The organism is Paenibacillus sp. 2TAB26 (genome assembly GCF_052115145.1).
In the GTDB taxonomy this organism is placed as follows: domain Bacteria; phylum Bacillota; class Bacilli; order Paenibacillales; family Paenibacillaceae; genus Pristimantibacillus.
This window is the reverse complement of the sequence record NZ_JBFRGC010000022.1, coordinates 115,344-173,014: the sequence shown is the minus strand read 5'-3', so window position 1 is coordinate 173,014 and position 57,671 is coordinate 115,344. Positions and strand designations below refer to the sequence as shown.

46 protein-coding genes, 2 tRNA genes and 1 riboswitch (2 of these 49 cut by a window edge) are annotated in these 57,671 nt (G+C 44.2%); of the genes, 12 read left to right on the top strand and 36 right to left on the bottom strand.

Annotated elements, in window-relative coordinates; translation table 11 throughout:
• Both AB4Z50_RS24200 and AB4Z50_RS24195 read right to left on the bottom strand, forming a co-directional pair.
• Window positions 1-543, bottom strand: the 5' portion of a protein-coding gene (locus AB4Z50_RS24200) for a ketopantoate reductase family protein (protein WP_441882974.1). Its footprint begins 459 nt before the window's first position; the window shows 543 of its 1,002 coding nt (coding positions 1-543); it begins with the start codon at window positions 541-543; the stop codon falls past the left edge of the window.
• 179 nt (window positions 544-722) lie between these two features.
• Window positions 723-1,373, bottom strand: coding sequence for an RsfA family transcriptional regulator (locus tag AB4Z50_RS24195; RefSeq protein ID WP_441882972.1), 651 nt, complete (start codon window positions 1,371-1,373; stop codon window positions 723-725).
• 276 nt (window positions 1,374-1,649) lie between these two features.
• Here AB4Z50_RS24195 and AB4Z50_RS24190 point away from each other — a divergent pair, with 276 nt between their 5' ends.
• A complete protein-coding gene (locus AB4Z50_RS24190; RefSeq protein ID WP_053375484.1) occupies window positions 1,650-1,886 on the top strand; it encodes a DUF2626 domain-containing protein in 237 nt (78 codons plus the stop codon).
• A 185-nt stretch (window positions 1,887-2,071) separates the two neighbouring features.
• On the opposite strand, the gene AB4Z50_RS24185 is transcribed toward AB4Z50_RS24190, so the two are convergent.
• Window positions 2,072-3,238, bottom strand: coding sequence for a class I SAM-dependent methyltransferase (locus AB4Z50_RS24185; RefSeq protein ID WP_441882970.1), 1,167 nt, complete (start codon window positions 3,236-3,238; stop codon window positions 2,072-2,074).
• Between the two features lie 64 nt (window positions 3,239-3,302).
• Here AB4Z50_RS24185 and AB4Z50_RS24180 point away from each other — a divergent pair, with 64 nt between their 5' ends.
• Entirely contained in the window at window positions 3,303-4,409 is a 1,107-nt protein-coding gene (locus AB4Z50_RS24180) for a coiled-coil domain-containing protein (protein ID WP_441882968.1), read from the top strand.
• 74 nt (window positions 4,410-4,483) lie between these two features.
• Here the strand turns inward: AB4Z50_RS24180 and AB4Z50_RS24175 are convergent, their stop codons facing one another.
• Entirely contained in the window at window positions 4,484-5,773 is a 1,290-nt protein-coding gene (locus tag AB4Z50_RS24175; protein ID WP_441882966.1) for an ABC transporter substrate-binding protein, read from the bottom strand.
• A 122-nt stretch (window positions 5,774-5,895) separates the two neighbouring features.
• Window positions 5,896-7,227 carry a PhoH family protein gene (locus AB4Z50_RS24170; protein WP_076268141.1) on the bottom strand — a complete coding sequence of 444 codons (1,332 nt, stop codon included), beginning with the start codon at window positions 7,225-7,227 and terminating at the stop codon, window positions 5,896-5,898.
• Between the two features lie 118 nt (window positions 7,228-7,345).
• Here AB4Z50_RS24170 and AB4Z50_RS24165 point away from each other — a divergent pair, with 118 nt between their 5' ends.
• Window positions 7,346-7,882 carry a YhcN/YlaJ family sporulation lipoprotein gene (locus AB4Z50_RS24165; RefSeq protein WP_441882964.1) on the top strand — a complete coding sequence of 179 codons (537 nt, stop codon included), beginning with the start codon at window positions 7,346-7,348 and terminating at the stop codon, window positions 7,880-7,882.
• Between the two features lie 39 nt (window positions 7,883-7,921).
• On the opposite strand, the gene AB4Z50_RS24160 is transcribed toward AB4Z50_RS24165, so the two are convergent.
• From AB4Z50_RS24160 to AB4Z50_RS24130, 7 genes are all read right to left on the bottom strand, one after another.
• Window positions 7,922-8,164, bottom strand: coding sequence for a hypothetical protein (locus AB4Z50_RS24160; protein ID WP_441882962.1), 243 nt, complete (start codon window positions 8,162-8,164; stop codon window positions 7,922-7,924).
• A gap of 81 nt (window positions 8,165-8,245) precedes the next feature.
• Entirely contained in the window at window positions 8,246-9,295 is a 1,050-nt protein-coding gene (locus AB4Z50_RS24155) for an LCP family protein (RefSeq protein ID WP_441882960.1), read from the bottom strand.
• A 17-nt stretch (window positions 9,296-9,312) separates the two neighbouring features.
• Window positions 9,313-9,585, bottom strand: a complete 273-nt coding sequence (locus AB4Z50_RS24150; protein WP_430060796.1) for a hypothetical protein — start codon at window positions 9,583-9,585, stop codon at window positions 9,313-9,315.
• The gene (locus tag AB4Z50_RS24145) at window positions 9,582-9,893 is read right to left on the bottom strand and encodes a YlaH-like family protein (protein WP_076268136.1); all 312 of its coding nucleotides are present in this window, start codon (window positions 9,891-9,893) and stop codon (window positions 9,582-9,584) included. The genes AB4Z50_RS24150 and AB4Z50_RS24145 overlap by 4 nt, the downstream gene beginning before the upstream one ends.
• Before the next feature lie 179 nt (window positions 9,894-10,072).
• Window positions 10,073-11,914: a translational GTPase TypA gene (gene typA, locus AB4Z50_RS24140; protein WP_441882957.1), complete on the bottom strand. Its 1,842-nt coding sequence runs from the start codon at window positions 11,912-11,914 to the stop codon at window positions 10,073-10,075.
• Between the two features lie 39 nt (window positions 11,915-11,953).
• Window positions 11,954-12,436 carry a hypothetical protein gene (locus AB4Z50_RS24135; RefSeq protein WP_054027942.1) on the bottom strand — a complete coding sequence of 161 codons (483 nt, stop codon included), beginning with the start codon at window positions 12,434-12,436 and terminating at the stop codon, window positions 11,954-11,956.
• A gap of 168 nt (window positions 12,437-12,604) precedes the next feature.
• A complete protein-coding gene (locus tag AB4Z50_RS24130) occupies window positions 12,605-13,267 on the bottom strand; it encodes a TerC family protein (protein ID WP_441882955.1) in 663 nt (220 codons plus the stop codon).
• A 140-nt stretch (window positions 13,268-13,407) separates the two neighbouring features.
• Here AB4Z50_RS24130 and AB4Z50_RS24125 point away from each other — a divergent pair, with 140 nt between their 5' ends.
• Window positions 13,408-14,115, top strand: coding sequence for a TerC family protein (locus AB4Z50_RS24125; RefSeq protein WP_441882953.1), 708 nt, complete (start codon window positions 13,408-13,410; stop codon window positions 14,113-14,115).
• Between the two features lie 69 nt (window positions 14,116-14,184).
• Here the strand turns inward: AB4Z50_RS24125 and AB4Z50_RS24120 are convergent, their stop codons facing one another.
• The 3 genes from AB4Z50_RS24120 to galA form a co-directional block, all read right to left on the bottom strand.
• Window positions 14,185-17,571 (bottom strand): NPCBM/NEW2 domain-containing protein, encoded by a 3,387-nt coding sequence (locus tag AB4Z50_RS24120; RefSeq protein WP_441882951.1) that lies wholly within the window; start codon window positions 17,569-17,571, stop codon window positions 14,185-14,187.
• A 298-nt stretch (window positions 17,572-17,869) separates the two neighbouring features.
• The gene (locus AB4Z50_RS24115; protein WP_441882949.1) at window positions 17,870-20,131 is read right to left on the bottom strand and encodes a hypothetical protein; all 2,262 of its coding nucleotides are present in this window, start codon (window positions 20,129-20,131) and stop codon (window positions 17,870-17,872) included.
• A gap of 55 nt (window positions 20,132-20,186) precedes the next feature.
• A complete protein-coding gene (galA, locus tag AB4Z50_RS24110) occupies window positions 20,187-22,550 on the bottom strand; it encodes a beta-galactosidase GalA (protein WP_441882947.1) in 2,364 nt (787 codons plus the stop codon).
• 203 nt (window positions 22,551-22,753) lie between these two features.
• On the opposite strand from galA, the gene AB4Z50_RS24105 reads away from it, so the two are divergent.
• From AB4Z50_RS24105 to AB4Z50_RS24085, 5 genes are all read left to right on the top strand, one after another.
• Window positions 22,754-24,826, top strand: a complete 2,073-nt coding sequence (locus AB4Z50_RS24105) for a right-handed parallel beta-helix repeat-containing protein (RefSeq protein WP_441882945.1) — start codon at window positions 22,754-22,756, stop codon at window positions 24,824-24,826.
• 30 nt (window positions 24,827-24,856) lie between these two features.
• Entirely contained in the window at window positions 24,857-27,193 is a 2,337-nt protein-coding gene (locus tag AB4Z50_RS24100; protein WP_441882943.1) for a helix-turn-helix domain-containing protein, read from the top strand.
• 211 nt (window positions 27,194-27,404) lie between these two features.
• Complete coding sequence (locus AB4Z50_RS24095; RefSeq protein WP_441882941.1) at window positions 27,405-28,382, top strand: ABC transporter permease; 978 nt, start codon at window positions 27,405-27,407, stop codon at window positions 28,380-28,382.
• Window positions 28,383-28,399: 17 nt separating this feature from the next.
• Entirely contained in the window at window positions 28,400-29,290 is an 891-nt protein-coding gene (locus AB4Z50_RS24090; protein ID WP_441882939.1) for a carbohydrate ABC transporter permease, read from the top strand.
• Between the two features lie 49 nt (window positions 29,291-29,339).
• On the top strand, window positions 29,340-30,899 hold the full coding sequence (locus tag AB4Z50_RS24085) for an ABC transporter substrate-binding protein (protein WP_441882937.1): 1,560 nt from the start codon (window positions 29,340-29,342) through the stop codon (window positions 30,897-30,899).
• Between the two features lie 61 nt (window positions 30,900-30,960).
• Here AB4Z50_RS24085 and thiI read toward each other — a convergent pair whose 3' ends face one another.
• From thiI to AB4Z50_RS24010, 15 genes are all read right to left on the bottom strand, one after another.
• Window positions 30,961-32,181 (bottom strand): tRNA uracil 4-sulfurtransferase ThiI, encoded by a 1,221-nt coding sequence (gene thiI / locus AB4Z50_RS24080; protein ID WP_441882935.1) that lies wholly within the window; start codon window positions 32,179-32,181, stop codon window positions 30,961-30,963.
• A gap of 2 nt (window positions 32,182-32,183) precedes the next feature.
• The gene (locus AB4Z50_RS24075; protein WP_441882933.1) at window positions 32,184-33,332 is read right to left on the bottom strand and encodes a cysteine desulfurase family protein; all 1,149 of its coding nucleotides are present in this window, start codon (window positions 33,330-33,332) and stop codon (window positions 32,184-32,186) included.
• 92 nt (window positions 33,333-33,424) lie between these two features.
• Window positions 33,425-34,099: a lytic transglycosylase domain-containing protein gene (locus tag AB4Z50_RS24070; protein WP_441882931.1), complete on the bottom strand. Its 675-nt coding sequence runs from the start codon at window positions 34,097-34,099 to the stop codon at window positions 33,425-33,427.
• 289 nt (window positions 34,100-34,388) lie between these two features.
• The gene (locus AB4Z50_RS24065) at window positions 34,389-34,991 is read right to left on the bottom strand and encodes a nitroreductase family protein (RefSeq protein ID WP_441882929.1); all 603 of its coding nucleotides are present in this window, start codon (window positions 34,989-34,991) and stop codon (window positions 34,389-34,391) included.
• A gap of 170 nt (window positions 34,992-35,161) precedes the next feature.
• Complete coding sequence (locus AB4Z50_RS24060; RefSeq protein ID WP_441882927.1) at window positions 35,162-35,314, bottom strand: hypothetical protein; 153 nt, start codon at window positions 35,312-35,314, stop codon at window positions 35,162-35,164.
• Window positions 35,305-36,768, bottom strand: a complete 1,464-nt coding sequence (locus AB4Z50_RS24055; protein WP_441883072.1) for a DUF2339 domain-containing protein — start codon at window positions 36,766-36,768, stop codon at window positions 35,305-35,307. The genes AB4Z50_RS24060 and AB4Z50_RS24055 overlap by 10 nt, the downstream gene beginning before the upstream one ends.
• Window positions 36,769-36,819: 51 nt before the next feature.
• Window positions 36,820-37,530, bottom strand: coding sequence for a YwaF family protein (locus tag AB4Z50_RS24050; RefSeq protein WP_441882925.1), 711 nt, complete (start codon window positions 37,528-37,530; stop codon window positions 36,820-36,822).
• 82 nt (window positions 37,531-37,612) lie between these two features.
• Window positions 37,613-38,311, bottom strand: a complete 699-nt coding sequence (locus AB4Z50_RS24045; RefSeq protein ID WP_441882923.1) for a response regulator transcription factor — start codon at window positions 38,309-38,311, stop codon at window positions 37,613-37,615.
• Entirely contained in the window at window positions 38,304-39,707 is a 1,404-nt protein-coding gene (locus AB4Z50_RS24040) for a sensor histidine kinase (protein ID WP_441882921.1), read from the bottom strand. The genes AB4Z50_RS24045 and AB4Z50_RS24040 overlap by 8 nt, the downstream gene beginning before the upstream one ends.
• A gap of 23 nt (window positions 39,708-39,730) precedes the next feature.
• The gene (locus AB4Z50_RS24035; protein WP_076268116.1) at window positions 39,731-40,459 is read right to left on the bottom strand and encodes a DUF6081 family protein; all 729 of its coding nucleotides are present in this window, start codon (window positions 40,457-40,459) and stop codon (window positions 39,731-39,733) included.
• A 29-nt stretch (window positions 40,460-40,488) separates the two neighbouring features.
• Window positions 40,489-41,400 (bottom strand): prenyltransferase, encoded by a 912-nt coding sequence (locus tag AB4Z50_RS24030; protein ID WP_441883070.1) that lies wholly within the window; start codon window positions 41,398-41,400, stop codon window positions 40,489-40,491.
• Window positions 41,401-41,473: 73 nt separating this feature from the next.
• Complete coding sequence (locus AB4Z50_RS24025; RefSeq protein WP_441882919.1) at window positions 41,474-42,517, bottom strand: hypothetical protein; 1,044 nt, start codon at window positions 42,515-42,517, stop codon at window positions 41,474-41,476.
• Window positions 42,514-44,286, bottom strand: a complete 1,773-nt coding sequence (locus AB4Z50_RS24020) for an HSP90 family protein (RefSeq protein WP_441882917.1) — start codon at window positions 44,284-44,286, stop codon at window positions 42,514-42,516. Before AB4Z50_RS24020 ends, AB4Z50_RS24025 begins: the two co-directional genes overlap by 4 nt.
• A gap of 162 nt (window positions 44,287-44,448) precedes the next feature.
• Window positions 44,449-46,152: a methyl-accepting chemotaxis protein gene (locus tag AB4Z50_RS24015; protein WP_441882915.1), complete on the bottom strand. Its 1,704-nt coding sequence runs from the start codon at window positions 46,150-46,152 to the stop codon at window positions 44,449-44,451.
• 139 nt (window positions 46,153-46,291) lie between these two features.
• Window positions 46,292-46,376: riboswitch (cyclic di-GMP riboswitch) on the bottom strand.
• A 72-nt stretch (window positions 46,377-46,448) separates the two neighbouring features.
• Entirely contained in the window at window positions 46,449-47,219 is a 771-nt protein-coding gene (locus AB4Z50_RS24010; protein WP_339208676.1) for a DUF1836 domain-containing protein, read from the bottom strand.
• Window positions 47,220-47,475: 256 nt separating this feature from the next.
• Between AB4Z50_RS24010 and AB4Z50_RS24005 the strand changes: the two genes are divergently transcribed.
• Window positions 47,476-48,795 carry a hemolysin family protein gene (locus tag AB4Z50_RS24005; protein ID WP_076268110.1) on the top strand — a complete coding sequence of 440 codons (1,320 nt, stop codon included), beginning with the start codon at window positions 47,476-47,478 and terminating at the stop codon, window positions 48,793-48,795.
• A 66-nt stretch (window positions 48,796-48,861) separates the two neighbouring features.
• On the opposite strand, the gene AB4Z50_RS24000 is transcribed toward AB4Z50_RS24005, so the two are convergent.
• Complete coding sequence (locus AB4Z50_RS24000; RefSeq protein ID WP_441882913.1) at window positions 48,862-49,983, bottom strand: glycerate kinase; 1,122 nt, start codon at window positions 49,981-49,983, stop codon at window positions 48,862-48,864.
• Between the two features lie 94 nt (window positions 49,984-50,077).
• Between AB4Z50_RS24000 and AB4Z50_RS23995 the strand changes: the two genes are divergently transcribed.
• Both AB4Z50_RS23995 and AB4Z50_RS23990 read left to right on the top strand, forming a co-directional pair.
• Window positions 50,078-50,153, top strand: a tRNA-Thr gene (locus tag AB4Z50_RS23995).
• Window positions 50,154-50,161: 8 nt separating this feature from the next.
• Window positions 50,162-50,238 (top strand) — tRNA-Pro (locus AB4Z50_RS23990).
• A gap of 65 nt (window positions 50,239-50,303) precedes the next feature.
• Here AB4Z50_RS23990 and AB4Z50_RS23985 read toward each other — a convergent pair.
• From AB4Z50_RS23985 to AB4Z50_RS23965, 5 genes are all read right to left on the bottom strand, one after another.
• Complete coding sequence (locus tag AB4Z50_RS23985) at window positions 50,304-51,689, bottom strand: M48 family metallopeptidase (protein ID WP_441882911.1); 1,386 nt, start codon at window positions 51,687-51,689, stop codon at window positions 50,304-50,306.
• Between the two features lie 133 nt (window positions 51,690-51,822).
• Window positions 51,823-54,990, bottom strand: coding sequence for an ATP-binding cassette domain-containing protein (locus AB4Z50_RS23980; RefSeq protein WP_441882909.1), 3,168 nt, complete (start codon window positions 54,988-54,990; stop codon window positions 51,823-51,825).
• A 233-nt stretch (window positions 54,991-55,223) separates the two neighbouring features.
• Complete coding sequence (locus AB4Z50_RS23975; RefSeq protein WP_441882907.1) at window positions 55,224-55,640, bottom strand: SRPBCC family protein; 417 nt, start codon at window positions 55,638-55,640, stop codon at window positions 55,224-55,226.
• Window positions 55,637-55,945, bottom strand: a complete 309-nt coding sequence (locus AB4Z50_RS23970; protein WP_372238995.1) for an ArsR/SmtB family transcription factor — start codon at window positions 55,943-55,945, stop codon at window positions 55,637-55,639. Before AB4Z50_RS23970 ends, AB4Z50_RS23975 begins: the two co-directional genes overlap by 4 nt.
• Window positions 55,946-56,497: 552 nt before the next feature.
• Window positions 56,498-57,671, bottom strand: the final stretch of a protein-coding gene (locus AB4Z50_RS23965) for a glycoside hydrolase family 2 protein (RefSeq protein ID WP_441882906.1). 1,583 nt of this gene lie beyond the right edge of the window; the window shows 1,174 of its 2,757 coding nt (coding positions 1,584-2,757); the start codon falls outside the window, past its right edge; the stop codon is at window positions 56,498-56,500.

Sequence of the window (57,671 nt, the reverse complement as noted above, 5' to 3'; positions counted from 1 at the left end):
ATCGAGAGAATCATCTTGATTGCGCTCATTTTCTCCCCATTCACCAAGCCAAAGCTGCCCCTTCCCCGTATGCTCAACAGAACGAACATCAAGTCGTTTCGCCCCCTCTGTCGTCACCGCTGCAAATAGCGGATAGGTAGGAAGTTTGCTTTTAATTCGCTCTAAATGTCCAATTCCATTTTGTATACATACGACTGCCACACGCTCTCCATCATAGCTGGCAAGAAGCGAAGCAAGCATATTTAGAAAAGCTTCATCCAAATCCGATTGTTTAACGCTCAGCAGCACCCAGCGATAGTCGGCATTCTGTTTTGTGACGTCATAACGTTCTCTATGTTCTGAAACAGACCCGCTCCATAAACTTTTGATACGAATCGATTTCTCATTTGCTCCATCTAGCTCCTTAAGCCTAATGCCTTGATTAGCAAGCACATCAGCCTGTTCCTCACTGCGCGTCCAAATCGCAACATCCGCCCCTGCTTCTGCTAGCTTCGCTCCATAGAGCAGTCCTAACGAGCCCCCACCTACTACATCTATCTGCACCTTATACTCCTTCCGACCAGCTGCTGCTCATCAATAATATTAGCAAACATCGTATCAAATTTTCCGAAAATATTGCAACTGATACAAGTTTAGCCGACTAGACTCTTCTATAAAAAAAGCGAAAAAGAAAAAGAAGCCGGCCATATAATGGCCAGCTCCTCTTATTTACGCATTATAACCTATTCAATCCGTTCCAAATTTCCATTAGCATCCATCTTGAATCTCGGCTTAGCTTCATCGYCATTCGTTAAAACGGTAAGCCTTCTTGCACGATCCATAATTTGAATAAGTGTCTTGTAATCGTCGTTCACAGCACGGTAATCCGTTTGAACATTGTTAACCTCTTTGGACAATCTCTCATTCTGATCACGCAAACGGTATAGCTCTTCCTCTTTTTCTTTCAGTTCCTTCTCATACCATTTGAGTTGGCGGGTTAAATCCTGATAGGTCGTCTTCCATCCACGGAGAAAACGAATAACAGCATCTACCGATAAACTTTCCTCGATTGCACCACTCTCTTGCTTGAATCCACGTTCTTCCGTTTCAAAAACGGCAATCGATGAAACATGCGGCGTTGCGATAATCGTTTGTTTTTTTAAATAATTACGCTTCTGGCGCTGCTGCTTAGCGATTTGTATTGCATCCTCATACCTTTTGCGAACGCAACTGTTCCAGCGGAATCCGCATGCTGCGGATGTACGCCCAATTCGTTCGCCCACTTCTTCAAATGCTGCAAGCTGAGTACTACCTTCGCGAATATGGCGTAGTGTAACCTCGGCGAGAATTAAATCATCGTCCGGACTCCACGCATCTTGTCTAACTGCTGTCATGCAACAAAAACCTCCTAACGTAAAGGCGCTTACTTTATCTCTATGCCCTTGGTAGAGTTCATAGAATCTATTGGATACTAATTTGTATAACCAAATTTTCAATTACTCATACATGTTAGCTCTTATATTTGAGCAAACTATATCTAAGTCAACAGGAGTTAATTAGATGCAAACAAAAAATTTGCGATTTCTTCACGTATTTTGGTTTACACTTATTACACCAAACGTTATAATGATCATTAGAAAATCGGGTCGCAGCGAAAGGGGGATGTTATCATGGCACGTATGTATCGGGTACTTGGCTTTTGGACCCTGGTAATCGGACTTATGGCTTTCGCAGGCCATATGACGGAATTTGCGCTATTGTTTTTTGCACAAGCCGTTGCTTTCGTATTTCTAGGCTACTTGAATTTCTCCGAAAGAACTTACATTGTAATGTTCTGGGGATATATGATCATTTCATTCGTGGGTTTCACGTATTGGTCGGTCTTCAAGATGGACTTGCCGTTCTAACAAAGGCGTCAGCGAAATACGCTAAGGCAAGCTTTAATCAAAGCCATGAAAGAACAGCCATTATCCTAAATGATAATGGTTCGTTATGCGCTTAAGGTAAGAACAAACAAGAGTACATATGAGTTCTTTTCCTTAAACAAAAAAGTGTCAGCCCCTTTAGGGCTGACACTTTTTTTGTATATCATTCATCCTTTTTCCAAAACCATCACCTTAAACGTCTCACTCATCTGATCGCTTAGCAGCAGCTGCCTAATCGCTCTATTCCTTCGCGCCTCTTTGCTGAAAGGGTCAGTGCTGTTGTGATTTTGAAGCATATCCATTACGCCGTGCTCAATTAAAAATTGTTTTTGTGTCATATAGCCTGCTACTTGAAATCCGCTTTCTTCAGCGGAATGATGTATAAAGGTAAAGGGGACATGTGAAGTGATATCCTGCTCTCCGATTCGACTATACGGATTGATATTCGTCTGATGCCGCGAATAACACATAAGTGTACCAAGCATCCGGTGCTCCGCCGCATATTCCTCCGCTTTATGCCCATAATCAATAATGACGACACGTCCGCTAGTCATCACGGCTCCAAGCTTATTAAGGAAATCGACTGCTCCAGCATGCACCTCCGTTTGCTGCCCTTCAAGCAATTGAATATGATCCCGATTAAGCCAATTTGTAATCCGATTATCGGTAAGCGGCATTTGAACCTCAACGAAGCCACGCTCATCATGATAAGCAACGCCTAACTCCATCAGCTCTCCATTCACTAGCTGCACACGGTGTACGGGAAAAGCATCAAACAGCTCGTTTGCGAGCACAATCGTTGGCTGCTTAAGCCAGGTTTCCCCCCAAGCATCATCAGATGATGAAAGCAGCAGCGGTTCTTCACCCGATAAGCTTAAATCTGCAAAGGCATGCCGGGCTGCCTCAGCATGCGCAGGTTGATCCTCAATTAGAATTGGCTGCATTTTTCTTTTCCAATCCAAGTCTCGCTCACAACCTGCAGCCGCAATTTGAGCAGACAATCGCCCCGTTCCTGCTCCCCACTCGATCAGTTTTAGCGGTTGATCCACTAATGCCGCGTAGTCCAGCGCATATTTCGCTAGAACTTCAGCAAGCACCTGCCCAATGCCTGAGCTCGTATAAAAATCACCCTCCTTGCCCACTCTAATTGGCCCTGAACGGTAATAACCATATTGCGGATCATATAGACATGCCTGCATATATTGAAAAAAAGAGATGCATTTGACTGAACTCCAGCCTCCATCTTCATCTACAAACTTGCCATACGTTTTTGCACCTACTATTTTTTCCGCAATTGAGGCTGCGAGCTCGTTTTCCATCATCATAAGGTTCATCCTTTTCCAATTGTAAGATATAATAGAATGGATTGCCGCATAAAATGAATGCTGAGGAGGGACGATGCCGTTGACATTGCCAGCCAGGCGCAATCGATTTTCTATCGCAGCCACTTCGATGCTACTCATCTTCTTGTTCCTGTTTCGGCTTCCCGCTTGGGCTGAGCCTCTGCCGGCTGATGAGGCGGATATGCATGCACTGCTTGAGAAAAGCTTGTCTGTCGTGGAAATCGATAAAGAAATCATCCGCATACAAGAAAAGAAGCAGCAGCTCATGCTGACGATGACGGACACGGAGAAGCAGCTGCTCATACAAGAACAGCAAATAGCGGACAAGCAAGAAGAAGCAGGAAATGTGCTGCGCGCTTACTATATGGGAGAACGAGATTTTTTGCTTAGCGCTCTTTTATCGTTCGATTCATTATCGGAGTTGTTTCAAATGCTGGATTATGCCGAAATTATACTTACTCATGACAAGCATACCTTGAATACATATGTCGAGCAATACAAGAAAGTTAAAGTGGGTTACGAGAAGCTTGAAGCGAGGCAGAATGAGCTCAATACGATTGAACAACAGCTCAAAACGCAGAGAGAGCGCGTAGTTGCGCTTGAGAAGCAGCTTGACGAGCAGCTAGCTGGCAGATCAGATGCCGATCGCATACGCATTTTGATGAAGGAGCTTACTTCTTACTGGGAAACAGCAGGAATAGCTGAAGTGAAACAATATTTCCGAGCACTCTCGAAGGCTATGCAGAAGCTGCCAAGCTGGGTACAAGAAAATAAGCAGCTGCTCGAAATAAAAGGTTTTCAATACACCATTCGCGTGCCCGAAGATGATTTAAATACATTCCTTCGCGAGCAAAATGAAATCTTCAATCATTTCTCTTTTGAATTCATTGATGACAAGGTCATTGCTCAAGGAAAACGCGACAACATGGAAATAAAAATCAGCGGTCACTACACGATCGAAAATGATCCCAAAAACGCCATCCTATTTCATGTCGATGAACTCATATTTAATGGCTTCTCCCTTCCTGACACGACACGCAGTGCGCTCGAGAAGGAATTCGATCTCGGCTTTTATCCTGATTTAATTGTTTCGTTTCTTAAAGCGAATGCTGTTGAAATGAAAGACGGAGAACTGACCATCAAGCTCAGCCTAAAGTTATAGCTGCTGTCATCATTCATCTATCAAGCAAAAAAACAGCCTGCCATCATTGCAAAATGAGGCCGGCTGTTTTCATTTTACTCTAAAGCGGCAAGCGACTTCATATAATCAGCCAATCGAAAATTGCCATCGGAAAACATTCCCCATAGCTTCTCCCTTTGACGCCATTTCTCAGGCCAAATGGGATCTGAAATTGGGAGATCTTCATCTGCAAGCTTAGTGTTCAGCGCATTTTTCCACCAAGCAGGCGGGATATGAATTTGCTCGCTTTGAAGGGTGCTGTTAAACGAATATAATGATGATCTTGCAGGTAAAAAGCCAAAACGGTCATAGGTCATCTGTTGATTCATTATTTCGGTCATTTCCCCAATCCAAAGCATCGCTTCCTCTTCTTCATCGCTGTTGGAGGAGATCGCGTAGCTTCGTCCATTCAACCATGGATAATGGACTTGCTCACGATCAATCGTTAATTTCATTCGCAAATCCTCATTGAAACGCTCGTATTGATTCCAAGGAATTACAGCTGCAAACAGATTATTATTTTGAAACTCCTCTGCTAATTGATTGATTGCATCCACATCGATTCTGCTCAAATTCACTTCCATTTGTTGAAACCATTCCAGCTGTTGAGTCTGCTGCTCACTCAGCGGAAGTATTTTCAACAAGTTGGCTGGTTTCGTTTGAAACGCTGCTAACCAAGTTAGCTGCTGCTGCAAATCGCCTGCACTCCAGTTTACAATACTTGCTTGCGGATGAAGCTCGATCATTTTTGAAGCGGCGGCTTGAAAGGAAGCAAAGTCAGAAGGCGGCTCCTTCAGACCTGTCTCCTTAAGCAGTGCAGAGTTCCAAACGATGATATACGGGTTTAAGTCCTTTGGTACGCCCCATAAATAACCGTTCCATCTGAGCGAATCGAGTAATCCTGTCATTTGATCGGTGAGCGTGTCACCTGTCATCATGCTGTCTGCAGGCTTTAGAAACCCTCGTACAGCAAATGATCTAACCCATCCATTATCTAACAGCATAATATCTGCGGCTTCTCTCTGCTGGCTCTGAAGCGTCCACAGATCGTATGCTCTTTCCTTATTCGGCTCATTTGAAAGTTCAACTTGAATATGAGGATATTTCATCATAAAATTCCGATTTAATTCCTGCAGCTGTTGATATTGTGTGTTCGGCAAGGAAACGCTTACAGTAATGTCAGACAGCTGATCAACAACAAGAGTACCGGGAGCGGGTTGAACATTTGTTTTCCCGTCAGGTTTTCCAGTACTTGCAGGGTTTGCATTTCGTGAGAATGGGATAAGTAATAATGCTGCTAACAGTAATGTGCCGAATAAAACCAGCACGTATTTTCTGGGAGTCACAGCCTTCTTCCTTTCATCCTTAAATCTACTAAAAATAGGATAACAATAATTTGTTTTTTTGTCCAAAAAACCTTATATTTTTGCAAATAAAAAAAGCCCCTCTCCAGAGAGGGGCACAGTCGTTATAGTAAATCCGCTGCCAATTGGGCTAGTTTGGAGCGTTCGCCTTTCTCAAGCGTCATATGGCCGCTGATGCCTTCTGCTTTAAAGCGCTCCACAATATGGGTCAAACCATTGCTGATCGAATCCAGATAAGGGTGATCTATTTGCTCGGGATCTCCCATAAGAACGATTTTACTTCCTTCACCAACCCTCGAAACAATCGTTTTCACCTCATGTTTCGTGAGGTTCTGTGCTTCATCAATAATAATGAATTGTCCGGGAATAGATCGGCCGCGAATATAAGTTAAAGCCTCGACCTGAATGCTGCCCATTCCCATCAATATTTTATCAATGTCGCCTGATTTTTTCGTATCGAACAAATACTCCAAATTATCATAAATCGGCTGCATCCATGGCCGCAGCTTCTCTTCCTTCTCGCCTGGCAAATATCCGATATCTTTCCCCATAGGTACGACAGGCCTTGCGATTAGCAGCTTCTTGTATTTATGCTCATCCTCCGTCTTCAGAAGACCCGCTGCCAGCGCGAGAAGCGTCTTACCCGTACCAGCCTTGCCGGTAAGCGTCACGAGCGGTACGTCGTCATTTAGAAGCAGCTCAAGCGCCATGCGCTGCTGAGCATTGCGAGCGGTTATTCCCCAAACCGGATCATTGCTTAAAAATAAAGGCTCAAGCCTTGCCCCGTCTTGGCTAACCTTCAGCAGCGCTGACTTCGAGGTTCCCATTTCATCACGCAAAATCACAAATTCATTCGGATTTAGACGAATATTTAGGTGCATGTTGTTAACTGTAAGGAAGCGATAAGTGTAAAACTCGTCTATGACTGCAGGATGAACATAAAGCGTCATATAGCCCGAATAAAACTCCGACGAAACAACAACCCGATCAGATAAATAATCTTGAGCCTGCAAGCCTAGAACATCAGCTTTGATACGAACGAGTACATCCTTGCTAACTAATACGATACTTTGTTTCTCCGGCTCATTTTCCTGTTCTATATGGTAATTCAGCGCAACCGCCAAAATCCGATTATCGTTGGACATTTCCCCAAACATTTCTTGTACTCGCATGAAGCTGCGGTGATTTAATTCTACCTTGAGCAAGCCGCCGCTAGGTAGTTCAATCCCTTCATGCAAGTGGCCTATTTCTCTCATCTTATCGAGCAGACGCGAGATCGAACGCGCATTTCGTCCTAATTCATCAGCCAACCTCTTCTTTGAATCAATTTCTTCCAACACAACCGCGGGAATTATGACTTCATTATCATCGAAAGCAAAAATCGCTTGCGGATCATGAAGCAGCACATTTGTATCGAGCACGAATATTTTTTTCATGAGAACCCTCCCGGTGTTGGATATTCATTAGAGGCCATACATAGCATATCGCTGCTGCGGGTAAACTATGGCGGACAGGTGACTATCAGCTATTCATCGAGAAAAAGAGGTGTCAAACATGTACAAATGGCTTACTTCTGCGATCATTGTTGCGATTGTTGCGACAGGTTGCAGCACCGTCGCACGTAATGAAACATCACCCTCTCCACGAAATGATGGCCGTGTCCATACGCAGCAAACCGAGCCAAGGAAAAAAGAAATTAAAAACTCGGAACAGGTTGCGGTACATCTGGAGCAGTTGGCCAAAGGAATTGACGGAGTTACGAACGCGCACTGTGTCGTGTTCGGGAATACTGCAATTGTTGGCATCGATGTAGACGCCAAGATGGAGCGTTCTAGAGTCGGTACAATCAAATATGCCGTAGCCGAAGCATTCCGTAAAGATCCATACGGTATAGATGCACTCGTGACTGCAGATATCGATATGTCCCAGAGAATCAATGAAATCGGCGCCGATATTAGACGTGGCAAACCGATATCCGGCTTTGCCGAGGAGATGGCCGATATTATCGGCAGAGTAATTCCACAAATGCCGCGTGATGTCATCCCTCAGGAACTCGAGAAACAAGCTCCAAAAATGAATAAGAAATTGTAAAGGCATCCCTGAAGACACAAAAAGCCTAGTGAGCTATCACTAGGCTTTCTTCACAGCTGCGAGAACCTGTACAACAAAGGTGTTCGCAGCAATATTCATATTCGGTTCCTCGCACGCAAGGGTAGTGGACAAGCTTACGACGTCGTCGTTCGCACTGAGCCCACCAGAAAAGTTCAAGGCCAGTCCGTCAGAAACCGCATCAATTCTGTGCATTAGAACGATAGATTGCTTATGCAAAACTTCGATCGGTAGCTCGGATACTAAGGATACGGTATTGGTCATTCGCATGACCTCCTTCTGAACAGATTTCAAAAATGGCCTCTGTAGATTTATTATAGCTATAATATTAGCTATAGTCTACGGTTATTCAGCCATTTTTGCTTGGAGTGCAGCCCGAGCTTCCTTCAGCTTCTCTTCGTCCATATAAACATAAGGACTTCTCCAAGTTCCTTCAAGAGGGATGAATGTAATATCATTGCGGCTTAAACCCAAATAAGTAGTCATCATATTTTTAATTTCTTTGGAAGGCATATCCAGCGTCAAGTTTTTGCCGACTGCTTGCATGACGGACCCAATCTTCGTAACGCCGTCAAATGATTTCATCTTGTCCGTTAGTGCTCCGATAACTTGGCTTTGACGAGCATTGCGCTCAAAGTCGCTTGACATGTTTTTCCCATTATTTGATTTGCGGTAACGAACAAAGTCTAAAGCTTTCTCGCCGCTTAGCGTTTGAACGCCTGCTTCCAAATCGATATTTGTGCCATCAGCAGAGTCCTTGTATTTCATACGCTTATCTACATCCACTGTCACGCCGCCAAGCGCATCAACAACATCTGCGAATCCTTGGAAATTAATGACTGCAGAGTATTTAATGTCGATGTCGAACAGCTTACTCATAACATTCCGCACTTCTTGCTTCGCATCCGCATAAGCTGCTTCTTTGCTTAATTTCTTCTTATTGAGCGCATTCATATAGAAATCAGCATAAAAGCTATTGGCTTTGCGAGCTCGGTATCCTTCGATATCAATGTTAGTATCCCGAGGAATGGTAACGATAGTAGCGCTCTTCGAATTCGGATTAAATACAGCGACCATCATAACGTCTGTATTCAAACCTCCTCCATGAGCACGAGCATCGATTCCCATAAGAAGCATGGCAACTGCCTTCTCATTTACAGCTTCTCCAGGCGGTATAACGACCTCTTCATCAACTGGCGATGAAATTTCATCAATGGCTTTATCCGCTTGCAAGACCAAATAAGTTAAACCCGCTGCTACGATCAGAAGTATTGAAAATAGCAATGCAAAAAAGATTTTCATTGCCGAACGTTTTTTTCGCGGCTTCTGCTTTTTTGGTTTTGCCGGTGGACGAGAGCCCGTTCTTGGTGGTAATGCTGTTGATCCTTTACTCATATGATCCACCTTCAAGTTCAGTTGTATTTGGGATTGGATTCAATATCCGTCAAGAGCTGTTCACCCAGCTCACGAGGATAAAGCTGAAGTTTGGTACGGCCATCCTTCTCGTATTTCACATGAACCATCGTATCATCGGTCTTCGTAATTACAAATTCCGTCAACCCATGATCCTCTGTCAATATTTGCTCAAAAAACGTTAGTGTCTCAAATGCTGCATTGTCATCGGGACGAGCATCAGCAACCAGCTTGATTTGAAGCCAGTTGAATAGTGCGTCCTCGAACTTCATTTGCCGGATTCCGCATTTGGAGATTGACTGTCATTTGGTTTGTTGCCCTTCCATTTGTCGTACAATTGACGACCACGGAGCATAAGCATCATAAGAACGGCTACTCCCATACATTGAATGATTGGCAGCTTGTCCACCTGCAAAATCATTAGAACGAAAGAGCCGAAGGCAATCAATGCATACACTAAAATTTCTTTAAATAACGGAAGCTTCTGCTGTGCACGAAATACTTTATTGAATATGTATATCGTAAAACCCAGAATGATTAAATAAGAGACTAGCTTATGATCGCTTAGCCATGCTTGCATATCGTATTCCTCCCTCATTCATTGTAAACGGCTTTCGCCGTGCTTTAGTTGCACAGTACGCATAACACTGTGAAATATAAGTGGGATTATAAGTTAAGCAACTTATAATCCCACTTATATTTTAAAGAAAACGTAAGGCTTTGCAGAGCAAAACCTTACGTTCATTTAGAAAACTAATCTTACACGCTTGCTTGCGCATTTTTACGGTTTTTGTCCGCACGTTCGCGCTCGCTTTTGTTCAAAATTTTCTTGCGAAGACGAATCGTCTTCGGTGTAATTTCACAATACTCATCATCATTCAAGTACTCAAGCGCTTGCTCAAGTGAGAATAGACGCGGGCTCTTCAATGTTACGGTATCGTCTTTACCTGCTGAACGAATGTTGTTCAGTTGTTTTACTTTACAGATGTTTACGATGATGTCGTTCTCGCGAGTGTGCTCGCCAACGATCATACCTTCATAAATTTCTGTACCTGGCTCCAAGAACTGAATACCGCGATCCTCTACGCCCATCATACCGTAGAATGTTGATACACCATTTTCACTTGCAACAAGAACACCTTGACGACGGCCGCCTACACCAGCGCCAGCTAGAGGTCCATAGCTGTCAAAAGCGTTGTTCATAATGCCGTAGCCGCGTGTCAACGTCAAAAATTGTGTACGGTAACCAATCAATCCGCGAGCAGGGATTTTGAATTCTAGACGCACTTGGCCATTGCCGTTGTTGATCATGTTGATCATTTCTGCTTTACGAGTTCCTAGGCTCTCCATTACTGCGCCCATGCTCTCTTCAGGCAAATCAATAAGTAGACGCTCGTAAGGCTCTACTTTCGAACCATCGATTTCCTTAATGATAACTTCAGGTTTGGATACTTGAAGCTCGAAACCTTCACGACGCATGTTCTCGATAAGAATACCAAGGTGAAGCTCACCGCGACCTGAAACGACAAAAGCATCTGGGCTGTCTGTTTCGTCAACGCGAAGGGCTACGTCTGTCTCAAGCTCTTTGAATAGACGCTCACGAAGTTTACGGGAAGTTACCCATTTTCCTTCACGGCCTGCAAACGGGCTGTTATTAACGAGGAAAGTCATTTGAAGTGTTGGCTCATCGATTTTTAGAACCGGCAACGCTTCTGGATTTTGTGGATCAGCAATGGTTTCTCCGATGTTGATTTCACGAATACCAGCAATCGCAACGATATCGCCCGCTCCTGCTTCTTCGATCTCAACACGTTTCAAACCAACGAAACCAAACAGTTTCTCAATTCTTGCTTGCTTAACTCCGCCTTCACGAGTCATAACGGCAACGGTTTGACCTTGTTTAATCATGCCGCGGTTAACACGACCGATGGCAATACGGCCAAGGTATTCGTTGTAATCAAGCAAAGTTACAAGGAATTGCAATGGCTGTTCTGTATCTTCAGTTGGGGACGGGATGTTGCTTACGATTGTTTCGTAAAGTGCTTCCATGTTCTCATCTTGTTTTTCTGGGTCAAGACTTGAAGTACCCATCAATGCRGATGCATAAACTACTGGGAACTCAAGTTGAGCGTCATTTGCACCAAGTTCAATAAACAGGTCAAGAACCTCATCTACAACTTCTTGAGGTCTTGCATTTGGACGGTCAATTTTGTTAACGACAACGATTGGCGTTTGGTTTGACTCAAGCGCTTTGCGCAAAACGAATTTCGTTTGCGGCATACAGCCTTCAAATGCATCAACAACCAAAAGAACGCCGTCAACCATTTTCATGATACGCTCAACTTCGCCGCCGAAATCAGCATGTCCAGGTGTATCAACAATGTTGATCAAATAGTCTTTGTAATTGATTGCTGTGTTTTTTGCCAAAATCGTAATACCGCGTTCACGCTCAATGTCATTTGAGTCCATTGCGCGCTCTTGCACTGCTTCATGGTCGCGGAACGTGCCTGATTGTTGTAGCAGTTTGTCAACCAATGTCGTTTTACCATGGTCAACGTGGGCAATAATTGCGATATTCCGTAAATTCTCTCTTGCTTGCATAACTTGTAATCCACTCCAATTGTTTTTTATTTAAATCTTTTACCAACGCTTGCGTTTGCTTAGCATCATCCAAACACCTGCTGCAATTAACGCAACAGCAATCGCATAAATCCCCCAGCTCCACAAAAGCACAAGAATGACAAACACAGCCGATGCGGCAGCAAGCGCAATCGATGCCGTGAGTACAACACGCGGTCTGGATGAACCGAACAAATAATATTCGTAAAGACCAGCTGCCACTCCAAAGATAAACAGCGGCCACAAATATTTCATACTATCCCATCCAAAAAGGTTGCAAACGACAAACAGCAGGGCATATACGACGAGCATTCCGCCTGGGACGAGCACGACCGCCGGAACTAATCTGCCGAAGTAGAGAACATGCAGAAGCACGCCGGGAATTAAGACGAGCAGCGGCCAGAAGATTGCGCCCAGAAAGCTGAATACACCTAACTTGCCCAACAAAATAACGACCCCGGCTAACAGCAAAATGATTCCAGCGGAATATTTGTTATTAGGCATTCGCGTTCCGCTCCTTACAGCGCCTTTCTCATATGTTGACGAAAGACGACAGTTTTTATCTATATTAGTTTATAGGAACTGAGGCAAAAATACCAGTACGTTGCGAGGGTCTTAACAAAAAAAAAACCGTCCCGCATTATTTTGCGTGAACGGAGCGAGTCATAATCCTTATAAAACAGCCTTTTTTTTGACAATTGCGAGCACAATGACAAGCGGAACACAGAGCAAAGGAATGGCTTCAGCAAGCGTTTTTGACCCATGAAACAGCAAATCATTCATGCCAGGGTCATGCATTAGCATTCCACCTGCCGCATAAGCGAGTAAAGCTGCCCCAATATAGGAAAGAGCAGGAAATTTTTGAAGGAGCGTTCCCAGCATTTGGCTTCCCCAAATAATCATAGGTATGCTGAGCGCAATTCCGAGCAAAATAAGTACAATATCTCCATCTGCTACCGCTGCAATAGCGAGAACATTATCAAGACTCATAACGAAATCGGCTACAACAATTGTCCATATCGCTTGACCAATCGTTTTTGCTTTTTTCACCGTATGCATATCCTGATTGCCGCCTGCCTCTGCAAGCAGCTTAACCGCTATGTAGAACAATAGCAAAGCTCCTACGGCTTGTAAAAAAGGCACCTGAAGCAGTTTAATCGCAACGACGGTCAACACGCATCTTAAGCCTACAGCAGCCATTGCACCCCACCATACAGCCCGTTTACGCTGCTCTGGCGGCAGTTGGCCGCTAGCCATTGCAATCACAATGGCGTTATCTCCGCTAAGCAATACATTAATCAAGACGATTTCGATAAATATAATAAGGCTGTCCAAGTTACATACCCCCCTCTAATCAGCTGTATGAACAAGCTGTGAGGAATATGTCCATAAAAATTTTTGAATCCCTCTTCACTGTGCAGCGTATTTATTGTAGACTTCAAGATATTCCTTTTTATGGAAGGTGGAAATGACTTATGGAACTATTCTCTGTCGAGTTTTTCTCCGCCCTGCTGACCATCGTTTTTATCGACCTTATATTGGCTGGTGACAACGCCATTGTTATTGGGATGGCAGCACGAAACCTACCTAAGGATCAGCAGAAGAAAGCCGTTATATGGGGAACGGTTGGAGCGATTATCATACGAATCATTGCCACCTTGCTTGTTGTTCAGCTTCTAAATGTTCCTTGGCTTAATCTTGTTGGAGGACTTCTCCTAATATGGATCGCATACAAGCTTCTCGTACAGGATGATGCACATGATGGCATCAAATCAGGCAATACCCTTTGGCAGTCGATACGCACAATCATTATTGCCGATGCGGCCATGGGACTTGACAACGTAATCGCAGTTGCAGGCGCCGCCCACGGGAACACTTTGCTCGTTATTCTTGGGCTTCTCATCAGCGTACCAGTCGTTGTATGGGGCAGTACGATATTCATCAAACTAATCAATCGCTATAATTGGATCGTTTATCTAGGCTCAGCGGTTCTTGCATATACCGCTGCGAAGATGATCACACATGAAAAATCGTTTAAAGCATTTTTCGAGAATCAACTCCTCTTCTGGTCCTTTGTTATCGTAGTCATTATTCTTACAATCGCAGCTGGATTATTGACCAATAAAGGCAAAAAACAAAAAACAAAACAATTAAATAACGATTCCACTAAAGGAGAACATTGAAAAGCCGTTGTGTTGTTGCATCCAGCAACGATACAACGGCTTTTCCTCATGCTTTAGAAATCATTTTGCTCAGTTTAAAAATAACCGTGCATTAGGAACAATTTGCTTCGCTTGCGATGGGCTTGACCAAGACAACCGGGCATGCGCATTCCCGCCATTTTCTAAATATTCCATCTTAATATCGTATTTAACTCCCGCTGTTAATGATATAGTCGCGCTGAGTTCACCGTTCATCGACTGCCACTGGTTAATCAGCTGCTGGCCATTTACCCACAAGCGAACCCCATCGTCCGTATGGGTATAAAAGGTATAGGTTTCGGTGTATTGAGGCTGTACTTTGCCAGTCCACCGTGCCGTGAACCACTCTCCCGGCACATTTACGGTAGGTCGATCGCCGCCCCAATCGAAGTCAATAACAGCATCTACCCGCTCAAGCTCAAGACTGCCAAAATCGCCAGCAAAGTATTGCCCGAGCAAACCATTTCCAGTGCCGGTTCCTCCGCCAGGTGCCGCATTTGTTGTAACGTTAAGGGAATTGCTTGCGGCTGAAATATTGTTTGCAGCATCTTTGGCTTTCACCGTGAAGCTGTAAGCTGTGCTCGCCGTTAAACCGGTCACTGTAAATGAAGTCGCATTTGATCCTGTTGTCGTACCTGACAGATTGCTTCCATTATAGATATTGTAGCCTGTTACACCCACATTATCTGTCGATGCGCTCCAAGTTAGATTAACGCTTGAATCTGTTTTGCTTGGCGATGCTAGATTAGCTGGCGCGCTAGGTGATACGGTATCCCCTGGATTTGGATTTTGGCCGCCAGATGCTGATGCAAGTCGTGCATTGGCCCAATCTGCATGATCATAACCGATTCCGTCACCAGCATCACCGACAACAAGCTTGAGCACGTTTACACCCGTAACATCAAGATCAATACTTTTTGTCGCTGTATTGGCATTCATAACCCCGCTGTCATAGGCCTTAACCCCATCTTTCCATACCTCAAAAGTAACCGTGCCGTTGTTCACAGCCTGTACCTCGTCATCTACTCCGACATCGGATTGAAACCGATAGTAGCCGCCATTTAAGTTATAAGTGATTTCAGAGATTGCATGAGTACCGATTCCTTTGGCATATGTTGTGCCATTTAAAGTAATCGTGCGCTGTTCATTGCTTTTATCCTTCTGCACATTGCCCCAGCCCGTCGTAGCTGATGCCCACGTCAGGTCGCTAATATACGTATTGACTGCCGGAGCGTTAGTCGTTACATTGACCGTATTGCTCGCCGCAGATCGATTGCCCGCTCCGTCCTTCGCTTTAACGGTAAAGCTGTATGCTGTGCTAGGCGTCAACCCTGTTACCGTTAAACTTGTCGAACTGACACCAGCAGTTGTTCCTGCCAATACGCCGCCGCGGAAAACTTCGTATCCTGTAACAGCCACATTGTCACTTGATGGTGACCAGGTCAAGCTGACGCTGACATCCGTATGGGACGGAGAAGCCAGATTGGCTGGCACCGTAGGCGCAGTCGTATCAGGAGCGTTCGTTGTCACGTTCAGCGTGTTGCTTGCCGCCGATAGATTATTTGCAGCATCCTTCGCTTTGACCGTGAAGCTATAGGCTGTGCTTGGAGAAAGACCCGTGGCAGCGAATGCTGTACTTCCAGCACCAGTTGTTGTTCCTGCGAGTGTACCGCCTCGATAAATTTCATAGCCGCTTACACCTACATTATCCGTGGATGGTGACCATGTGAGGTTCACGGATACGTCTGTCTTAGAAGGCGACGCAAGGTTTGTTGGAGCGCTAGGCGCCTGTGTATCTGGCGGTCCGGCATTTACAATAACTGTTTGCTCCTTCAAGCTCGCTCTTCCTTCATTGTCCCAAACTACGAGTGTAACGCGGTAGGTACCTGCTTTCTGATACGTATAGGTAGGGCTTACCGTTGTGCTTGGTACACCTTCTCCGAAATCCCATAAATGTTCAGAAATGGAGCCATTGTCTGTTGAGCTGTTTGTAAACGTAATTGGTGTGCCTAATTGAACAGCAGCCGGTGAAGTAAAGTTTGCCACCGGCTTCGGATTCGAGAATCCGCGGCTTGTCAGCTGCGTATTCGTGCCGTTGCCGCTAACGGTGTTGCCGCTCCACTCCAAATTCGCTGCACTAGCAGGATACTGATCAATGGATTCACCTGTATTGCCTGTAATTACATTATTGATGAAGCTCAAACGGTCGACGCCTGATGCCGTTGTAATCTCGATCCCCTTGCGACCGTTGTTGATGATCTGATTGCTGTCGAACGTCAGATTCTGTGAATTGCCATGGATACGAACGGCATTTCCGCCATAACCCGAATAAGCGGCTTGCGGGTTGTCGCGCGGACCGTCCTTAAATGTATTTTTGTAAAAATATTGATATTGCTCCGTTTGGCCAGTTCCCTCTCCTTGCAGCTGCATTCCCCACATGACTATATTTTGAATCGTATTGTAGCCCCAATATTGATACCCCGTTCCAGGCGACTGCTGCATTCCGACCTGCTGGCCTCCATCAACAAGATTGCCTGTCGTTACGCCATGCTCAACCATCACCTCAAGGCCCATATTCCCCACAGAGCCGTCTGTAGCCTTAACGACATTATTGCGGACTGCGATATACTTGGAGCGCACAGCGCTGATCCAGTGGTCAACCTGGTTGTTCTCAATTAAGGAATAATCACAATCGGTGTGAAGCTCGATGCCTAATCCCTCCGTATGATGGCCCGTTCCTGTAATATTGTTGCCTCGGACGACTACGTATTGACAGCCGTCATTAGCAAAAATGCCTCCTCGCCCCGTATCTTGAATCGTATTATTCAAAATTTGAGCGCCGTTCGAGCCCCAGCCTGCTCTTACCGCACCGCCCCAAGCGGAGTTAACGCCAATATTTGTGATGATATTGTCGCTAATCTCAATATTTGGAGAGCCGATTGCATACAGCGCAAACGGTCCAAACCCCGCAGAGGCTGTAAAATCCTTTACGCGTAATTGACTCATCTTATTGTTGCTGCCGCCCTCAGAAACAACCGCTGACAAAATCGTATTATTGCTGTTGCCATCGAGTGTCAGGTTAGATATTTGTACATTGGATAGATTATAAAAGCTGAACATTCGTTCTTGCCCTGTCGAGGTTGACTTAATTATTGTCGTATCGCGGCTTTCTCCTTTAATATGAACACCTGATTTCCCAGTAACCGTTCCGCTCAAATAATAAGTCCCTGCTGGAATATAAACGGTATCACCAGAGATTGCAGCGTTAATCGCATTTTGGAACGCCGTTTTATCGTCTGCGCCATCCGCTCCATTCGCTCCGTAAGCGGTTACATTTAGGTTTGCAGCAAATGCTTCTGGTACTGGAACAAACGGCAGCATCAACGCAATAGACAAGGAAACACCTAGCAGCTTAGCTTTCATTGATTTTAAGGTCATCTTCTTACATCCTCTCTTTAATCAAATGTGAAGCGGCTTCCTTACTATCGACCTAATGTCATTAACGATCCTCCCTTCCTTTGTCTATGGAACAGCAAAGTATCACTCCTGCCTCTCTCTACAACTATCATGTCAAATCTACTTCACGAAAAAAACTGTACAATAACATAATCCTTGCAAAAGATGACTATATTATTTACGGTTTACTGGATTAACTAGGAATGAGAGGAATAGATCATAGAAGCTCATTTCGAAAAAATCCCACCCCTTTCTATAGGGATGGGATCTATTTGTATTTTTACAGCGGCATTTGAATCGTTTCGCCTGCATTTAACTTGATTCGCGGCCACGAGATGGAAGCGCATTGTCCTAAAGGATTGAAACTAGCATCCTCTTCCTCAACGAATAGCTTTACCCGCGCGGGGTAGTTTGTATTATTGATTATGGTTAGCAATAAACGGCCATCCACACTTCTCTGAAGGCGGCAATCTACCTGATCGATTACGATAACCAGTTCTGTCTTCTTATTTACATAAATGCCCGGAAGCTCTGTATAGGATAACATTAACGCTACCTCGCACCAGCAGGAATAAGGAATAACCTCGCCGACGCAGGCTGCTCCCTCCCAATCGCTCATGTTTACTCGCTCACTCATATAACCAGGAGGCATGTTCAATTCATCCCAGCCTTTAACCGGCCGTTCCTCACGCGATAAGTATTGCGGCAAGTTCCCAGCAATCTCTCTTAGCAGCTCTATATACTGCTCATTTCCCGTAGCACGGTATAGCTTGAACAATGAATCGCCGGATAAAGTACATATTCCTGGGGCGCTATGCTTGTTCTGAACATTGGCAATAACCGAACCCGTCGTTCGTATGCCAAGCTTCTCAAAGGTTGATCCTGCCGGAAACTGATAGTCATAGGAAACGCACCAGGTCATACACTGCAAAGCCGCTTCCTCCGCACGCGAGAGCCATATGCGGTCGCCGATCTCTTCATAAAGAACGATATAGGACTCGAGCAGAGCAAAAGCAGATTCGCTGTCCGGACATTGCAATATTTCGCCTGGTCCACCTGTTGTAATACCCTGTAAGGTAAACTCGTTGTAGAAATGGTCCGCCGATTGTTTAGCTGCTTCAATATAAGCTTCCTCTCCAAAATAAGCACCGCATAGAGCGAGTCCCGCTGGGGCTATGCCTGCACCCGCTGAACCGCCAACTAGAATATCTCCTGTACCGGTATGGACCCATTGGCCGAATTGGCCATAATTATTCCACAGTCTAACAAACGCATCGGCAAGCCGCTTTGCACCTTCAATCCACGGCTCAGGTATAACGAATTCAGGTCGAATATGCTTCAAAGCAATGAAATGTTTCATCATAAAATACAAAGCATCCGCACTCTTGCGTAAAATATGCCACTGCTCGGGAGCGTTCCGATTCGGGTCGTCGTTGAACTCATCGCCGTACCATTGCCCCTTGTAGCATACGCCATGAAAGAATCCTGACTCGGTCTGACTGCTGAACATAAACGAAAGCGTGCTTAACGCACGCTGCACCGAAAGCCCATTGCCTTCAAGCAGCAGCGCATAGCTTGACATGCCGCCGCCAACCCAGCCGATTTGCCAATCCTGATGCTTCATATCGATCGTCCCTACCGCATAATAACTGAGCTGATCATTCCAATTCATCGCATTGTATTTCCGCTCTTGAATTTCCCAAGCAGCGGAGAAAGGCAAGCTAGCACCTAGAGTTGTCTTAGGCTGACCACTCTGCCTTACAATCGCAAAATAATGAAATAACTCGTTAATTCGTGTGCATGGGAAACGATATACCCGAAATCTCAGCGTCACTTTATCTCCCGGCTTGAAATCATACCCCTTATCTGTGCTCGGCACTTTCGTTGTCGCCATTTCATATTTCAGCTTAGCTCTAACGCCGGGCGCTTGAAATGAAATCTTAGCAGCCCTACGATCTTCACTCTCCTCGACATGCATCGAAGTATTCCCAAGTGCAGTCGCTTGTTCTGTTATAAACAACCAGCCTATGCCCGAGCTTTCATCTGCAATGCCAACAGCAGGCACAGCTGCATCGCCCGTCAGCAAATGAAAGGCTGAATGGTTGCCTGCGTCTATCGATAACCGCGGTACATCCGTAATCAGCGTTGGTACTTCAGGACCTTGGTCGCTAAGCTTACTCCAGCATGGGGCATAAGGAAGCTCACGCACGCCAAATCGATTGCCGGCATATACAGCACCAGGTACAAGTACATAGTTTTTCTCCGACCATTTGCTATAGTGAAACGCTAGTGACACAGCCGACTGCTCTGAATAACCGACCGATTGGAACTCAGCATTAAGCTCCAGCCCCGCTGAATGGTCAATAAACCCTTTCGTTTCGAGCTTTACTATCCATTCCGCTCCAGCTGCAGTTGCAGCTTTTCCTTTCCCCCCGTTCCATACAACATCACAATCTTCAAGCGGTTCTGCATTGCTGTACCTTGTGATATGGCCTGTAAGCTTTAGGTCATCCAATTCCAGTGGTAATCCCATATTTGACATCTGGCCTCCCTCCTTCTCTCGCTCTCTTACAATTAAGATCTGACTAGTTTAGTGACTAGCTGACCTCAATGATTGCATCTGCAGACTGCAACCCGGCGGAGATAGCCTTCAGCGTTATGCTGCCCGCATCCGCTCCTGCTTGCAATAGCGCGAGGGCGAGGCCGTTAAATGCTCTTCTGCTGCTTGCTTTATCTGATTCATGGCTGCTTGGATTGCCATTGCCTACACCGATCAGCGCACCTGATCCTTCCACATAGAAATCTACATGAGAGTCTGCGTAAGGCACTACATTTCCGTTCTCATCCACTATGCTTACCCGGACAGCAGCAACATCCAGACCATCAGCTTGTATAACTGTTCGATTAGGCTCAAGCCAAATCGCATGTGGTTTACCTGTTGTAACTCGCTTACCCTCTGCTGCTATAACCCCGCCTATTTTACCGACTGCCTTAAGCTCACCGGGTTCATAGGCGATATCAAAGTCCAGACTTCTGTGCGGCTTAACAACCCGTTCACCAAGCGAGCGGCCATTTAAAAATAGTTCAATCGAATCGCAGTTGGTATATGCCGTCACTCGAATCGTCTGTCCGATTAGCTCCGGCCAATTCCAATGCGGAAGCAAATGAACGAGCGGCTCTTCGGTCCATAATGCTTTCATGAGATAATAAACATCCTTCGGAAACCCGCAGGTATCCATCATGCCAAAATGTGAGTTAATGCAAGGCCACTCATACGGCGTAGGCTCTCCTCTGTAATCAAAGCCCGTCCAAACGAATATGCCAGTCAAATAAGGATGTTCCATCACATCGGACCACGATTTTTCAGGACTGCTGCCCCATGATGGAATGTTCGTACCATGAGATGAGCAGTACCCCTTGTTCGGATCATCTGCGTAGATGCCTCTCGTCGTCGTATAGCTTGATGATTCGCTCCCGATTATAAGGCGGTTCGGATATTTTCTACGTCCATCTACATCTGCACCTCTGTGGCCGTAATTATAGCCCACAATGTCAACAGCTTCCGCATATCCTCCGCTGCTCCAGCCATGATTCATCGCAGCCATCGTCGGTCTGGTCGGATCGAGCTTATGCGCAAGCTCTGTCATTGATTTCAAGATGCGCGCGCCCATAACGGTTCCTTCCAGAACCTCTTCATTCTCCAAGCTCCATAGAATAACCGATGGATGGTTGCGGTCACGCAAAATCATGCTTTTCAATTCGTCCATACCTCGTGAGCTGCTGTCGAGCTTCCGATTCTCGTCCATGACAAGCAAGCCAAGCTCATCACAAAGTTCCAGCAGTTCAGGCGATGGGGGATGATGGGCGCTTCGATATGCATTGCAGCCCATTTCCTTTAGTAGGCTCAGCTTATACGCAATAAGCGCTCTTGGCATGGCAACGCCGACGCCGGCGAAGTCCTGATGATTACAGGTGCCTTTGATCGGATAGACATTTCCATTTAGCAAAAATCCTCGTACAGCATCAAAATGTATCGTGCGAACCCCGAAGCTGGTATCGAATTGGTCAATCAAAACCCCATTTTCATACAGCTCCGTAACAGCTGCATACAGGTAAGGGTGCTCTGGAGACCAAAGTTCAGGCTCTGTTATCGTAAGCTTCTGCTCAACCGTTATTTCATCCAAGCCGTCTACACTTGATCGAATAGCTTGCTCGGCAACCTGGCGCCCGCCTGCTCGCTCTGTAATAACGGTAATCAGTTCAAAAGCTCGATTTGAAGCAGATTCGTTCAACACTTTCGTTTCTATTTTGACTGCTGCATGACTTTCGGAAACTTCTGTTGCCGTAATGAACGTCCCCCACTGAGCAACATGGAGCGAATCCGTGGATTGCAGCCATACATGGCGGTAAATGCCGCTGCCTTCATACCACCAGCCCTCATAATCAGTTGCATCTACCTTCACGAGTACGATGTTGTCTCCTTCTGAGCCATACCGAAGTACATCGGTAATATCGTAAACAAAGCTCGTATATCCGCCAAAGCGTTCACCGATCAAATGCCCGTTTACCCATACGGTGCTCCTGCCTGTAACGCCATCGAAGCATAAGGATATTTTTCTGCCCAGCTGATCAGCTGGAATAGTAAACCATTTGCGATAAAAACCAACGCCCGTATACAAGTAGCCATGACTGCCTGCTCGCGAGCCCATTGAAGGGTCATTTATAAAAGATCCATCTGGGCACCAATCATGCGGTAAGCGAACTGCTTCCCAGCCCTCTTGAGCCTGCTGCGCCTCCTTATCTACATAGGCAATATCCAGCCATTCCCCTTCCTCCCGCTTGGCGCAATCCGTTAGGCCGCCTGTCATTCCGCCTTTAACTGCATAAGGAATGTGAATATCACCTTTGTGAAAAAACCAGTTTTCATCAAAGCTTTCTCTGCTTCTTTCTATTAATGTCATCGCCTTCTCCTCCATTCAAAAGCTTCACTGCAATGGCCATGATCCTCTTTTGCGATCGATCGAAGGTTAAGTTAACACGGGATTTGACAGCAGTCTACTGTGAAAAAAACGATTAAGTGTACTTTATTTGAAAGCCCTTGCAACAAATAGGACTTCGGTTTTATAACTATATTGTACAGTTCCTACAAGGGGGTCTTAAAAAAATGATTACCAATTATTATGTAGCACCAAATGGTAACGATAACGCAATCGGAAGCTTGGATGATCCATTCCTGACGATACAGAGAGCGCAGGAAGAAGTACGTAAACAAATCAAAAACGGAATGAGTCATGACATTTCGATTTTTCTGCGAGGTGGCCTTTATGAACTAGATGCCCCGCTTCGTTTTGATAATAGAGATTCCAGCAGAGACCGCTGCCATGTTCAGTACACCAGCTATCCGGGTGAGAGAGCCACAATTGCTGGCGGCAAACAAATTACAGGTTGGACGCCATATAAAGGAAAGGTTTGGATCGCTAAGCTGGAGTGCGGCATGCACTTCCTTACCCTTTATGCTGACGGACATCGAATTCATCAAGCTCGGCTTCCAGCCACTGGTTATTTTGAGACCGAGAAGCCCTCTGTTCATGATGATGAACAGAATAATAAACAAGGCATTCACTATCGCAGCGAAGACTTGCCCTCTCATTATGATTTGACAGGGACTCAGCTTTTCGTCTGGCCAGGTGAGGGAGAATGGAATTGGTTCACGGAAACAAAGCCAGTCGCCTCCAATCATGCAGAGCGCCAGCAATTGCTATTCGAAAGTGACGCCACATGGCCCATTGGAGCAGGTTCGAGGTACTATATACAAGGTTCGCTCGACTTCCTCCAAGCGCCTGGTCAATTTCATCTTGATAAGGCCTCTAGCACGCTTTACTACTATGTTTCCGATGACGTGTCAGATCCAAATGAACAGACTATTATTGCGCCAACAATTAAACGTCTGCTTGAAATTAACGGGGAAAGCCCGCATGAACCCGTGCAAAATATTAGCTTTACAGGACTGACTTTTGCGTGCACCGATTTTTTTCGCGAATATCGCATGATGGATGATAATGTCGAGCAAGCCGAACACCGCGAGGGCTTAATCTATATCAACCATGCGAGGCATATCCAAGTTACCTCCTGTAAGCTGGAACAGTCCGGAAGCTGCGGCATTTATTTGGACCACTACACATATGACATAACGATAGATAGCAATGACATCCAACATTTCGGCTACATCGGCATTAGTTTGAATGGTTTTGCACCGGGAACTGGTCCATTCACAAGCCCTTTAGCCTCTTATACAAATAGTTATCACAAGATTAAGAACAATCGGATCGAGCATGGCGGCGAGCTCGTTGGACATGGCTGCGGCATCCTGCTCTACCAGAGCGGAAACAATGAGATTACGAACAATTTGATTGCCAACATGCCAAGATACGGCATTTCCTTGAAGGGTCTTCGCCATAAAACGATGCCCTCTAAACTTTACGGAATTCCCGTCACTTGGGAAAATCATTGGGATTTCCTTCACAGCAGAAGCAACTTTATTGCTTATAATGATATCTCTAAAGTGATGACAGACAGTCAAGATGGAGGTTTGATTGAAGCATGGGGTGTTGGGAGAGGCAATGTCATTCATAGCAACTATCTCCATGACAGCGGCATTCATTTTTCTTTTGGGTTTGGCATTTATTTGGATGATGCAGCCGATGATTTTACAGTTACGAACAACATAATCACCTCTCTTTACAGCACTGGCGAAGGCAAGCTGTGGATGCTTATTTTCTCGAAAGGAATCGGCAATCGCATAAAAAACAATCTGCTTGTTGCTAATCCTGATGCGATCTCGGCAATCGGCTCTCAGGAAATGGCTGATGAAGAAAACAAGCATATCGAAATATGCAGCAATATCATATACAATTCAGGATATTTATATTATTTTGTTAATTATAGCGATGAACGGTTCAGCTCCTCCGACCGTAATCTTTATTGGATGAACAATAAACCATGCATAATAGCAGGTAGTCTCCCACTCCTCGCAAGCGGAGATGATGCCCTTGGAAGACAGGAGTACAGCTGGGAGCAGTGGCGATTGCTCGCTCAAGGCAAATACGATAAACATACCATTCACGGGGAGCCACTGTTCCAGTGTGCTAAGGATGGCGATTACCGCCTGCATTCAAGCTCGCCTGCTTATCAGCTAGGGTGGAGCGATATCGAGTTCGAGAAAATCGGACCCAAATAATCAGGATCATAATAGGGAGGCTTGGATCGGATGAAAGTATTCGGATTTTACAAATCCAAAAAATATTTGCAGCGAGTCATGTTCTCCATTATGGCTACGATGGTCATTGTGCTTGTTGCATCTTCGATAACCAACACGTACATTCTTGAAAAATCGGTTAAGAACATTCAAGAACAGTCCAATTTAAAGGTACTCTCGCAAATTCAGTACAATCTTTCCTACATGAACGATATTATTACGAGGCTATCGAACTTTGTATATCGCGATCACTTTCTAATTCCGCTTATGTTCAACGATGACTTGCCAAAAATGGACCTGATTCGCGGCCATAGACAAATGTCCAATATCATGGAGAGCTCCTCCTTTCTGCACTCCATGGTCATTTATAACAAATCACAATCCAAGCTATACGGCACAAGCAGCAGCCTGCTGCTTGATGGCGGCATTACAGATCAGCGTATCAGGAGTATGCTGCTGGACCCGAAACAGCCACAGCCAACCAATCGTTTAATTCCGATGAGCCTTGAGCAAAATGATGGTCTAATCGATACTTTTGCGTTTATAGTCACCGATTCCTTGAAACCGTTTACAAAAAATAATTCAGCTATCATATTGTTTATTAAATCAGATTGGGTATTCGACAGCCTGCAAAAAATGAATGTCGCTAGTGATCGAGATCAGGGATTGATATATATTCAAACGCAAAACGGAAAGCTTTTATCCTCCGATCCGAGTGCACCATTCACTGCTTCACAAGATCAAGCGAAGGTGAATGAGCTTGTCCTTGCTCACAAAACAAATGAAAGCCATTCCGCAGGGTTCTTTATCGGCAAGCTTTCAGGGAAAAAGGAAATGGTCACCTACATGGAAGACGGTCTCGGCGCTTGGACCATCCTCTATATCCAGTCCTATGACAAGCTGATGGGCGAGGTGAACCAGACACGGAATCAATCGCTGCTTTTGTCAGCATTGTTCCTGCTGCTCGCGATCGGATTGTCGGTAGGGCTCTCTTACAAGCTGTATAATCCGATTGAAAATATGCTGAAGCGAATTCGTCCTCATCTTCAAGGTGAGAAACAAAGTGCTTCCGGCGTAAGCGATGAGCTGCTCCTGATGAGCGATAATTATATGAGGCTGTCAGAGAAGCTGAGTGAAATTAGCTCCGAGCAAATCGTGAGCAAATATTATATCCGCCGATTTTTATCGGACAGTCAGCTTTTCTCCGATCATGATATGCAGCATCTCATTGAAAAACACGATTTAAACATTTCCGTCGAAGATGAGCTGCTTGTCTGCGTGTTGAAGATCGACCACTTTGCTGCCTATGACAACAGCATCACTGGCGCTTCGAAAAAGCTGTATAATTTCGCCATTATTAATATTGCTCAAGAAATTATTCGTGAGCATTATCTTTGCGAAGCTGTCGAGATTCGAGGCGATCATGTCGTACTCATTTTATCCTGCAGCGCTAAGGGTACGACATTGTTATTTCCACAAGTGGTACGACAGCTGCGCGAGATTCAACAAATGATTGAACATTATTACCATATTTCACTATCCTGCGGAATCAGCGACATCATTTCACAGTATAGTTACCTATCAACGGCTTATACGCAGGCTCTGCGGTTTAGCCAGTATATGATTGTAAAAGGGTTCAAAGCGATTATTACGTCGGAAGACATTAAAGAAAACCTGGGAAGCAAGCAAATGTCGCTGCCCGATTCGATCGAGAAGAAGCTAACTGAAGCGCTCAAGAAAGGTCAGCTAACGAATGCCGGCAATGAGCTTGAGAAGGCATTCTCCCTCATTTCCACCTTTCAGTATGATGATATGATTCGGGCGGTATCCAATCTAGGATGGGTCATTAAAAATGCATCAAGCGAAATAAACGATAATCGGATCGTTCCTTTCTCTGTTGATCTGGATTACATTCAACAGATTTCGCAAGAGAAAGAAACGCTCGAGGAAATGTACCTCTCTTTGCTCTCGCTTTGTGCCAAAATCTGCGAAAATCAGCGCCCAGCAAATATGGAACGAAATGAAATGATGCTCGAGACGGTCAAAGAGCTGATTGAGCAGAAATTTCCTGACATTAATCTTAGCCAGCAATCCATTGCCATGAGTGTAAAGCTATCTTCCGCATACATCGGCAAGCTCTTCAAAGAGAATTATAATATGTCGATTACGGAGTATATTAATGAGGTTCGTCTAGGTCATGCCCAATCTCTCTTGGAGCAAAACAACTATACGATTGCAGAAATTATGGATAAATGCGGATACGCTAATCAAAGCTATTTCTTCCGCTTGTTTAAAGGAAAGGTCGGAAGCACGCCAAAGGAATATCGGATGAAGAAATCAATCTCATAAGTCCATGTATTCCGCTAAAAAGGTCCCTCGTTCACTGCTTTCAGTGAGCGAGGGATCTTTCTATTTCCTGTGATATCGATGAATATTCACAAAATCGAATATTTTACACTCACGAAATACAGTAATTCGCAAAACCTATTCTACCCGCCGTCGTTTCTACGTGGCATGATGGGCATCAGAACAGGAACGCTTCAGATGGAGGAGATCGCAAGTGGCCAAAACAGAGCTCGGAGCTCCTGAGCTATCGACAAGGGGCTCGAAGAACAAGGTCGGATGGCTGAGCAAGGAATGGAAGCATTTGAAAAAAAACCGGGAGCTGCTGCTGCTCGCTATGCCCGGCATATTATTTAAATTTGTAATCGCCTACATTCCTATGATTGGACTCATCCTTGCCTTTAAGTATTTCAGGTATGATCAAGGAATTTTCGGCAGCAAATGGATCGGATTCGATAACTTCGAGTTTCTATTCAAAGCCCAAGATGCTATTCGCATTATCCGCAACACGCTGCTCTACAACATTTCTTACATCGTTCTAGGAACCGTTGCCGCTCTTCTGCTCGCCCTTCTTCTTAATGAGCTTAGCGGGAAGCTTATCAAGCTCTACCAAACTACCATGTTTCTCCCTTACTTTATTTCTTTTGTGCTAGTAGGCTACATTACGAACGCTTTTCTGGATCATAAGGGAGGTTTCCTCAACACCATAATCGGTTGGTTCGGATTAGAGCCTCACAAGTGGTATTTAGAAACAACGCCATGGATCTTCATCCTGCCGCTCGTTGCTTTATGGAAAGGAATTGGTTTCTCCACTTTGGTCTATTACGCAGGAATTACCGGTATCAGCACCGATTATTACGAAGCAGCTAGGTTAGACGGCGCTTCTCGCATTCAGATGATGTGGCGAATTACTTTGCCGCTGCTTAAACCGCTTGTCATTATCCTATTCATATTGGGCCTTGGCAACATATTCCGCGGTGATTTCGGCTTGCATTATTTTGTCCCTAATAACGTCGGACCGAATTTTCCTACAACGGATATTATCGATACCTATGTATACCGCGCTTTAACTAAGCTGGGAGACATTAATTCAGCAGCTGCTGTCGGCTTCCTGCAATCCGTCGTTGGATTAATTACCGTAGTATCTGCAAATTATTTGGTGCGCAAAGCGGATAAGGATAATGCATTGTTTTAAAAATGGAGGAATCTTTTATGCCAAATACTAAAGGCTTTAACCTGATGAATGGGTTCATTAACATCTTTCTAACCATCCTGTGTCTTATGATTGCCCTTCCATTCGTTCTCGTTATCATCATTTCATTGACCTCTGAGAACAGCCTTGTACAGAATGGCTATCAATTTTTTCCCAAGGAATGGAGTATGGAAGCTTATCGTATCGTCTTTCAAAAACCCGACCCACTGCTTAAAGGATATCTGGTCACCATCCTCATTACAATTGTCGGTACGGTCTTATCCCTCCTGCTGACTGCGATGACGGCGTACCCTATTTCCCGAATGGACTTCCGTTACAACCGTCCAATTACCTTCTACATTTTCTTTACGATGCTGTTCAACGGCGGGCTTATTCCGTTCTACATCATGATGACGCAATATTTGCATCTAAAAAACTCTTTGTTGGCTTTGATTCTTCCAACGCTGCTCAGCCCTTTCAACATTATGATTATGAAAGGTTTTCTAGATAAGATCGGCAAAGAAATCATTGAATCAGCAAAGGTAGACGGCGCCAAAGAATTCCGAATCTTCTTCCGAATTATTTTACCCTTGTCGACACCTGCTCTAGCAACGCTAGGTTTGTTCATCTCTTTTGGCTACTGGAATGAATGGTTTTATGCCCTGCTGTTCATAGACAATGATAAATATATCCCGCTTCAATTGCTGCTTGTTCGCATTCTGTCTCAAATTGAGTTTTTGGCTAATTCTCCGCTCGCTCAGGTAGCCGACAAGCTGGCTTATGCCAATTTCCCGACTTTATCCGTTCGCATGGCAATGGCAATTCTTGCAGGCGGGCCGATGCTAATTATTTTTCCTTTTTTTCAGAAGTATTTCGTAAAGGGTATTACGGTAGGTTCCTTGAAAGGATAAGGAATGACTACTGTGCCATATATAAAATCATATACATGGAGGGTTTAATGTGAAAACAACAAAAGCAGCGTTACTACTCAAGTGCTTCGCTCTAATGCTTTGCTTGGCGATGATCGCAGCATGCTCGAACAATGGCAATACCCCTGCAAACCCAAGCACCAATGAGCCAAGCAAAACGGCAGAGACCACGCCGGATGCGACTGCTTCAGCAGAACCATCCCTTCCTGAGGCTAAGCTGACCTTCATTTATCCGGTATCCGCAAATCCCGGCCCGGATCAAAAGCTAGTTAATGATGAGATTAATAAATATTTAAAAGAGAAAATCAATGCGACCGTTGTGCTCAAGCCGCTGACGTTCGATGAATACGAGCCTAAGCTTAATGCCATGCTCGCAGCTGGTGAAGAATTTGACCTTGCGTGGAGCTCGAAGGGCTGGCTTGGCAATTATCAGCCTTATATTGATAGAGGTGCCTATCTAGAAATTACAGATGATATGATCAGCAAATATGCACCAGAAGCGCGCGCTAACATCCCTGATAAATTTTGGCCGGATATGCTTGCTGTTGATGGCAAGGTGTATGGTTTTCCAATCTATCAGGTAGCGGCAAAAACAAAAAGCTTAATTATCCAAAAACGCTTCATCGATAAATACAATCTTGATGTAAGCACGATTCAATCTTACAAGGATATCGAGCCTTTCCTAAAAACATTAAAAGAAAATGAACCCGGCATTATTCCTCTCGGACTTGCACAAAATTCTTGGGGCTTGTACAGCGATCGCACAAAAGTAGGTGACGGTCTTGTTCTAAGCTATGCGAAAGACGATGCATCGCTTGGTTATATTGGGACATTGCAAACGCTTGATGAGAAAAAAGGATACTACGATGATATGCGAAGATGGTACCAAGCAGGCTACATTAACGAAGATGCGCCAATTATACAGAACATCAATGACTTGAAGGGCAAAGGCAATGTTGCGGTCTCGCTGGAGTTTACGTCCAAACCAGGCGGAGAAGTTGGCGAGATGGCTATAAACGGCGGCAACGAAGTCGTGTATGCTCCAATCGCCGACAGCTACTTTACAGGAATTGCGGGAGCGATGCATGTCATTAATAAAAGCTCCAAAAACCCTGAACGCACATTGATGCTTATTAATTTGCTTAATACGGACTCCTACCTCTACAACTTAATTTGCAATGGTATTGAAGGCAAACACTATAATAGAGTAGATGATAAAAATATCGAACCGATTAAAGATTCAGGTTATGCGCCAAACGGCGACTGGGTATTCGGCAATCAGTTCAACGCCTTCCTTAAACCAGGTCAGGCCGCTGATACATGGGAGCGGACGATCGCGCTTAATGACAGCGCCCTTGTGCCTGCGACTAACGGCTTCGGCGTGAACGAAGAGAACATCAAAGCCGAAATAGCTAACGTAACGGCAGTTAACAACGAATATCAGGCCGCTCTCGAATCCGGTTCGGTGGACCCCGCTAAGGAGCTGCCAAAATACAAAGATAAGCTCATTGCCTCCGGTCAAGAAAAGATTCAAACGGAAATCGCAGCGCAATGGGATAAATTCAAACAAGAAAAAGGGCTAGTAAAATAATAGCGATACAAAAAAGAAGCTTTGCAGGAACTATACGCCTGCAAAGCTTCTTCATTCGCAATTAAAACCAGCTATCCTCGCCAGCGGTTTGGGCAGCCGTTTGAAGCTGCGGTGACAATAAAACTTCCTCCGTACCGTCAACAGCGGCAGTAAGCAATTGATTATAATTAGGAATTAGAGCCTCAATCTTCTCAACGATACGAAGATTCGGATTCGTACTTGGCGATTTCGGCAAAAATAACGTACAGCAATCCTCATATGGCAAAATCGACGTTTCGAACGTCCCGATTCTCTCCGCCATCCGAATAATTTCATGCTTGTCCATCATAATTAACGGCTTAAGCTGCGGCAGATCTGTTGCTCGACCAATGACATTCATGCTCGGCAGCGTCTGGCTCGCAACCTGCCCTAAGCTCTCGCCAGTAACGATACCGTTTGCCCCATTGCGTTCTGCCAGCTGCTCTGTGATCCGAAGCATCGCCCTTCTCATTAATGTAATGATCAGATTATCGCTCTTCGCTTGTACTAGCGTAGTTTGAATTTCGGTAAACGGAACAAGATGAAGCTTAATCGGCTCCCCGCTGAAATAGGATAATCGCTTAGCAAGCTCGATTACCTTATCTTTCGCCTGCTCGCTCGTGAATGGATAGCTATGGAAATGCACAGCCTCCACTTCAAGACCTTTACGCAGTGCCAGCCAGCCTGCAACAGGACTATCTATGCCCCCGGATAGCAATAACATAGCTTTGCCATTTGATGCAAACGGAAATCCGCCAGCGCCAGGGATGACATCGTAGAAGATGTAAGTAGCTTCCGCTTGAATATCCACCCGCAGCTCAATTTCCGGCTTGCTGACGTTAACTTTAAGTCCCGGCATCGCACGTAGAACATGTCCGCCCACCAAATGATTCATTTCCTGCGAATTATGAGGAAACTCTTTCCAAGCACGTTTCGCACTCACCTTGAACGTTTTTGGTTGCTCAGGCAATGCTTGCATAAGAGCTAGCGCAGCTGCTCTTATTTTCTCAAGATCAGCCTCTGTGCTGACAACTGGACTTAAAGAAACGATGCCGAACAAGTCCTTCAAGCGATCCGCTATAGGCTCATAGGGATGTCCATTCAGCTTGACATAAAGACGTCCAAACGATTTGAAATAAGTAATATTATCATAAGAAATTAATGCCTGCTTTACTTGATCAAGCATTCGCTTCTCGAATTTGTTCCGATTTCTTCCTTTTACCATTAAATCTCCATAACGGAGCACGATCTGATCATAAAGCAAAATTAAGTCAATCTCCTCTCAAGCGGCTTAAGTTGTGCGACAACATGACGCAGTGCAGCTCCTAAGGCTGCAATATCCTGCTCTCCATGCTCGTCTCCGAGACTAATCCGAATGCCGCTGCTCGCTTGCTCATGACTTGCACCGATGGCTAGAAGCACGCGGCTCGGCTTGTCATCCTTAGAAGAACATGCCGATTTCGTTGAAGCCATTATACCACGTTGCTCTAACATATGGATGACAACCTCTGGCTTCATGCCCGGATAGGAGAAATGTATAATATGGGAAGCAGACGGTTCTGCCCCGTTCAGCTTAAGCTCTGGAATTTGCTCAATATGCGTTAATAGCTGCTGTTTGAGCACTTTCAATCGCCTTTCTCTCTGCTCCATCGAAGCAAGCGACATGCGCAGCGCCTTCGCTGACGCAACGATAGCGGGTACGTTTTGTGTTCCAGCGCGATGTCCAAACTCCTGGGAGCCGCCACTAAACAAAGGGGACAGCGTAATGCCATCACGCACGTACAAATAACCTACGCCTTTGGGACCACGAAGCTTATGCGCCGAACCGCTAAGCAAATCGATGCCCCACTTTTCCAAATGAATCGGCAGCTTCCCAATACTCTGAACGGCATCGACATGCAACATGACCTTCGGATATCGTTTAAGCAACTTTGCAATATTCTCGATTGGCTGAATCGAACCGATCTCGTTGTTAATATGCATCACGCTAACGAGAATCGTTTCCTCAGTAATTGCCGCTTCCAATTGCTCAAGCTCTACATGACCCGACCTGCCTACTTGCAAATAGGTGACTCTGAAGCCTTCTAGCTCCAGCTGCGCAAAAGATTCGTATACGGAGGCATGCTCAATTTGTGTCGTTATCAAATGTTTGCCTCGTCCAGCGTACTGACGAGCAGCACCCTTTATCGCTATATTATTTGACTCTGTACCGCCGGAAGTAAATACCCATTTCCCCTTAGAGGTTTGCAGCTGCTCGGCTAGAACAGCACGCGAGCGTTCAATTAACTTGTCGGCGTCAGTACCTGCACGATGCAGCGAGGAAGGGTTCGCATACTGCGACTTCATCACTTCCATCATGGTCTGCACCACTTCTTCATACGGTGGTGATGAAGCACAATGATCAAAATATAACATTTTCGATTTATCTCCTTTTCAAAAAGAAAAAGATCATCGATTGCTCCCGCCTGCATGACGGATCGCTAAATCGTGATCTTATTGCTGTCGTTCTACTTGGCCTGAAGCACCTTGGCAACATAGCGCTGCGTCTCTTCTGGCAACGCTTCAAGATTTTCTATTAGCTGCTCGTTCGTTTTTATTCCTGCACGGTCCACTCGGCCCGGTCCTGCATTGTATGCAGCCAGCGCAACCTGCTCATGTCCATTATACTTGTTTAGCAGCATCGATAAATATTTAGTTCCGCCATCAATGTTTTGCGCGGGATCAAAGGAGTTGCTAACGCCTAGACCTCTTGCTGTTCCGTCCATTAGCTGCATAAGGCCCTTAGCGCCAGAACCTGACTGAGCATCTGCTTGAAAGCCGGATTCGGTTTTGATTACCGCTTGAATTAATGAAGAATCTACGCCATATTTGGCTGATGCTTGTTGAATAAGCTCGTCATAAGCAGAAGGAGAGCTGTTAGACGCGCCTTGACTGCTGAACGACACGTTAGGCATGCCGCTAAGTGAACTCAGTTGCGCGAGCGCATCTGCTGGCATGACTTGCGCCAATGCATTATTTTCAGAAGAAGTATCGGTCATATAATGGGATAAAAGAGTATCAAATAAGGATGCCGAGCCATCGCCTGTTGTCGCTTGCAACGGATTAGTAGCCGCTTGTAAATTTACATTTGGTGAAAGCTGAAGCTGCAATAATGTTTTGATTATCCGAGGGTCAATACTCATCATATCCTCCTAGCTGAATCATTATATAAGTTTGTTAAGTGTACTTTAAGTATATCGGTTTTAATTGTACATGTTTTTAGAGCAAACAGCCAGTTTCCCCTCATGAATCCTTTCAATGAGCGGCATTACCTGTTTTATCGTTTGACACTCCAAATATTTCACATGCCCATCCTCTGCAAGAGGCAGCTGCTTTCTGGGATTCAGCCAAATAGGTGTCCATACGGCATAAAAAAAGATCGCCCTTAAATAGGAACGATCTTTGGCTCAAAGCAAATATATAAAATAGTGCTTATTTAAATACTTTCACACGCTCATCGATCGGTTGATACGTTTTTTCGCCTGGAGCTGCTGTTGGTTTGCCAAATGGCATTTGAGCAACCAGCTGCCAAGAATCCGGCAATGACCATGTCGTTTTTACTTCTTCATCAATAAGTGGATTGTAGTGCTGAAGCGAAGCGCCGAAACCTTCATTCTCAAGTGCCGTCCATATTACAAATTGATGCATGCCTGAAGTATGCTGCGACCAGATCGGGAAGTTGTGAGCATATGCTGGGAAGTTGGCCATCAAGCCGTCAACGACTTGTTTATCTTCAAAAAACAATACGGTACCGTATCCGCTTTTGAAAGCGCCCATTTTTTGCTCAGTTGCCTCGAATTGATCTGCTGCAATCATATTGCGAAGCGTATTCGTCGTAATATCCCACAATTTATCATGATTTTCACCAAGCAATACAACTACACGAGTGCTTTGTGAATTAAATGATGATGGAGTATGCTTGACCGCTTCATGTACCAATTCTACAATTTTGTCATCGGAGATAACGGCCTCCTTGCTAATGCCGTAGATCGAGCGTCTTTTACTTACTGCGTCCAAAAAAGCTTGTGATGTCATTTTTTCTCCTACCTCTCACATGTTGTGTGTCTTCCATCTGTGAACTAAGTATCCGCCTTAAAAAGCAGTTACAAATCCAAATAAATTTAATTACTTTACGTAAGTAACTTTATTGTATTGGAGTACACTTGTCAAGACCAACAGGTTCATTATTCCCCCTGCGTTCTTAATTATGATTCAGTGACAGCCTCTTCACCTTTGCCATTAATTTCTCCATTCTTAACACGCCATTTGCTATTTATCCACGTAATAAAAAACGAAATGGCTCCTAGTATTAACAGTACACCCACCTTGTAAAGTGCCTCTTGCCCGCTTAAATCCATAAACATCGCTTTAATTGCAACGATAACAAGTACCGCTGAACCGAATGCACGAAACAGCAGCTCGCGATAATAAGCCCCCCACAAAAAATTAGCAGCAATGCATAGCAGCCCCAAGAAACAGACAAAGCCAAACCTAAATAACTTGAAGCGGAATCATACATATATTCTGTGAAAATATTTTCAATTTGCCTTGTCAGCAATCCGCCGACGATCAGATGGGATAACAGCGCATACACACGAGCAAGCATCCGATTCGCTTGATCAGTGAGCTGAGGAATGACAAGCCTTCTAGAAAAGAAGAAACCCAGTGCAGCTAGCACCATCCATGCAACTGCCCCCCAATTCAGAAACGGGATGTACATCCCAAACCATTCGCCGCGAGGAGTGTCGCAATTGACTACATACCAATAACATCCGACTACAAACCAGATAGCGAGCGAGCCGATGCTCAGCAGGATCCAGCGCTTAACATAGCCGATTGTTGCTGCTATCGCAGCTATGCAGCCCCATAGCAGCACCGTAATTAAAGGCTTTGACTCATATCCGCCGCCAATGCTGCTTACCGACACGAGAATCAACAGCAAACCGCCAAGGAAATACACGCCTGAGGATGGCGTAATCTTGTTTGTTAACATATAAATAACGAAACCACCGATTAAATAAACGATTCCGATAAAAGAGAGTATGTACCCATAAGCCACTTCACCGTTCAAAATGAATAGTGCCCAAAATCCAAATAGAATGCCATTTATCGCGTTCATATACAAATCGATTCCCTCAAAGGATAACTTATTGCTCCATGAAGAGACCATTAGTCCGATTGTATAAAAGAGAAAAGCTGCGAGCGCATATCGAAACGGCATACTCCAAAAACCTTCAGTCGATGGATTATAATGAATGAAATATACGATATACATCAGCCATGATCCGATAAAGCTGATGAACCGCAGCTCATGCCAATTGCGCGAGATGCTAAGAAATAGGAATGCAACATTTAATACAAGAAGATAAAGGAATAAAGCAAATACTTGATCTGTTTCCGGCCGCATAAGCAGCGGAGATAATAAACCACCCAGCATCGCTATATTCATTAGCAGCCGAGACATAAACTTATACGCATAAACGGATATTCCAATGGTTACTGCACTCATTCCAAGCAAGACGGTCATTGGTTCCCACAGCCGGTAATAAATTCCCGCAAAAGAAAACGTGGCATACAAAATGCATGCCGCCATGCCAATCAAGATTTCACCAATCGGATTGCGCGGCAGCCGGCTTGCGAGCTTCAAACCGGCTGCGCCTACACCCGCTCCGCTTATCATACCAAAGCCAATTTTCATCGACTCCGTAATCCAGCCTTGATCTATCGAATATTTGAACAACGTAATAAAAGCAGCCATAACGAACAATACCCCAAGCAGTGAAGTCCAGTGTCTATTCACCATTTCCTGCATCTCTTTCACTTTCCCACCTTCTCTCTGTTAATAATAAAATCTTATATGATGTTACTGAGCAGAACTGCTTGGTTTAACGAATATTAAGCGATCGAGCAGCCTTACAGCGGCATATAGCAGCAAAAATATAACAAATGCAATAAGCTCCAGCTGCAGTAAATACCATGGCCATGGCCCCAGCATATCAAGCAACGAGGCTGTTCCCGGTTTTTTAGCTAAAAACATAAAGTTTGTTTTACCCGATGCCACGTTCGTAATCGCAGCCGGAATAGCGAATACATGCAGCCAAAGTTGAGCCTTCACTACGGAAAAGAAAGTCGGTCGATAGCGTTCTACTACGACGATAAATAGCGCTGCGCTAACGATACCTATATGTGCGATGAAAAATTGAAAATAACGAAAATGCGGAAACGCTTCATCTAAATTAGGAGTTAACAGCGCCTGCAGCGCCCCCATGCTTCCAAGAAAAAATAATGCATCATACAGACTTTTTGGATTCCAAAGCAATACGACCGCGCTAACCAAAAGCATTAAGCTGCAAAGCTGAAATGGCAGAGAGCCTACTCCCCAATTATCATTGAGAATATAAGATAGCTGAAGCGAGACCTCGCAGCATATTAGCAAAATAGCCAGCCCTACTCGTACCATCTTGTTTATTCTCGGCACTCTCATTCGCTTCCGGAAAACGATAATACAGATAATGGCTGCAACGAGAATCGCCAATGCCCCAAAATGAGCAGCCGAGAACATTTCAAAATCCATCGGTATGCCTCCAATCTGTTGATGTAAGCGTTCTTCTACTATCTATTTTGTAAAAAATGACATAAAAAAAATAGTACCAACTTTACATGGTACTATCCTCGTCCTTTTTCTTATGAAATAAGCCCATCTCTTTGGCTTTATTTGCTGCTTCGCGCGACCCGCTCAAATTCAGCTTTTTTAATATATGATTAACATGGTTTTTGACGGTACGAATCGATACAACCAACTTGTCGGCAATCTGCGGCTGGGTATATCCTTGATCAATTAAATCAAGCAGCTGAAGCTCAGACGGTGTAATCAGATCACCGAGCTTCTTCGCCTCGAACTCGCGCTCCATCTGCTTCAGTCGGCGGAATTCCTCGCGCATCCGTTCTGCTACAGCCGCATTAATGGGGGATTGACTCCGGTATGCCGAGCGTACAGCTTCAGGCAAGCTTTCAAAATCAGATTTGATTTGGTAATCGATAGCTCCCGCTTGGAAGGATCGAAAGATAAGCTCCTTCTCCTCCATTGACGTAAGCATGATGACCCTTGCTCCGGTAGCTATTGCAGCCTCCTCAGCGAGCAGAACGCCTTCCGGCCTTCCGTCAAGCATGATATCCATCAGCACTACATCAGCAGGCACAGACTGCTGCTTCCCTTCCATAAGCGCCTGTCTAACATCGTCAGCCCTGCTGGCAGACCAAACCACTTCAATATCCTGCTCCTTGTTTAAATAAGCGCCAAGGCCGCGAAGCCAATCACGATCATCCTCGACGATCCATACCTTGATTTTATCCATTTGCTTCCCTCCTCTGCGAAACATGTACATCTATTTTTGTGGCTTGAACATTCCGTTTCGGAAAAGTCATGTAAACCGATGTTCCAGCTCCCGGCACGCTTCGCAAGCCAAGCATACCTTTATGCTTGCGCATCACATGGTACGCATAGGGCAGTCCGAGCCCAAAATTAGTGTCACTGCCGCTTTTGGTCGTATAGAAAGGCTCCATCACCTTCGTTATCTCACTCTTGTCCATGCCAAGGCCCGTGTCTCTAACCTCAATAATAAGCTCTCTTTTGGTTTCGCTTAACAGAATAGACAGCACGCCTTTGTCTTGCATAGCCTCCAAAGCGTTGGCTATTATATTGCCTAAAGCCTCGCTTACCTGCGCGGGGTCGATGCGACAACTCCAGCTTTCGTTTAACACACTTTGCAGCTTGATGTTGCCAAGGCTTTGGGCGTATCCTTTCATCGTCTTCTCGATAAGCGCTGCTATGTCGGTCACTTCCACACGAAGCACCAAATCCTCTGTTCGACGATGAACCCGTTGCAGCATCTCCTGCATATGGCGAGAAGCGTTCAGCACCGTTTCAACATCCGCCAGCAGCTCTTGTTGATCGGTTTCGATCGCATAAGCTTTCATCTTCTCCGAGAAAAGCCGCATTTTTCCTGCATCGTTTTTGATCGCATGATTAAGTATGGCAGTTCCTGAGGTGACTGCTCTTAACGTGGAATCGTATCTGCGGCGATCGATCTTCACTCGCACACCCATGAAGCCATAGGTGAATAATGCAATAACAAATACAGTTACGGCTAAACCAATGATCCATGTATTATAGACCCACATCCGCAGCATCCCGAAGCTCGGAAATACGTAATTCATGACCATACAGAACATAACCGGCGGCAGCACGGTTGAACATATTATCCAGTGTGTGCGAGAAAAAGAGGCATGCAGCTGCCGCTTGAGCAGTACCTGTATCGCCCCGTACATAATATAAGGAACCGCCCACCATACGACAATCTTGAACGAGATGGGATACATCGTATTATAAAATGGAGTAAACAAAACACATAAAACAATCGGAATTAACAGTAAAAAGGGCATAAGCTGCTGCAGCCGTTTTGGAAGCCGTACAGGTTTGTACGCTATAGCAAACAATGCAAAGGAATACGGCAATCCGTAGTAGGAGGTCAACGAGGATAACGCTTGCAAGCGATAAAGAAGCTGCTGCGCTACTTGATTCATTCCAGCTTCCGCTGCTGCTGGCAGCCATTGCAGGTCAAGCACGGCAGCAAGCGCACCAGCTCCTCCGCTAAACGCCACAGCGCCTAACCAATGATTAACGGATGCTCGCCGATCGGAGAGCCATATAATGGCTGCAATAGCCCACAAAGCAATAAGAACGAATAGCATAACGCAGCTCCTTCATAACAACTTTACTCTTTGATTTCTATTGTAATGGGAGACCATTCTCCGATCACAGTCTGTCCGTGCACCGACACGCTGCCCTCCGGTGACAAATCCTTTTCCGTCATAATGCCTAACGCAACGATAAATTGGTTAAATTTAACCGGAACATCACGCTCTCTCCGCACTTCTTGGCCATTCACAAAAAATACGACTTCATCATTGGTGCGATTGTACGTAATTTTGTACGTATTAAATTCGCGCGCCGCAAAGTTTGTGTCTTCCTTAAACACACAGAAATATCTCGTTTTATCCGTCTCCGGCACCTTTACTCCCGGAAAAGGAAGAACGGCATATACACTTGCATATTTGTCATTTCCCGCAAAAAAGTCGAGCGCACCGCCCGTCGTGAAATCGAGCAGATTCAAAGAAACAAAACCATCATAAAGATCATCAGGCGCTGTATTTTGCGAACGTGCGCGAATTTGTAGCTCAAAGCTAATCTCACCGGATTCAGGTACAAGAACAGGTTCAGCAGAATAATACATATGCTTAGCATTATCCAGTATTTGAATTTGATCGTTCGAGCGGCTAAGCGGTGCTCTTACATACAGCAGTCCATTGCGAACAATGACAACCGCATTAGGCTCTCGGTACTGCCAGAAGGTTCCGTCTTGCAGCGGAAAACCACCGATTTTCCATACTTCCCCTTCATTTAGAATCGTATGAAAATCTCCTAAAGTCCATTGCTTCTCCATATCCATGACCTCTTTCTAAGTTGTATGTTTTAAATAAGACCTTGAATGATTAAGGCAACGATTAAGATCACACCGCATCGCATCGTTGCTTTCAGCGAGGCACCCATAAGCGGTACGTATGCAGTCGATACATTATTTGATGATAACCTGCCGTATACCAAATATAAAGGTATCGCTGTTGGCAGCGCCAGCAGCCCGTAAATAGGCAATGCTTTCACGACCACGCATAGGATAAGCGAAATATAGGCGAGAAAAAGCAAAACGCGCGAGAAAACGAGTGCTCTCTTTTCTCCCCAAACGACGACTAATGTTCTTTTCCCTGCTTGACGATCAGCCTGCCAGTGCAGGAAATGGTGATTAAACAAAATTAGGGTAGTCAAAAGTCCTATTGGCAGCGATAGCCAAAATGCCCGAGAATCTAGCTCCGAGGTTTGTACAAAATAAGCGCCTACGACAGGCAGTATGCCGAAGGAGATCAAGATCGCGACTTCACTGTAGCCTTTGCCGCGGTATCCGAACTGGATCGGCGGAGCTACATAGAAATAAGCAATTAACGCCCCAAGCCCGCCAAATACGAGCACCGGCCATCCGCTTGTTATACTAAGTATAATGCCGCAAATCGCTGCAATGCCAAATAATGCCCATGTTACGGTCGCAAAGGTGCGAATGCTCCACGTCCCTTTTGTCAAATAGCCAGAGTTGGTTGCAATTACCCCTTCCGTCGATTGAGCGGCCGTATCCGTACCGTTATAATAATCCCATAAATCATTGATCATATTAGAAAATAAATGGGCTGTTCCTGCCCCAACTATGGTGATGATAAATAATAAAGGATTGAAAATGCCGTTCCACACAAAAGCCCCCAGCGCACCTAACGCCACGGGAATAAGCATAACAGGAAGAACGCTCAGCCTGGATGCTTTCATAAATTGTTTAAACATAAGCTGCCACTGCCCTCTCTGTTGTCGATCGTTCAATTGAACCACTTCCATTTGCTATACGTCAACACATGGATTAAAAATGGCTTAGTTTTTGAACTTGTTTAAGCTTCTGTTTGAGCAGCTCGGTGCAATAATGATTTTGGTTTCTCTGATCAAAAGCAGCAGCTAATTGTTCGGTATCCTTTACAATCATCTCATACGTAATATCGCTGCTAACATTCAGCTTTCTCCGACGGTTTTTCGCATGCCACAATTGTAGAAATGCTCTAGCTGAAATCATATACAACAACCGATCCCAGCCTACTTTCGTATCCAGCGCATATTGTACGGTTTGTTCAAACCATTTGGCGGCTTTATGAATGTCGGTTGCTGTGTAATAAGCAAGGAAGCTCCCATATTCACTTAAGTAACCAGGGCCCTTTAACAAACGCGCGCCTTTTTTTGCCATCTTTACAGCTTCATCTGCTTGCTCTGTCTCAAGGAGCGGGAGAAGCAGATGGCTGTACGTATTTTGCGGAATGGATTTGCAGGTCATTCGACCATCCATAATAGGCTTCATAGCTTGCAGTCCTCGCCGATATCTGCCAACTGTAAAATGATAGTAGCCAAAGCCATTTTGCTCACAGGCGCTACAATCAGACATTCCATCTCTAGCCGTCTTGCGCCAAAGCTCATAGTTTGCTTGAGCCGACTCATGATCGCCTTGAGATAGCGCGTATCGATGAAGACATTGATAATATGGGCGCAGGCTGTGACCGTATTGTAAGCATTTTGCCTTAAAATCATTAAAGATCGAAGTGATTTGATCCGTACCAAATTGCGGAAACCGCCAAATTTGATTAACAAACCATTTATAGTGCCAAATAAGGGTGAAGCTCGAATAAGCAGCCGGATCTTTTTCAAACTGAGTTAAGCACCAGGTAAATGAAACAAGAAATCGCTCTTCATAGCCCGAATCAAGCGCTGCCTCGGAATAAGACATGCGGGCGTAATAGGAGTCTTCCTTCGTCATATGCAAATCGGCTATCCGAATAGCCTCCTCAAGCACCGCAAGCTTCTGTTTTCCCTGCGGCAAGCTCCATGCCTCGCTTCGCAATTGATCATATCGCTGCTTCATAGCTCTCGCTCACCAGCCTGACTAAGACCGATTTCCAGCACCTGCATAAACGATTTGTTCATTAACTTCAGCTCCTCAGGGCCAAGAGGATATTGACCAAGCAGCAAGGCCTGCGTATAAACGGTCTCAATGCTTAGCTTCTGCATATCCGCATTCTGACAGGTCATAGCCTGCTGCATAAGCGGATTGTTAAAGTTGTAGCAAATCGTCGCATATGGCACCTCATATAGCTCATGGATGACGACATCCACAATGTTTGCGAACAAATCATTAGCTTCATCTTTCGTTTGCTCTGCCATTCTCAGAAAATTCACTTCATCATTTGTATTGTATAAAGCGGCCAAATCCACTGGTTCAAATCGCTTTACTACGCTTCTGCATTGAAATGGAGCTAGCAGCTGATCCGAGAGCTCCAGAAAGGAAAGAATGCTTTTATGCTCCGCGGGAGTTATGGATTGGAAGACGTTCGAGAAATTAATCGGATCTAGAACTAACGCCTCTATATCCTCATCCAGCTCCGACAGCTTGCGCACAAGCTCAAAATCATGGACATAACCGCCATTAATAACCATCACATTTTGCGCTTTGGCAACGCGAGCCACTTGGCGGAATTCATCAAGCGTTGAAGATACAACGATACGTTTGTTCTGTTCCAATATTTCGCTCATCTTCATCATGCCAAATGAAGTCTCAAACGACAAGAAACGGATAAACAATCGATAAAGCTCATCATCTTCGGCAGCCATCGCTTTAATGGAAGCAGAATGAATAACAATAATTTTACCGAATAGTTCAGGGTTTGATTCTGAAAGCTGAATCATATGCTGTTTAATGTTTTCGCCAATTTCATCCTTTACGGTGTGAAAAAGCTCATTTTCCATAAATGACTCCCGAGAAGCCGTTGGTCGAAGTCCATTCGTATTCATGATACACGTAACAAAAAAAGCCCAATCCGGAAGCATATTGTTAACTTGATCGGAAAGCAGCATACGTTTCATATATACCTTATGTTTTTTCTCGGCTTGCAAGCTTACAGCATAAGGAAGAATATAAGCGACACCCTCAAGCTCACCAATTACTGATTTTAAAGGTATGGCATCCAAGAAGGTTTGATACAAGTGATCTTCGCCATAGGTGAGCGCATCACTGCTATTCATGGACCACGGAGGAGTTTCCTCGTTAATCCTAATATCTGTTTTCCCTTCGGACAAATGAATCGGAACAGGCAGGAACTGACCATAATGGCTCATTAACTCCATCACACGATCCCATTCATAATAATCCTCGTAACCCTCCTTGCATGTCAAAAACACGGTGGTGCCGATTGGAGCATCCTTCTCAAGCTTGCGAATCGTGTACGTGCCGTCAGGCCGCCCACGCCATTCTAAAGTATCGCCTTCTAGAGCGGAGCGGGTAATAACAACGATCTCGCCGCTCACTACGAAGCAGGACAGCAAACCCACGCCAAATTGTCCAATATAGTCGTCTGCTGAATCCATTTCGTCACGCTTGGAGGTACTTCCGATTTGAGCCAAAAAAAGCTGGATTTCGGATTCGGACAAGCCTATCCCATTATCGTGAACGGCAATCGTTCGAGAACCGTAAATTTCAACTGTTACGCGTGCATCAAAGCGATGTCCAAGCCGTTTGCGTGCTGTAATCGCATCAACGCCATTTTGCAGTAATTCCCTAATGAACACGCCTGGGCTCGAATATAAATGCTTTGAGAGAAGCTCGATCATCCCTTGTAAATTAACTTGAAAGTTCATTTCGCTCATCCTGTCTCCCATAGTGGATCTGTTTTTTATTGGTCTATTCCATTCATTGATTCGGCATTATACTCGCTTATCCTTCTTTATTTGCACAAAGAGGCAGGCAGCACCCCAAACCTATGGATGCTGCCTGCCTCACTCGATTATCATTTTTGTTGCTTACACTTTGAAAACAGCTGCTTTCTCCTTCAAATCCTGTGAGGAAAGTGAAAGCTTCTCCGCAAGCGTGCGCAAATCATCGGAAATATCATTTTGCTTAACTGAAAGCTCGCTCATATGTTCCATTTTCCCATTCACTTCTGAAGACGTCGTCAATAGCTTGTCTACTGCAGACACGATATGAGACATGCCTGTTGTAATTTCACTAATTGCCGTAGAAATCTCGCTCACTTGATCTGACAGCATGCTGCTTTGTGATTCCAATGCTTGGAATGTGCTGCTTGCGGTTTCGGATGCTTGACGAGTCGTGTTAATAACATTCGCGAAGCTGCCGATCGTGCGGCTGCTTGCTGCCACATCGCTTTGTATGAGTGTCAGCTCCTTCGTGATCTGCTTCGAGATCATATCGGTCTGACTGGACAGCTTGCGGATCTCATCAGCGACAACTGCGAACCCTCTGCCATGCTCACCCGCTCTTGCCGATTCAATGGATGCGTTCAGTGACAACAAATTCGTCTGTGTGTTCAAATCCTGAATGCCGTTCAAAAACTTAGCTACATTGTTATATCGTTCATTCATCGTTTCGAAAGCTTCAGTTAGCTTTGAGAACTGGTCTACTGTTTCATTTACCATCGAGACCACGCCAGCCATCTGCTGCGTGCCGTTATGAGATGATTGCTTCATATTTTGCATATCATTGTTTATGTATTCACTCGACGCAGCAATTTGCTGAGAGCTTGCTGAGATTTCTTCCGTAACTGCCGAAATGGATGAAGCATCGTCATACTGCGACAGCAACACTTTTCTGCCCAGCTCCACTTGGCCATTTACATCCTCTGATGCTTTTCGATTAATACCAATCATATTATCCATATTATTCGAAATGTGGAGCACAGATTCGCTCACTTCAAGCGTAGCTTTAATCGTTTCTCGCAGCTGATCGCCCATATTAGCCAAAGCGTGGTCAAGATCGCCAAATTCGTCAGAGCGAACGAGTTTTTCTTGACTTGTAAAATCATTATTGCCATACTGCTTAATTCTTTTTGTAATGCCTACAAGTCCTGTTCTAATCGATTGTGAGATGACAAAAATCATAATAGCAGGAAGAATAGCTAGCAAAATGACATTTATAAGCACAATAAGGTTCGCACTGGATATGTCTTTATCGAGAAGCTTCTGCGTCGCGTTAGCGTCTGCGGTCAAACGCTCGTGCATTGTATCGTTGGAATAACTTAGAATGACGGTATATACGCTTATTAGATTGCTTATGCGGAGCGATTTCTCATCTGATGATAATCCACTCACATCTGTATTCGTCACTTTCAAGTTATCTAATGCAAGCTTAAGAACATTAACCTGATTCGCATAATAAGGACCATCTTCCGTTGCAGGCGGATATTTCTTATCCATATCGATAAGCTGTTTCTCTAATTCATCGATGTTGGCAGGCATCGTTTCCAAATCCTTCATGATCAGCGTTGCATCGCTTTTGCCATTTTCAATGGCATCTACCATTAGAAGCATCACTTTCAGCAGCCTATTCGATATACCTTGATAATTGCGTTCAGCACGCTGCAATTCCTCTGAGCCTTCGACTGAGGTTGCTACTGAATGATTTTGAAAATAAATCAAAACGCCCGAGCCTACATTAAAAAGTGTGATGATTGCGGTAACAAGCAATAATTTGCTCGTTATTTTCTTCAAACTCAATTTCTTAAACAGTATTTTTGCTCTCTCTATCCTATCCTTAAAAACCATCCTGCTTGCTCTCTCCTCTGTCTCCTGAAAACAAAAAAAGCTATCCAGCCACAGGAGGCGGACAGCTCAGTTAGCTTATTATCCTTCCGGCGGTCTGGCAGCCATAGTGCGTACACCTTAGGCCCATAACTTTGCGTCCTTGTCTTTCAACAAGTTTGCCTTTTTCAGTTTGTCTATTTTGTAGTTTACAACTTAAACCAGTATAGGACTATTTAGTGAATTTGTCATCCCTTGAACCATATTTATTCTGTGGCTAAAAATAAGGTTGCATTGCAATAACGCCTTGCTAACGAATGAAAATAGGAGGTTTGGATGGAAATAACCGCAACGAGCAAAATATTTCGCACCGCTTCCCATTGTTTTTCCGTTAAATTCGGCAATCTGCTTGCAAATTGATTCGCTGAAGAGCGAATGACATGCTCTGTCAATAAATCTTGATGCGGATTTTCCTTCAAATGACCGGAAATGTCGAGCAGTTGATCGTTATTCGCATCTAGCTCCTCAAACATACTGGTATAAGATGCATATAATTCAATAGGCCCAACTAAATCGTCTGCTTCATCCTCTGGTTTCTTGAATACGATCTCAAAAAGCTTGCGTATTGATTCAAAATCAAGATTTGACTTTAAATCATCAATAATGAATAATAACGCAGCTTGGTTCAGAGAATATTTTTTCCCAGCTTTCGGACAATCGAAATAAGGTTTGAAATCTCGCTTTACCCAGTTTTGCATGGAGGTAATCGACAGATTCGAATATTCGATTAGTTGGCCCAACGCAGCAATTTCATGTAGTGAAAAGCCTTTAATCTCATTTCCTTTAATGAGCTTTTCAATAATTGGAGGCAGCAGCGTAGACATAAATGCAGGCAGTCCCGTGCCTTTCTCCAAGTCACATTGATGCGTTTTGGTCCATGCGGCTTGCAGCACTTGCAGTGGCTTCAAATTATACTTTCCGTCCAGAGCCAGCAGCAAGCAAGCCATCTCTTTTCGAGTAAGCGTAAAGGACTCCATATCGCTTCCTCCTCGCGCATTCGTCTTGCATTCCTATATTACAAGTTCATATGAACTCATCATATGCCGGAGAATGACGCTTGTAAAGGCTCGAAAATCAATGAGAATAAGCCTTTCATTCTCGTTAAATCGCTTTTAAAGCGCGTATAAGGCTGTTACCGTTGGATATGGCATTTGTCATATCATGTAATCATTCGTTATAGTAGATCATAAGAATAAAAAAAATATAAACATAAAAGGGTAGTGAAAAACGAAAATGGGTATAGGATTCAATTTATTCATGATTGCTCTTCTTATTTTATTAACTGCTTTTTTCGTCGCAACGGAGTTCGCCATCATCAGACTTCGCTCCAGTCGGATCGATCAGTTAGTGCTTGAGGGCCGGAAGAACGCACTTGCCGTTCAACGGGTTACGAGTAATCTGGATGCCTACTTGTCAGCCTGTCAATTAGGTATTACTATTACAGCGCTCGGGCTGGGCTGGCTGGGAGAACCGACAGTTGAAAAAATGCTTTTACCCTTGTTTGAACGTTTTGCTATTAACGATGACATCAGTCATATTCTATCCTTTTTAATCGCATTTATTTCAGTCACATTCCTGCATGTTGTTGTCGGGGAGCTTGCACCAAAAACGTGGGCGATCCAGAAAGCTGAATTTATTAGCTTCTTAACAGCAAAACCGATTATTTTATTCCACAAAATTTTATATCCTTTCATTTGGTTGCTAAATGGCTCGGCTAACGCTTTGGTTCGCTTGTTCGGATTGAAACCAGCTACAGAGCATGAAGAAGCACACTCGGAAGAAGAAATTCAAATTATTCTTAACGAGAGCTACCAAAGCGGAAAGATTAACAATACAGAATACGGATATGTAAGCCGCATTTTCGCTTTTGACGAATTGCTGGCCAAAGAAATTATGGTGCCCCGCACCGATATGATTTGTTTGTATACAAACAAATCATTAGCTGAGAACATGGAAATTATTCGCAAGGAACAATATACGCGTTTCCCGGTTGCACTTGAGAGCAAGGATAACATCGTCGGCATGATTAACACGAAGCAGCTTTTCCTAGAATATGAATCTGATCGTGATTTGGATTTCAAAAAGCTTGTTCATCCTGTACTGAGCGTTTCCGAGGTTACGCCAGTCAAAATGCTTCTAAAGCGAATGCAATTAGAACGTGTTCACATCGCTATTCTCGTCGATGAATACGGCGGTACTTCCGGACTAATTACAATTGAAGATATTTTGGAAGAAATCGTTGGTGAAATTCGTGATGAATTTGATGCTGACGAACGCAAGGAAATCGAACAGTTGGCCGATAACTGCTATCTTCTCGATGGTAAAGTATCACTTAGCGAGTTGAGCGATCTAACCGGCATGAACTTCGAGGAAGAGGATGTGGATACAGTCGGCGGCTGGTTGTACAGTCAAGTGACCGATCCAAAACCAGGCAAAGAGCACTTTTACGAAAATTATAAATTTATCATTCGTGAGACGAGCAAAAACCGGATTCGCAAGGTCGAAATGCTAATTGAGCAAAATCAAGAAGCCGTTGAAGGCGAAACCGCATAACGATAGGTTAACAAGAAAGAAGCAGCCTTTGCTCACTGCATAGGCTGCTTCTTTTTTGTTATGTCTTTATAACAAGCTGAAAATATGAACGATACGATCAAGCAGCCACTCATCCGTGTGGTCTATCGCCTCTTCTACAGAACATGGACCCGGCACGAGCGAGAAGCCTGCACGAAGACCAAGCTCCGACGTGTATGCTGAACTCGCATCAATTGACCCGCAAACGGCGATTACAGGGATGCGCTGCCCCCGAGCGGCATCACATATCGCCTTGATCACCTTGCCTGATCCCGTTTGGCTGTCTAATCTCCCTTCGCCTGTCAAAATCCAATCAGCGCCAACAATATGCTCCTCAAATCCAATTCTATCCATTACAAGTTTTGCTCCAGCGTGCATAGCGGCGTCAAAAAAAGCTAAAAGTGCTGCACCTGTTCCTCCTGCCGCTCCGCTGCCTGGCAAATTCGCCACATCAATCCCAGTATGCTTGGATATACATTCAGCAAAATGAGCTAATGCAAGGTCAAGCTGCTTGACTGCTTCTGACGATGCTCCCTTCTGAGGACCGTAAACCAAAGAAGCTCCATGCTCCCCGCACAATGGATTACTTACATCGCCAGCAATAATGAAGCTGCTTTCGCGAATGCTCGAATGGAAACCAGCATCATCAATCGATGCAAGCTTCGACAAATGAACGCCTCCAAGCGGCAGCTCTGCTCCACTTTCATCTAACAGCTTCATTCCGAGCGCCTGCAGCATGCCCGATCCGGCATCATTGGTCGCGCTGCCTCCTAAGCAAATAATAAATTGACGATAACCAGAACCGAGTGCATGCCGAATCAATTCACCGGTGCCAAATGTTGAAGCGATAAGCGGATTTTTCTCTTCACTCTTGAGCAAAGCAAGACCAGATGCTTCAGCAAGCTCAATAACCGCGGTTTGGCCATCTCCCAGTACGCCATATCTTGCATGAATGCTTCGGCTGAGCGGATCGTGAACAGGAACCTCGATAAAACTCCCGCCTGTAGCTTGTACCAAAATCTCCATCGTACCTTCACCGCCATCAGCCATTGGGAGCTGTACGATTTCAGCATGTGGATGTACTGTGCGAATGCCTGCTTCCATTGTGCTAGCAATTTGAAATGCGCTGCTTGACCCCTTAAACGCATCCGGTGCAATAACGATTTTCACCCTAATCATCCTTTCAGAAAAAAAATTAAAAAAACACTTGCAATTATTTCAGTTTATATGCGATAATACATCTTGTGTTTAGCGAATACATCTTGCCGTTGTAGCTCAACTGGTAGAGCAACTGACTTGTAATCAGTAGGTTGGGGGTTCAAGTCCTCTCGACGGCACCATCTTTTCCCGGGACGTAGCTCAGCTTGGTAGAGCACCTGGTTTGGGACCAGGGGGTCGCATGTTCAAATCGTGTCGTCCCGACCATCCTAAAAATAAAGAATTGAATATACATAAAAGAAAGAAGCTTGAGCAATCAAGCTTCTTTTCTTTTATATTTGATCGCCTAAATTTTGCAACAGCTCGGCGAGCTCGTCAAACCCAGCATCAAGCGCATAATCCTCAGCTGTATATCCTGTTTCATCAACTTTCAACGGATCAGCCCCTGCTTTTAGCAAAAGTTCCGCTCCCTCTATGTCACCATTTTTTGCTGCGGTCATTAGCGGTGTCCATCCGGTACTATCCTGTAAATTCGGATTAGCTCCTTCATCCAGCAATAACGCTACCATCTCTATGCTTTCATTATACAACGCTATCGTTAATGCCGTTTCTTCATAACTTTGCTCAATCACATTCAATTGCGCTCCCGCATCTATCAAAGAAGAAGCGATAGCTGTTTCATTTAGCTGGGCTGCCCACATTAGCGCTGTCCACCCTTCATCGTCTGCTGCATTCGGATTTCCTCCAGCATTAAGCAGAGATTTAACGAGCTCCAAATCAGCCTCTGAAGCTGCACCAAGCATTTGATCATCGGTTGGCGGCCCATCAAGAGAAGACATGAAGGTATCAATCGATTTCGAGAAGGTCACTCCGATCGTAACAGATCCCCCGAGAACAAGAATAACAGCCAAAACGATGATAAGTGCTATTCGCGAAGAGGATGTCTTAAAAATGATATTCGATGAGATGCCTGCATATTGCTGAATCGCGTAGATACGCTTCGGCAGGGGCGGGTGAGTCGATAGCTTCTCAGCCAGCCATACAAATAAACCTTTCTCATAGCTGCTTTGCAGCAAATATTCCTCACGGTCTACCCGTTTGTAGAGCGTTTTGCCGATCGCTAATATCGTTAAACCATTCATTGCGGCTTCAGCATCATTGGTGTAATAAGCAGCCATACGGTCGCATGTATATTCGCAAGCCCGCGAGTATGCTTCACCAAGAAATGGAAGCCATAACGCCGGCAATATGAGCAGCTGCTTCGACAAATGATTTCGTTTGATGTGGGCGAGCTCGTGTGAAATGACAAAAGTGAGCTCTTTTTCCCCACCCGCCTGAATCATTTCGAACAAATCGGAATAAAGCACCACCATATTGCGGCCAAAAAAGCGCGAAGCAAACGCATTTAATATCCCGCTCGACTCCATGACATAGAGATCAGGTACAACAGTAAAGCCCATCCGCTCACACTGTGCCTGGGCAATTGCGAACACTTCCGGGAATTGTCTCGGCGTGATCCGAACGCCATTGGTTCGAATGCTTGCCATCATAATCGCTTGAGCGAATAAGGGCAGGAGTATAAGAATCGGTAGGATGAAAATGAAAATAATAGAAATAAACAGACATAAATAAATGAAAACACTAAAGATAAGCGCAAGAACGAAGTAACGATTCTCTTTCTTATGTATGAGCGACGTTTCTAAATCAATTGCATTCAATAAATGGCATCCCCTTCTAAAATAATACCCACATTATACACGATTTCCCAAAGTTATTATACAACCTTCAGCATAACAAAAAAACTCATCTGCAATTTAGGATAGCAAATGAGTTTCTTTCAGTGAATGACATCTAGCTTTGCTCAAGAAACTGATATACAGCCATCATTTCTTGTTTATTCAACTCACGAATGCGATTGAAAATTGGAATATCAGCCACTGCCTCAATATTTGAGCTGTCTTTAACAACATCACTTACTTTGCCGGTCAGCCATGTTTGCACGTCTATGCCTTCAACAATTTCCTTAAGCCCTTCATCATTGATGCCACTTGCATAACAGCTAACACATGGTACCGATAATTTGAACACGCCATCATGGAGCCCATCTTCCGAAATTACTCTTTTCCCTTTGCAGAATGGACATGGCTGGCTAGCTTTAATTTTATTTATTAAGGTGACAATTTTTTTGTAACCAAACACTTCATAGACATAGGTCAGTTTTTTGTATTTACCATTAGTGAAATACTTATCAATGATCGTTTCTCTCGTTTCGGTGATATTGGCAAAATCACAGACGGTGATCCGATTATTAATACTGATGGATTCGATACTGTTGCTAATACGGCCCCAGAACGGCAGCACATTTTGCAAGACCATTTCGTAGTGGGAAAAGCTCGCAACCTCTAGTTCAAGCATTTTCAGCGCAGCTTGCGTCTCCCTAGGCAATAGAGAAACCTCTTCCGTCAAAAGCATATCGCCCCCGACAATCGCTTTCATTTTGTCTAGAACCTGTAGATTTCCAACGGTTTTAATGACTTGATCAAGAGGCTGCTGAATAATCTCACGAATATCCGTCTCGCCAAACTTTAGCTTTTTATGATGCTTTAATACCGTTCCTAGACAAATTGGGCAAGTAATCAATTTTTTGGATTCTTTTATACGCTCTTTGATCTCCGATTTCGATACCACCATATACATCCCAATGATGTGATTAAAGCCTTCCCAAGTCCTTGATGCCTTGCCTACTTTATCATAGAATGACTTTTCCCAATATCCGTACAAAAAAGTATGCTTTTCTGCGTCTGTCATCTCTGCATAACTTTTGCTTATATCCTGGCCGAGCTCATTTTTAATCTCTTCAAAAATAAATTTTATTTTTGGGAATTGATAAAACTTCAAAATATCCATCACATCTGGATGCAATAAGCCATCCCAGAATGGCGCGGTTTTGTCCTGAATAACAATATCAAAATCAAATTTTTCAATTACACGGCGGCCCGAGCAGCATGGGCAATGATTGCCTTGATTATAGAAATCGAAGCTATTCGTATCTTTATTGGTTGGATGTGCCGCCACAATATGGTTGATTAAGCCGCCAATTTCGTAGAGAAAAGTATATTGGCTGTACAAGTGGCGTTCCAAATCAATGGCGATGACGGGTGCAATGGTATCCGATTCATATTCGCCATAAATGAGACGAGCCATGGATGATAAGCTTTTTAAGATGCCGCCTTTATAAACGTTTTCTGCATTTTTAAAATAGGTAATCTGGTTTTCTTTTAAATAATTTACGCCATTTTTTTGATCTAGTGTTGAAGGAATATGGAAAGGAGCAGCTTTATCTTCATGGTTTTGTTCCCGGTAATAATCATCATGACTGACCACATCAAGATGCTCCACGGGTGCAAGCTGTCTTTTGCCAAAATCAACGATAAAATCAGAGCTTTCCAGCATATACGAATTATGTTCAATCATGATTATAGAGACGGATTCATCCTGAAGAATGACCCTCACACTATCAATGAATTGATTCAAAATATTTTGTGATAACCCTTTTGATGGCTCGTCAAAAATAAATAGCGTATTCGGGTTTCTGGAGCCCGCAAACAACTCAGAAACTAAATGAACACATTGAAATTCACCCGTTGATAAGGATTGTGTTTTTCTCTCCAACGTCAAATAACCAAGTCCTAGCTTGATCAATAAGCTCAAGCGTTTATGAGCGATGTCTTCATTTGGCAGCTCAACAATAATATCTTCAATCGAGCGCTGAAAAATATCATCAATATCATCACTATATTTTGTAAGCTTCTTTTTAATATCTAGAAAAGTGGCAACGGTTGACCGGCTAGTGATCGATTGGTTTCGATCTTGCCCAACCATAACCAGCTTATCCTTCGGATAGCGCTTCACAAAATCTTTGGACATGCACTCATTAACAAGTGTGGATTTGCCACAGCCTGACTCGCCTGTAAATGTGACAAGTCTATTTTTAGGAATCTGAATTTCACTGATTTGAATATTCCGGCAGTGAAGATCAAGAAATTGATAATATTCTGTTGGTGCTGCCTCGTTTCGTTCCCCGTGGATTGGCTTTGGACGTGGTGATTCTTCCACTATTTTTCCGCCGTATTTACCGCTGCCAGGGCCAAAAAACAAATGCTTATCCGCTGTGTCCAGCACCGTGTCAGAATGGTCAATGAGCCAAATTTGATTTTTAACTCCCAATTGTTTAATCTCAGCTAAAATTTTCAATAACGTTTGATGATCAAGACCTACGGAAATTTCGTCGATAATAATAACCGTATTCTCACTTGTAGCCATAAATTCAGCCAAGTAGAGCCGAGTTACTTCTCCACCTGACAATGTTCCCATAATTCGATTTAACGTTAAGTAACCAATATTCATATTGATTATATTTTTTAAAATGTTTTGTTTACCTTCACTAATCTTTAGAACTTCTGCTAGTGAATAAATTGTTTCCACACTGAAGTCGTTGATGTCCGATACACTCTGTGCTTGATCCAATAACTCAAATTTATATTGTTCAACTTCTTGATTGTAACGTTTCCCCATACATTTTTTACATTCGATATTTTTAGTTGTTCCGCGGCCTTTACAGTCTGGACACCAGCCTAATTCATTATTAAAAGAAAAAACTTCTGGAGAAAGATTATACTTTTCAGCAAGAGCAACTCGAATTTCAGTAAACACGCCAGTATGCGTACCAATAGTTGAACGAGGATTTGAAGAAATGGATGATCGACCTAGAAAAAGGACAAGCGGCATTTCCTCCATCTTAATGGCACTGAAATTGGTTTCCATAATAGTAGGAAATAGATACTGATACTCCGCCTTTGGCAATAAGGAAACGAGACGTTTCTTCGACTCTTCACCAATGGTTTGAGAAAAAGTTGTTTTTCCAGATCCAGATAAACCAGCTATGCCTAACGATTTATCTACTGGCAGTACTTCATCTAATTTGTTAATATTGTTCGCAATTAATTGCTTTATTTTCATTGTGATCTCCTCTCCAATCTCTAAAAATTTGTCTCTGTATATGATAAAAGCAAGCTTCTACAGCCAACCTGCTATGTTTGCTCATTTAAAATGATTTCAAAAGGCATCTTATCAAAAAGAAAGAGCACAATTCTTACTGCGGAATTGCGCCCTATTTTTTAAAAATGATTCATTTGTATTGATGAATTAAGTTTGGTACTGAAAACTGGCATCATGAAAGTTGAAAAATCATATTACAGTTCGGCTAACACTTTTCCAAGCTGATTGCCCTTGTAAGTCCAAGCAGATTTAGCTCCCTCAATTGCTCCCGGACGGGCTTTTGTTTCTTCACTAAATCCAGTTTGGTCGAGGTGTAGGTGAACCGTTCCATCTGAACCTTCTTTTAAAGTCCATGTAATTGTCGTATTTTCTCCGGCACTTATCCAAGTGTAAGATAATGTATGAGGCTCGTCCACTATAAGCACTTCGCAATCTACAATGYCGTTCCACCATTCGGAAGGCTCCGTTTTGAACTGAAATTTATGTCCAACGACCGGTTCAAAATCATTATTCCAAATCCATTTCGCAAGCGTATCTGAATCCGTTAGAGCATTCCACACTTGGTCGATTGAGCTTGTAAATTGATAATCTAATGATACATCTGGTTTCATTTCTTTTCCTCCAATATAAGTTTTAATTTATCTATTCTTTCATTCCAGAAACCTTCATAAAAAGATACCCAATCTTTTATTTCTTTCAACGGATTAGCATTCAATCGATATCTCGTTTCTCTGCCAACCTTTTGAGCAATGACGAGATCGGCATCTTTCAGGATTGCCAAATGCTTGGAAACCGCTGTTCGACCCATTTGAAAATGAACCGTTATCTCATGTAGGGGCAAGTCTTCAACTTCTGCCAACAATTGAATTAGTTTTCGCCTTGTTGGATCGGCAACAGCGTCGTAAACATCCCTCATTTGACCTTTATCGTTCAAAACCACCCCCACCTTTTCATTATTATTTACTGTAATGTTGCCGATTAAACGACATAACAGCTTATTAAGACACCTTTTGGAGTCATATTGATTATAGGACACCAAAAAGTGTCCTGTCAAGTTTCTTGCTCATCCACTATGTGGCCTTTAAATCTTACTTTGTTAGTTTAACAGAGTACCCTGCTTACACAAAAAAGACTCTTCAGCCGCTTAGCTAAAGAGTCTCTCCTTCTATCTCTTCTTATCTAAAGTTTAGTTTATCATTACAACTAATGATCCGATTCATCCCATTTTTTCGAATAGGCTTTTTTTGTAACCCAAAGTGTCAGCCATGTGAGCAATACAACGATAATACCCGAAAAAATCCATACACCTGCAGGAACGTTCATCTATATGTACCCCCTCTTTGTCTACTCCCTCTATTTTACAAGATCCCATTCGATTATTTTCAACAGATCCGTTAACAAATTCGTAACTTTTCTAATCATAAATCATCATGGACGGAGTAGCAAATAACGGATTACACTTCATGAATTAACCTCTATGGTGAACGATAATATCGATCGGATAACGACCAGCATTGCGTCCGTAAAGCGTCAAACCGCCTTGTTCAGCTTCGAGCTGAAGCTTAAAGCTGCGATTTTTGTTCAGCTTAGCAGTCAATGCACTAGGTAAAATAACTTTGCAGAGATAACCGTATGATCCTGCATCCTCCAGCTTGTTAGAAACCGCTTGATAGTGCCAAGACAGAACGCCACGGCTATCCGCTGGATCATCTCTCAACACAATCGTATCAACTAGCTGTCCATCAATGAGAACATTCAGCTTAGCTTCATGGCGATCCGAATCCGTCATAAAATATGAGTTTATGTTGTACTCAGGATCTGACAGCGCACCATGCATAAAGGAAATGTCCAGCTTTTTCTGAATGCTTTCCTCAAGATCACGTTTTAGCAGACGCTTGGAGCCCGCTTCAAAAAACAGTTCAATATCATAAATCATCGTTTGCTCCGAAATGGATGGCAGCTGTACATCATACGTAAATTGTCCTGCAATTCCGCCATTCACTTTCTGATTCTGCAACGAATTCCAGCTATGCGGCCACTCGCTATCGGTGAAGCTTGCAACCGGTACGCTTATCGTTTGGCCGTCAACCTCATATTTCCCATTGGTTTGACCGCTGCGAACGTCGAAAGTAACGAAGTTGCGTGTAATCGTTTTGCCTTCGGAAGACAAGAGACGTACTGCAATTACCGCAACCGCATCCTGCTGAGGCATTTTCAAGGAAAGCGGCTGCAATGCACTCACGCCGAATCCGTTCCAGTCAATGATTTCGTGTCCTGATTGTGCGACAGTACGTACACCAAAATGATCATACGACAGCTCCCACGCCAGCTGAAGCGCTTGACCATGATAACGATCCGAGAAGCTGGAACGCAAAAGCTCCAATGTAACCTGTGCGCCTGTATCCAGCGTTTGACAAGGAGGTGCATCAATAACGATAAAATCTGGCGAGTGCAAATCTGCGATCGTCATGCCGGGAACGAACCACTCGTAGCCAAAATGCTTGTCGGTGCCGTCCAAACGGTAATAACCGTTAAACTCATTTACAACATCGCGGAACTCCGTAAATACGAAACCGCACATTTTATCATGACGGCGGAATTCATTCATCATATAGCGGTAATGCCAAGCTAAGTCGCTATCT

What these genes read in the sequence shown, in the direction of transcription:
- AB4Z50_RS24190 (WP_053375484.1), top strand. Translation starts at nt 1,650, where the DNA reads ATGGCACGTATGTATCGGGTACTTGGCTTTTGGACCCTGGTAATCGGA.
- AB4Z50_RS24185 (WP_441882970.1), bottom strand. Translation starts at nt 3,238, where the DNA reads ATGAACCTTATGATGATGGAAAACGAGCTCGCAGCCTCAATTGCGGAA.
- AB4Z50_RS24180 (WP_441882968.1), top strand. Translation starts at nt 3,303, where the DNA reads ATGCCGTTGACATTGCCAGCCAGGCGCAATCGATTTTCTATCGCAGCC.
- AB4Z50_RS24170 (WP_076268141.1), bottom strand. Translation starts at nt 7,227, where the DNA reads ATGAAAAAAATATTCGTGCTCGATACAAATGTGCTGCTTCATGATCCG.
- AB4Z50_RS24165 (WP_441882964.1), top strand. Translation starts at nt 7,346, where the DNA reads ATGTACAAATGGCTTACTTCTGCGATCATTGTTGCGATTGTTGCGACA.
- AB4Z50_RS24160 (WP_441882962.1), bottom strand. Translation starts at nt 8,164, where the DNA reads ATGACCAATACCGTATCCTTAGTATCCGAGCTACCGATCGAAGTTTTG.
- AB4Z50_RS24155 (WP_441882960.1), bottom strand. Translation starts at nt 9,295, where the DNA reads ATGAGTAAAGGATCAACAGCATTACCACCAAGAACGGGCTCTCGTCCA.
- AB4Z50_RS24150 (WP_430060796.1), bottom strand. Translation starts at nt 9,585, where the DNA reads ATGAAGTTCGAGGACGCACTATTCAACTGGCTTCAAATCAAGCTGGTT.
- AB4Z50_RS24145 (WP_076268136.1), bottom strand. Translation starts at nt 9,893, where the DNA reads ATGCAAGCATGGCTAAGCGATCATAAGCTAGTCTCTTATTTAATCATT.
- AB4Z50_RS24135 (WP_054027942.1), bottom strand. Translation starts at nt 12,436, where the DNA reads ATGCCTAATAACAAATATTCCGCTGGAATCATTTTGCTGTTAGCCGGG.
- AB4Z50_RS24125 (WP_441882953.1), top strand. Translation starts at nt 13,408, where the DNA reads ATGGAACTATTCTCTGTCGAGTTTTTCTCCGCCCTGCTGACCATCGTT.
- AB4Z50_RS24120 (WP_441882951.1), bottom strand. Translation starts at nt 17,571, where the DNA reads ATGACCTTAAAATCAATGAAAGCTAAGCTGCTAGGTGTTTCCTTGTCT.
- AB4Z50_RS24115 (WP_441882949.1), bottom strand. Translation starts at nt 20,131, where the DNA reads ATGTCAAATATGGGATTACCACTGGAATTGGATGACCTAAAGCTTACA.
- galA (WP_441882947.1), bottom strand. Translation starts at nt 22,550, where the DNA reads ATGACATTAATAGAAAGAAGCAGAGAAAGCTTTGATGAAAACTGGTTT.
- AB4Z50_RS24105 (WP_441882945.1), top strand. Translation starts at nt 22,754, where the DNA reads ATGATTACCAATTATTATGTAGCACCAAATGGTAACGATAACGCAATC.
- AB4Z50_RS24100 (WP_441882943.1), top strand. Translation starts at nt 24,857, where the DNA reads ATGAAAGTATTCGGATTTTACAAATCCAAAAAATATTTGCAGCGAGTC.
- AB4Z50_RS24090 (WP_441882939.1), top strand. Translation starts at nt 28,400, where the DNA reads ATGCCAAATACTAAAGGCTTTAACCTGATGAATGGGTTCATTAACATC.
- AB4Z50_RS24075 (WP_441882933.1), bottom strand. Translation starts at nt 33,332, where the DNA reads ATGTTATATTTTGATCATTGTGCTTCATCACCACCGTATGAAGAAGTG.
- AB4Z50_RS24070 (WP_441882931.1), bottom strand. Translation starts at nt 34,099, where the DNA reads ATGAGTATTGACCCTCGGATAATCAAAACATTATTGCAGCTTCAGCTT.
- AB4Z50_RS24065 (WP_441882929.1), bottom strand. Translation starts at nt 34,991, where the DNA reads ATGACATCACAAGCTTTTTTGGACGCAGTAAGTAAAAGACGCTCGATC.
- AB4Z50_RS24060 (WP_441882927.1), bottom strand. Translation starts at nt 35,314, where the DNA reads ATGGATTTAAGCGGGCAAGAGGCACTTTACAAGGTGGGTGTACTGTTA.
- AB4Z50_RS24055 (WP_441883072.1), bottom strand. Translation starts at nt 36,768, where the DNA reads ATGCAGGAAATGGTGAATAGACACTGGACTTCACTGCTTGGGGTATTG.
- AB4Z50_RS24050 (WP_441882925.1), bottom strand. Translation starts at nt 37,530, where the DNA reads ATGGATTTTGAAATGTTCTCGGCTGCTCATTTTGGGGCATTGGCGATT.
- AB4Z50_RS24045 (WP_441882923.1), bottom strand. Translation starts at nt 38,311, where the DNA reads ATGGATAAAATCAAGGTATGGATCGTCGAGGATGATCGTGATTGGCTT.
- AB4Z50_RS24040 (WP_441882921.1), bottom strand. Translation starts at nt 39,707, where the DNA reads ATGCTATTCGTTCTTATTGCTTTGTGGGCTATTGCAGCCATTATATGG.
- AB4Z50_RS24035 (WP_076268116.1), bottom strand. Translation starts at nt 40,459, where the DNA reads ATGGAGAAGCAATGGACTTTAGGAGATTTTCATACGATTCTAAATGAA.
- AB4Z50_RS24030 (WP_441883070.1), bottom strand. Translation starts at nt 41,400, where the DNA reads ATGTTTAAACAATTTATGAAAGCATCCAGGCTGAGCGTTCTTCCTGTT.
- AB4Z50_RS24025 (WP_441882919.1), bottom strand. Translation starts at nt 42,517, where the DNA reads ATGAAGCAGCGATATGATCAATTGCGAAGCGAGGCATGGAGCTTGCCG.
- AB4Z50_RS24020 (WP_441882917.1), bottom strand. Translation starts at nt 44,286, where the DNA reads ATGAACTTTCAAGTTAATTTACAAGGGATGATCGAGCTTCTCTCAAAG.
- AB4Z50_RS24010 (WP_339208676.1), bottom strand. Translation starts at nt 47,219, where the DNA reads ATGGAGTCCTTTACGCTTACTCGAAAAGAGATGGCTTGCTTGCTGCTG.
- AB4Z50_RS24005 (WP_076268110.1), top strand. Translation starts at nt 47,476, where the DNA reads ATGGGTATAGGATTCAATTTATTCATGATTGCTCTTCTTATTTTATTA.
- AB4Z50_RS23980 (WP_441882909.1), bottom strand. Translation starts at nt 54,990, where the DNA reads ATGAAAATAAAGCAATTAATTGCGAACAATATTAACAAATTAGATGAA.
- AB4Z50_RS23970 (WP_372238995.1), bottom strand. Translation starts at nt 55,945, where the DNA reads ATGAGGGATGTTTACGACGCTGTTGCCGATCCAACAAGGCGAAAACTA.